We start from the raw sequence: 57132 nt of genomic DNA, 5'->3' as shown, positions 1-57132 counted from the left end.
CCCGGCCAGCGCAAGCCGGCCAGTGTTGGCGATGTCGCCCTGCGCGGTGCCGTTCAGCCGCAGCGTGCCGCTGTTGGACAGATCGCCGCGCAGCGTGCCCCCGGCGGCCACGGTCAGATCGGCGCTGTTGCTGATCCCGGCGGCGCTTAGACTGCCGCCGATCACGGCATCGCCGCCGGTCACGGACAAGGCGCCCGACAGATCGGCGCTTTGCCCGCTGGCAACCGTCAGGCTGCCGCTGCTGCTGACCTGCCCCGCTGTCAGATCGCCGGTCAGCGACAGCGTGCCCCGGTTCAGCAGATCGCCGCCCAGATGACCGCCGATGCCAAGGCTGCCCTCATTGGTGACAGCGCCGCTGGCCCCGGCCTTCAACAGCAGTTCGCCCCCCGCCGCATTGCTGGCCGCGCCCTCAAGCTGGCGGTCAAAGCTGGCGCTGCCGCTGTTCGCCACATCGCCCACCAGACGACCCTGCGCCGTCAGCGTGCCGCTGTTGCGGGTCAGGCCGCTGATGATCGCCGTCGCGCCCGCAGCCAGCGACATATCCGCCCGGTTCAGCACCTCATCCGCGCGCAGCGTGCCGCCGGTCAGCCGCAGATCGCCGTCATTCGTCAGTCCGGCCCCGCGCGCATCCAGAGACCCCGTCACGGTCACGCTGCCGGTGCTGTGGTTGGTCAGATCGCCCGCCAGACGCCCGCGCAGGCTGGCCGTGCCCGCATTGCCCAGATCGCCGCTCAGCACACCCGTGGACACCAGCGCCGCCCCGTCGCGCAGGGTCACATCGGCGTCCAGCGTGCCCGCGTTGGCGATGCTGCTGCCCGCGCGGGCGTTCAGCGTGCTGGCCTGCACACGGCCATCGGCGGCGATGGTCATCGTGCCGCGATTGGTCAGGCTGTTCACCCCGGCCAGCGCGCCGCCATCGGCAACCACCGTCTGCCCGGCATTATCGACCGAGACACCACCCTGCCCCGACAAGACCGCCTCGACCGTCATCTTGCCGCCCGAGGCAATGCGCAGATCGTCATGCAGGGTCATGTCATCGGTAAAGGTCACATCGCCCGCGACATCCAGCGCCGCCAGAATATCGACGCCCGCCCCGACCGAGCCTGCCCCCCCCAGTTGCACCGACCCGGCCGAGATGGTCAGCCTGCCCTGCCCGGCGCTGGTGATGCTGCCGTTCTGGGTCAGGGTGCCCGCAATGGCCAGCAGCGCATCACCGCCGGTCTTGGTCAGGATACCGCTGTTGGCCAGATCGCCATCGACGGTCAGATCGCCGGTCATCCGCACGATGCCCGCGTTGGTCAGATCGCCGCCGATCCGCCCCTGTGCGAAAACCCTGCCGCCGCTGTCATTGGTCAGATCGCCGCTCAGATGCGTGGCTTCGGTCATCTGCACCTGCCCGCCGCTGCCATTGGCGATGTCGGCGACCAGATCGCCCTGAACATGCAGCGTGCCGGTGTTGGCAATGCCGTTGTCGATGCGCCCGGCCAGATGCGCCGTGCCGCGATTGGTCAGCCCTGACAGCAGATTCGCGTCATCCTGCGTGGCCATCGTGCCGCCAGCCATGTTGCTGATCGCGCCGCTGACCGTGCCCGACAGCCCCAGATCGCCCAGATTCACGATGCCGCCCGTGTCCGCCGTCTGGACGGTCATATCGCCGCCGGCCCGGTTGGTGACGATGCCCGCCACGCTGACCCCGCCCAGCCCGGCGCTGCCCAGATTGGTCAGGTTTCCGGCGACCGAGCCACCGCTCACGCTCAGGTCGCCGCCGCTGGCATTCGTGACGGCACCTGTCACCACCACACTGTTCAGCCCGGCGCTGCCTGCATTGGCCAGCGGCCCCATCGCGCCGCCGGTGGCGGTCAACTCGCCGCCTGACTCGTTGCTGACCGGGCCTTGGGTCGTCGTGTTCATCAGCCCGGCGGTGCCCGCGTTGGTCAGCGCCCCCAGCGAGCCGCCCGTCACGGTCAGGCCACCACCATCGGCGTTCGTCACCGCACCCGCCACCGCCACAGCGTTCAGCCCGGCGCTGCCCGCATTGGTCAGCGTGTCCATTGCGCCGCCGGTGGCGGTCAGATCGCCGCTTGGCTGGTTGCTGACCGCGCCCTTGATCTCTGTCTGATCCAGCTTTGCCGTGCCCGAACTGGTCAGCCCGCCCGCCAACAGGCCGCCGGTGATGCTCAGATCGCCGCTGTTGGCCACCGGCCCGTCGATCTGCACGCCGGTGCCCACAGCCCCCAGAACCGCCAAGCCGCTGTTGTTCAGCGCCGCGATCTGGCTGGCGCGGCCCGTGCCGATGGCGATGCCAAGCGTTCCGGCATTGGTCAGAGCACCGTCCAGAACCGCGCCGTCCAGCGTCAGCGAGGCCGGGGCGCTGACCAGCGTTTCGCCGCTGACCCGCCCCATGATCTGCGCCGATCCCTCGAACAGCCGCAGCTGCCCCGCGCTGACCAGCCCGGCCCCGTCGGCGATCTGCAACTGGCCCCGGCTGACGGTATCGCCGGTCGTGGTCACGGTGCCGCTGGCCAGATTCAGCGCGCCCCCGGTCGTGACCCGCAGCGATACCGGCCCCGCTCCGGCCACCGCAACCGCGCCATGCGTCACCGTCTGCCCGCCCGAGACGATCAGCCCGCCGGTCAGGTTGACGGCGGAATGGCCGGGTTCGGCCACCACAACAGTCTGGCCCAGACTGGTGACAAGCCCGGCGACATCGCGCGCAATGGTCAGATCGCCGCCCTCGGCATTGGTCAGGCTTTGCGCCATGTCGGCGTCGATGCTCAGCACCGCGCGGTTTTCGATGGCAGCGGCGGTCAGCGCGCCAAAGCCGGTCAGCGTCTGCGGCGCGCTCATCTGGTTTATCAGCGTGCCGGTATTGTTCAGCAAGGCATAGGTCGCGCCGCCCACCAGCCACAGATCGCCATCGATCAGGCCGGGGCCGGCGATATGGCCGCTGCTGCTCACATTCCCCGTCAGAACCGCACCCGCCGCCAAAGACAGTTGGCCGTCGTTCGCCACGCTGGCCGCGGTCAGGGCCGCGCCGTTCCCCAGCCGCAATTCGCCGCCGGATACGGTGATCTCGTCGCCGCCCGCAGTGGGCGCGGCAACCGTCAGCGCGCCATTGACACTGGTCACGCCGCCCGCCACCTCGACCCGGCCGCTGACCTGCCCCGACAGGCTGGCGGTCGATGCCAGCCTGATCTGCCCGGCCTCGATGCTGCCCTGACTGGTCAGCGTGCCGCCATCATGCTGCAACTGCTGCGCCGACAGCCGCCCGCCGGGTGCGATGGTCAGGCCCTGGTAATTGGTGAACATGCCGATAGCCGACAGATCGCCGCCATCCGCGATGGTAAAGCTGCCGCTGTTGGTCACGTCATGGCCATTGCCCTGCACGGCGGAATCAATGGTGATCGCGCCGCCGACGGCATTGGTCAGGCTGCCATGCAGGCCATCCAGCGATGCCAGATTCAGCGCCGACTGGTTGACCACAGCCCCCGTCAGCCGCACCTGCCCGCTGATCTGCGAACCGGGCCTGAGCGTGATCGTCCCCGCCGCAATTTCCAGCGGATCATCGGCCGAGCCACTGATGACCGCGTTCCAGCCGTTCAGAAAATCGCCGGTCAGCGACAGCGCGCCCCCGCCCGCTGTCTCGATCCGCCCGCTGTTGGCAACCACATTTTCGCCGGGCGTATGGCCGATCTGGTTGGTGCCGCTCACCCGGGTCAGGCCGTTGTTGGTCAGAACGCCGGTGATGATACCGCCATTCAGCCGCGCCAGCCCCGCATTGCTGAAATTGCCGCCAATCGCGCCGGTCGCATTCAGATCCAGCGTGGCATCGGCATTGTTGGACAGATTGCCACTGACCATGCCGCCAATCGTCAGATGCGCCGCCGTGGCGTTCACAAGCGGCTGCACGGTCTGAACGACTGCCCCTTCGGCTATGGTCAGGGTGCCGTTATTGCGAAACTGCCCCACGATCTGAATCGGGCCGCTGCCCGCCGGATTGGCCAGAACCGCCTGCCCGGTTGCGGCAATGTTCAAAGAGTTCAGGCGGTCAACCTGCGCCGTCAGGTCAAGCTGACCGGCAACGGTCAGATTATAGAACCCGCTCAGCGACCCGGTATAGGACAGCCGCGCATCCTGCGCGATGTCGATACTGCGCAGCCAGCCCCCGACCGAGGACAGCCCGGCCCCTTGGGCGGTGTCGATGGTGAAATCGCCGCTGGCAACGTCGATATTGCCGGTTTCCAGCGCCTCGGTCACGGTCAGGCTGACCGGGCCACCGCCGTCGTGGCGCAGGATGACATGATCGCCGGACAGAAAAACCGCCGCTGCATCGGTCGCGGCAGACCACCAGTTCGCGGACTGACTGTCCCAGTCACCGCCCGATTGCGGGTTGAACTGGCCATCCGCCGTGCCGTCGCCATAATCATAATGCAGCGTCGCAGCCACAGCGACCGAGCCGCCGCCAAGCGCAACCGCAAAGGTCAAAGGCGGCACCAGCCGGGCACAGGGGAACCCCGCCGGCCAAAGCGGCCAGCCGGTCACACCACGATGACCCTTCGGATTCAGACCCATGTTACCTTTCCCGGCCGGAAAACAGCCCGGCATATCTGATGGGCTTTTCTGAAAATACAGTTCAAATCAAATGCAAAATGTTGTCAGGGCAGAAAAATTTTTGCGCGACTGCATGTTGCGCAAGTTTTCGCGGCGACAGCGCCGCCCCCGACGCCTTGCCCTGACCTGCGGAGCGACCGTGCAACCCCAAAGCAACCCATTCAACCGCAAGTGGTCTTGACGGGGCAAGCCGCTTTCCCGCATCCTGCGCGGACCTGAAATGGCGTAACCGGACATGACCGACCTTTCCCCGCAGCCGATACGGACAGATGCAGAAAAGACACGCCCGCCGATGGGCTTTTTGCGCTACGAATCGCCGCAGGCGGTATTCATCAACCTGCCGCAGATCGCCGAACTGACCCAGCAACGCCCGCGCCCGGCCGAAGATTCGCTGGCCTTTCTGACCCGGCTGCGGTCCTCGCCCACGCCCGAAGACGCGCTGACCTTTACCGCCTTTGCCGCCCTGCCGCAGACGGCGATCCGCTGGGGATACGAGGCGCTGCGGATGATGGCCGACCATCTCGACCCGATGGACCGCCCGATGATGGAGCTGATCGCCGCCTGGCTGCAACACCCCGCCACCAACATGCGGCAACGGATTGCGCGCGATGCACTTTGGGCGCCGTCGCGGTCGCCCTCGGTCATGCTGGGGCTGGCGGTGGCGTGGTCGGGGGGGCCGGTGGCGCCCAACGATCCGCTGCCCGCGCCGCTGCACCGCTGCCCCCGCGCCGTCAGCAGCGCGGTGCTGACCTGTCTGGCCCGCACCGATCTGCACCGCCGCCCCGGCTATCTGGCGCGCTTTGTCGATATGGCAGAGCCGCTGTTCCGCGCCTATTGACCGCACAGGCCGCCCATGACCCTGACCCTGCACATCGACAGCCATACCAGCCTGACCGGGGCCGATCCGTCGCAGATCACGGTGCCCGACACCGGGTTAAGCGCGGGTCGCTCGGCCAGCATGGGCTGGGTGCTGCCCGATGACAGCCGCCATGTGTCGGGCCATCATTTCGACGTCTCGCGGCAGGGCGATGGCTGGTGGCTGCGCGATCTGTCCACCAACGGCACCTTTCTGCAAGGCCAGCGGTTCCGGCTGGACGGGCCGCACCGGCTGCGCCACGGCGACCGCTTTCAGGTCGGCCCCTATCTGATCGTCGCACTGATCGAGGGCGAGGCCGCGCCCGACGCCCCCCTGCCGCTGACCGCGGAATCGCTGCCCGATCTGTCGCGCCCGGTCCGCCCCACGCCTCTGCCACCGGCCTATGAGGGGCTGGCCGATCTGCCCCCGCCCCCCCGGCACGAGGTGACGGGGATCAAGACCCCCGCCCCGGCCATCCCCGCCGGCGATGTCATCACCGCCTTTTGCAACGGTGCCGGTCTGCCGCCCGATCTGTATACACAGGCCGATGGCCCGGCGCTGGCGCTGGCGCTGGGGCAATCGGTGCGGCGGATCAGCGAACAGATCATGCTGGCCCTGCAAGATCGCGCCGCCGCCAAACAGTTCACCCGCGCGGGCGAAGGCACGATGCAGGCCGAACATGACAACAACCCGCTGAAATTCCTGCCGACCCCGGATCAGGCCATCGAGGCGATGTTCCTGCGCCCGCGCCCCGGCTTTCTGACCGGGCCGCAGGGTCTGGACGATGCGCTGGCCGATCTGCGGCTGCACCAGTCGGCGCTGTTCGCCGCGCTGCAACCGGCGCTGGCCCGGCTGCTGGCCGATCTGGACCCCGACGGGATCGAGGCCGAGGCCGAAACCAACCGTCAGGGCGGCAACCGCGCCGCCAAGGCATGGGAAATCTATGCCGCCCGCTGGCGTGCCAAGACCGAACGGCACGATAACGGGATGCTGGACGAATTTCTTGATCTGTTCGCCGCCGCCTATCGCGACGCCATCGACGGCCAGCCTACGGCGAATAACCTGCCGCGCTGATCTGCGGGGGCCGCAGGCGGGGCGCGACCGGGGCCGGGGCGCTCAGCGCAGATAGAACCCGGCGACGGCGACCTGCACCCCCGGCCCCGGCTGCGGGCCAAGGGCGGCAAAGAACCGTTCAGCCGTCTGGCCTGCGTTCTGCGCCACCGCCTCGGCCATGCCCGGCCCGGTCAGCGCCATGACGATCTGACTGGTGTCGCGCGCGCTGCCATTGCGGCGCACCGGCACGTCGAACTGCATGGCTCCGCCGCCATCCTGCGCCGCGCTGAAGCGGGTCAGATCCTGCACCACGCCATTGTCATCGACCAGCACCAGCACCGCCTGACCGCTGACCGAACCGCGCAGACTGTCGCCCGACCCGACCACCGGCTGCGCCAGCGAAATCGCCACCGCGCCAACCGGATAGCTGGCCGAGGCCCGCGCATAGGCCAGTGCCGGGCATTGCCGCGCATCCAGCAGAATTGACCGCTCCAGCAAGGCCACCCCCTGCGCCTGCGCGGCGATGTCCTGGCCGAACCCGGCAATATCCTGATCGCCCGCGCCGATCACCGTCAGTTCCACCGCGCCGTCCGGGGCGGTGGCGGGAACGGCGATCAGGCAGGATTGGGCCAGCCTGCCCCGGATCGCCGCGATCAGCGATTCCACCGCCTGCGCCTGCCGGGCGTCGGTCGGGCCGGAGGGCTGCATCCCGGCAACATCGCCGGTGCCGTCTTGCGCGGCAGGCGCAGGCGCCCCGGCGGCAACAGGTGACGTGGCGACGCCGGCAACCTCGCCGGGGGCGATCACCGCAACCGGCGGCACCGTGACCGCCTGTTCCCCGGCAAATGCGCCCGCCACGGCCGGCTGCGCCGCCTCGGCGGGGGGCAGCAGCTGCGGCTGAACCGGAACCGCCTCGGTCAGGGTGGCTGGGGCCAGGCTGGCGGTTTCGACGGCAAGCCCCGTGACCTGCACCTGAACCGGCGCGGACGGCCCCTGATCCGCCGCGCGACGCCAGCCGGGCAGATCCACGAACAGCGCCGCGATGGCCAGATGCGCCGCCAGCGCAAGGCTTAACGCCTGCGCCCAATGCCCGCCGCTTTCATAGACCGGCACCCTCATGCCCGCCCGCCCCGGTGGCGCAGCGTGACCAGCCGCATCGCCACGCCCTGCAAGGCCGGGTCTTGAAGCAGAGCCACCAGCACATCCGCCGGGGCGGCGCGGTCGATCAGCACGTTCAGCGTCACCGGCTGCGGCAGTTGCGCCAGCGCGACCCCCAGCAGATCGGGCGCGACAGGCTCATCGTTCAACAGCCAGTCGCCCTGCGGCGTCACGATCAGGATCGGGCGGGGCAGCTGATCCAGCGGCAGCTCGGCTGTCTCGGGCAGGTCCGGCATCACGGCACGGTCGCTGGCCCCGATCTGACCGCTGACCAGAAAGAAAAAGATCAGCAGCAGCACGATATTCACGATCGCCAGCGAAACGTCGATCCGCCGCGGATGCGGGTGCGAGGGCAGGGAAACGCTCATCCGCCCGGCCCTCGCGCCAGTTGAACATCGCTGATCCCGGCCAGCGACAGCGACTCGATCACGGCGACAAGGTTCTGCACCTGCGCACCCGGCTGCGAGACCAGCAGCACCCGCGCCGTGCCCGCCTGATCCAGCGCCGCCGCCAGATCCGGCAGCCGGTCAAAGCCGAACCGCTGCCCCGAGGCCACGATTCCATCGCCACTGACCGACCAGATCGCGGTTTCACCGGCAGGCATCGCCGGTGCCGCCTGCTGCCCCGGATCAGGCGCATCACCGCCACCACCGCCCACCGCCAGCGCCCCCCCGCGCAGGTCCAGCAACGAATAGGGCGACAGATTCGATGACAGCATGAAAAAGATCAGCACCTGAAACATCGCATCCGCCAGCGGCGTCAGCGCAAAGCCATAGCGCCGCTGGTGGCGCGGCAGGTCAATCCGGTGCAGAGCCGCCGTCGCCACGCCCTAGCGCCGCCCCGACAGCCCGACCCGGCCAAGGATCGCGGCGGGGATAATCATTTCCATGCGCTGACGTTCTGCCTCGATCCGGGCCTCCAGCCAGTTGGCGGCGAAATAGGTCAGCAGCGCGATGGCCAGACCGATGGCGGTGGTGGTCAGCGCCGTCCAGATCCCATTGGCCAGCAACGCCGGATCAACCGCGCTTTGCGACAGCGACAGCGCGGAAAAGGCGTCGATCATGCCGATGATCGTGCCCAGCAGGCCCAGCATCGGCGCGGCCTGCACCACGGCCTCCAGCAGACGCATCCGCCCGTTCAGCGCCGCCAGTTCCTCAAGCGCGGACTGCCGCCCCAGTTCCTCGGCATAGGTCGTGTCGCCGGGGCGGGCGCGCAGCCCCTCCATCACCGGGGCCAGCACGCGGGTCAGCACGCTGCGCCCCTGCCCGGCGGCGGTGATCGCCTGATCGGGCCGCCCGTTCAGCCAGTCGTCCAGCGCGGCCTCGGCCTCGGCCCGGCGGCCCACGCCCATGCGGCGGAACTGCATCACCTTGAAGATCGTCACCGTCAGCGCCAGCACCGACAGCACGATCAGCGCCGCAAAGATCGCCAGCGTGGACAGGTTCAGGATCGGCATGATTTCGGACATCCGGCCCCCTTACAGATCAAAGGCAATGTCGGTGCGGCTGCGCGGAGTCAGCGCATCCAGACAGACATCAGACATCGCCGCGCCACCGCCCTGCACACGGCAGGCCGCGACATCATTCACCACCACGCGGGAAATATCGGCGCAGGGCCGCCCCGGCAGATCGAACAGCACGATCCGGGTCCGCCTCTGGGCCAGCGCGCCGAATTCCAGCACCAGAATCGACCGCACGATCCCCTGCGCGTCGAACACCCCCACCTGCCAGGACGCCGCCTCGAACCCGGTGTCGCTGTGGTTGGCGGCAACAAAGGTCAGGCGGCAGGCCCCGGTTTCGGTATCGGCGGCATTGTTCAGTTCAACGACGATGCGGCCATCATCCGCACCAGCCCCCTGCGCCAGCACCGCATCGGGGCGCAGCGACGCCATCAGCATGACAGACATCAGCAGAGCGAAAAAGGAACGCAGCAAACTTCACCTCGTGAATCAGAGCAAGCTAGGGATAACACAGTTTGCGGCACGGTTAAGCAGATTCAGGCATCAAACGAACAACTTGTGGCAGAACATTGCGCGATGCGCAGATCATACCCGCGTTTCCCGCGGGAAAACCAGCACCCGATCCCGGCGCAGCATCAGCCACATCGGTGTGCCCACCGGCGGCAGGAACACGCCCGGCACCGCCGCCGTCAGCGCGATGCCGCCCTGTTCGGTCACGAATTCGACCAGCGATTCCCGCCCCAGAAACCGCGCGCGGCGCACAAAGGCATGGGCGGCGGTGCCGTTCTGCGGCGTCGGCGCGGGGCCTTGGCCCGCGCGGTCAAAGTCAATCTTCAGATGCTGCGGGCGGATCACAATATCGACCTCGGTTCCGTCAGGCACGCCCGGCGTCAGAAAATCGCCAAAGGGCGTCGCGGTCAGCGCGCCTGCAACCCGGCCCTGCAACACATTGATGTCGCTGAAAAACGCCGCCGCCGCGCGATCAGCCGGCGCGTTATAGATATTATAGGGCGCGCCCTGCTGCACGATCCGCCCGTCGCGCATCAGCAGGATCAGATCGGCCATGCGCATCGCCTCGTGCGGCTCATGCGTGACCAGCAGAACGGCGGTGCCTTCTTCTTTCAGCAGCGCCAGCGTTTCGTCGCGGATACCGTCGCGCAGGCGTTCGTCCAGCCCGCTGAAGGGTTCGTCCATCAGCATCACGCGCGGACGCGGGGCCAGCGCACGGACCAGCGCCACCCGCTGTTGCTCGCCGCCCGACAAGGCATGGGGATAGCTGTCGATATGGCGCGACATATGCACCCGCTCTAACAGCTCGCCCACGCGGCTACGATGCGCCGAGGCCCCGCCGCGCAGCCCAAAGGCGACGTTTTCGGCCACCGACAGATGCGGAAACAGCGCGAAATCCTGAAACATCAGGCCGATGCCGCGACGTTCCGGCGGAATGCGGAACACGGTATCGCAGACCAGCTTGCCATCGACCAGAATCTGCCCGGCATCCTGAATATCCACCCCGGCCACGATGCGCAGCGTGGTGGATTTGCCGCAACCCGACGGCCCCAGCAGACAGGCAACCTGACCGGCGGGCACGGCGAAGGACACATCGTCCACCACCTTACGATCACCGAAACGGCGCGACAGATGTTTCACCTCTAGCCGGGGCGTGGCAATCGTCGTCACGGTATGTCGCTCATCCTGCGGCACAGGCCCGGCCTGACAATCCACCCCGCCGGGCACAAGCCCCCCCCCCCTAAACCGTGACATTCAGCGCGCCACCATCCAGCAGCAGATTCTGCCCGATGATGAACCGCGCCTGCTGGCTGCACAGGAACGCACAGGCCGCACCGAAATCGGCGGCCTCGCCATAAGTGCCGACCGGGATTGTGGCCTTGCGCTTTGCCTCGGCCTCGGCGGGGGTGATGCCCTGCTGCGCGGCGGCGGTCGTATCCAGACTGACGGCGCGATCCGTAGCGTGCAGACCGGGCAGGATGTTGTTCACACAAACCCCGCTGCCCGCCACCTGCCGCGACATGCCCGCGACAAAGCCGGTCAGCCCGGTGCGCGCGGTATTCGACAGCCCCAGCACCGGCACGGGCGAACGCACCGCAGCCGAGGTGATGTTGACCACCCGGCCCCAGCCGCGCTCCATCATCCCCGGAACCAGCGCCTGCATCAGCGCGATGGCGGTCAGCATATTGGCATCAATCGCGCGGATGAAATCGTCGCGGTCCCAATCCTGCCAGTCACCCGGCGGCGGGCCACCGGCGTTCGTCACCAGAATATCGGCCTGCCCCACGGCCTCTAACACCTTGGCGCGCCCCTCGGGCGTGGTGATATCGGCGGCAACTGGCGTGACCTGCACCCCGTATTTCGACGCAATCTCATAGGCGGTCTGGGTAATCGCCTCGCGCGTGCGGGCGTTGATGACCAGATCGACACCCGCTTCGGCCAGCGCCTCGGCGCAACCGCGCCCCAACCCCTTCGAGGCGGCGCAGACCAGCCCCCGCTTGCCCCTGATACCCAGATCCATCGCCGCTCTCCTGCTGTGCTGCCACAAGGAAGCGCGCCGCGCCGCATTTGTCAAACCGCCGCGCGCCGCAAACGACCCGGCCATGACATGGGGCACACCGCCCCCGCTTCCTGTTTGCCCAAATACGCACCCTGGGGCAATACCGCGCCACCCCGGCAACGCCTGCGGTTGTCCGGGCCAGCCCAACATGACACAACCCCAAATAAGGACGATGATGCGCCCCGCCCCGCGCCCGGCGAACAGCGTTTGCGCAGGTGGCAGGCCGCGCGACCAGCATCAGCCGGATCACCGCGGCGCCGGAACAATATCCCGCCGAAATCCGGGCAACAGGCCGCAAGACACCGGCCATCCCGTTGATCTGCCCCGTTTCAGGAAATATTTCCCGGCCTGAACCTTAGGAGACAGCCATGTCCATCTCGATCCGCGGAATGACCAAAAGCTTTGGCACCACCTCGGTGCTTCGCGGCGTCGATCTGACGGTCGGCGATGGCGAGCTGGTGGCCCTGCTTGGCCCGTCCGGGTCGGGGAAAACCACCCTTCTCAAGATCATCGCCGGTCTGGAATGGCCCGAGGCCGGGGAACTGACCGTCGCCGGAACCGACTGGCTGGCCCTGCCCGCCCAATCCCGCCGCATCGGCTTCGTGTTTCAGCATTATGCGCTGTTCCCGCATATGACGGTGCGCGACAATCTGGCCTTTGGCCTGACCGTCGGCCCGCGCAAACAACGGCCCGGCGCGGCAAAAATTGCCGAAACCGTCGATAATTTGCTGAACTTCCTGCAAATCGGGCATCTGGCCGACCGCTTCCCGGCGCAACTGTCGGGCGGGCAGCGGCAGCGGGTGGCACTGGGGCGGGCACTGGCCATCGAACCCTCGGTCCTGCTGCTGGACGAACCCTTTGGCGCGCTGGATGCCGGCATCCGCCGCGATCTGCGCCGCTGGCTGCGCGAGGTGCATGACCAGACCGGCAGCACCACCATCTTTGTCACCCACGATCAGGAAGAAGCCTTTGAACTGGCCGACCGCGTGGTGGTGATGGGCGAGGGCAAGATCGAACAGATCGGCAGCGCCGAGCAGATCCACGACCACCCGGCCACGCCCTTTGTCGCCCGTTTCATGGGCGCGGTGATCGAACTGCCCGTGACCCTGCGCGCGGGCCGGGCGCAGGCACCGGGCCTGGACACATCGGCGCTGGACCGCCGCGCCCTGCCCGATGGTCCGGCCACGCTGTTCCTGCGCCCCGACGCCATCACCGTGCAGCCCGACCCGGCCAGCCCGTGGCGGCTGGCGCAAAAGACCAGCACCGGCGCGCTGATCCGCCTTGAATTGCACGGTCCCGGCAATGCCCGCATAACCGCCGACCTGCCCCGCCATACCGCGCCCCGGCTGGAAGCCGGTGCCGCCTTGCGCCTGCGTCCGCTGGCTGGTGCGATCTTTCCCGCAGCCCGGCCCGCCACCACGCTGCCCGAGCCTGCCATCCTTTCCCCGATCAAGGAGAACCGCCTATGAAAACCGGCCTGATCCGCGCGCTGGCACTGGCCACCGCGCTTGGTGCCGCCGCCACCCCGGCACTGTCGCAAGACCGCATCCTGAACGTCAGCTATGACATCGCCCGCGAATTGTTCGAGGCGCTGAACCCCGCCTTTGCCGAAAAATGGCAGGCCGATACCGGGCGCAGCGTGACCATCGAACAAAGCCACGGCGGTTCCTCGCGTCAGGCCCGCGCCATTCTGGAAGGGCTGAACGCCGATGTCGTGACCTTCAATCAGGAAACCGACATCGACGTGCTGGCCGAAGGCGGGCTGCTGCCCGCCGACTGGCGCGACCAGTTCCCCAACGGGGCCTCGCCCTATTATTCGCTGCCCGCTTTCCTTGTGCGCGCGGGCAACCCCAAGAATATCCGCGACTGGTCCGACCTTGCCCGCGACGACGTGGCGCCGGTGTTCCCGAACCCGAAAACCAGCGGCAACGCGCGTTACACCTATCTGGCCGCCTATGCCTATGGTCTGGCGCAGAACAACGGCGATCCGGCAGCGACGCAGGAATTCATCCGCAAACTGCTGTCGAACGTGCCGGTTTTCGACACCGGGGGCCGCGCCGCCACCCAGACCTTTGCCGAGCGTGAAATCGGCGACGTGCTGGTGACGTTCGAGGCCGAAACCGCCCAGATCGCCGCGCAATATGCCGACAAGGGCTTTGAACGGGTCACGCCCTCGATGTCGCTGTTCGCGGCCTTCCCGGTGGCCGTGGTCGCCGAGAATGCCGAAAGGAACGGCTCGACCGAGGTATCGACGGCCTATCTGAACTGGCTCTATTCGCCTCAGGCGCAGGAACTGCTGGCGCAGAACCATTACCGCGTGAACGACCCCACCGTGGCACAGGCGCACGCCGCCGATTTCCCCGAGGTCGACCTGGTCACGGTGGATGACGTGTTCGGCGGCTGGGATGCCGTGCGCGCCGATCATCTGGCCGATGGCGCGATTCTGGATCAGGTCTTCGTCAACCGATGAGCCTTGCCGCCGCACCCATTGCCGCTCCGCCCGTCCGGGCCAAGCGCGTCTTGCCGGGGTTCACGCTGAGCCTTGGCACGACGCTGCTGTATCTGACCGTGATCGTCGCGATCCCGGTTCTGGCGCTGATCCTGAAGGGGGCGGAAATCGGCCCGGTGCGGTTCTGGACCATCGTCACCTCGCCCCGCGCGCTGGCGGCGTTTCAGGTAACGCTGACAGCGGCGCTGCTGGCGACGCTGTTCAACGCGGTCTATGGGCTGCTGATGGCATGGGTGCTGGTGCGCTATGACTTTCCGGGCAAGCGGCTGCTGGATGCGCTGATGGATATTCCCTTCGCGCTGCCCACGGCCGTGGCCGGGCTGTCGCTGACGGCGCTGTTTTCGGCCAATGGCTGGTTCGGCGCGTGGCTGGAACCGAACGGGATCAGCGTGGTCTATTCCATCTGGGGGGTGGCACTGGCGATGGCCTTTACCTCGATCCCCTTTGTGGTGCGCACGGTTCAGCCGGTGTTAGAGGATCTGGACACATCGCTGGAACAGGCCGCCCGAACGCTTGGCGCGTCCGAGGGCGAGATTTTCCGCCGCGTGGTCTTTCCGCAGATTCTGCCGGCCTATCTGGCGGGTTGCACCATGGCCTTTGCCCGGTCGCTGGGGGAATTCGGGGCCATCGTCTTTATCGCCGGAAACCTGCCCTTCAAAACGGAAATCGCCGCCCTGCTGGCGTTTATCCGGCTGGAGGAATTCGATTACAGCGGCGCGGCGGCCGTCGCGCTGGTGCTGTTGTTCTTTGCGCTGGTGCTGCTGCTGGTGTCGAACCGCCTGCAAGCCTGGGCCATGCGCCACAAGGGGGCCTGAGATGTCACATGCCGCCGTTCCGCTGCGCCCCGGCCAAAGCCGTCTGGCCCCGCGCCTGCTGATCGGGCTGGCGGTGGTGCTGACGCTGCTGATCGTGGTGGCGCCGCTGACCTATATCTTTGTGCGCGCCTTTGCGCAGGGCTGGGCGGTCTATGCGTCGAACATCCTGAACCCGCTGACGCTGCACGCGATGTGGCTGACCACCATCACCGCGCTGATCGTGGTGCCGCTGAACATTGCCTTTGGCGTGGCAGCCGCATGGGCGGTGGCGCGGTTCCGCTTTCCGGGGCGCGGGCTACTGGTGACAGCGATCGAGATTCCGTTTTCGATTTCGCCCATCATCGCCGGCATCTGCTATCTGCTGCTGTATGGGCGGCAGGGTCTGCTGGGGCCGTGGCTGGCCGATCAGGGCTGGCAGGTAATGTTCGCGCTGCCCGGTATCGTGCTGGTCACGGCCTTCGTCACCGCCCCCTTTGTCGCGCGCGAGGTTCTGCCGCTGATGCAGGCGCAGGGATCAGAGCAGGAACAGGCCGCGCTGACCCTTGGCGCCAGCGGCTGGACCATGTTCCGCCGCGTGACCCTGCCCAATATCAAATGGGCGCTGCTCTATGGCGCAGTTCTGTGCACGGCGCGGGCCGTGGGCGAGTTCGGCGGCGTCTCGGTGGTTTCGGGCAATATCCGTGGCCAGACCAACACCCTGCCCTTGCAGGTCGAGCTGATGTTCAACGATCTGAACACCACCGGCGCCTTCGCCGCAGCATCCACGCTGACCCTGATCGCGCTGGTAACGATGGGGGTGAAATCGGTGCTGGAAGCGCGGCGGGGGTAGGTTGCGCCCAAAGGCCGGGGGTTTCACACCCCCGGACCCCCGTGGGATATTTATCGGACCAAAGATGCCTGTCAGGCCCGTTTCGCCACCGCGACACCAAGTGTTTCCAGCACCTTCGTTTCAATATGCGGGGCGTTCAGGGCCGAGGTGTCATACATCGCGAAGGGCGCGTCGTGATCGACGAAGGCGTCGGGCAGGGTCATCGAGCGGAATTTCAATATCAGGGCCAAAGTCACAGTTGACCATGCTGCCCACACCAATCAGACTAGCCATCATATGAGCATCAAACGACGCCTGTTCCTGCAAACCACCTTCTTTGTCACAGTCCTGGTCGGCTTGCCTGGCGTGCTTATGGGGGGGCACCGTTGACCGAGGTTGATCTTAAAGCGTTGGCCGATATTGTGCCGGGTGATGACATGAAAACGCTGGCCGCAGCTATTGGCAGCCGCTGGCGCCCGCCTGCGCCGGAAGAGCGAGGGTGGATTACCTATCTTGAAGCACATTACGGCTTCAAGGCGCGACTGGATCGTGACGGGCGCGTAGGCTCGGTGCAATATTTGCTACATTTCGACCCGCAAACCGAGATCGGCGGCGTACGAATGCGGATGAGCCATGCCGACTTGCAACAATTGCCCTACATTCGGACCATCGGACAGCCGGGTGCAAATTGGTTTGCAACCGCTTCAATGGTTCTGCCCGGCGGCGTGAATCAGACCGTTTCACTGACCGGGGACAAGGTAAACACAGTCAGACGAAACAACAGGGACGCAGTTTACCCCGAACATGTCATTCCGATCCCCCGGCCCAAGGTTTCGTTTAACGGGCAGGTCTTGCCCGGCGCTTTACCACGCGACGCGGATGCGCCCGATGGCTGGTGCTGCGGTCTGCCGCGTGGGATCATACAGGCGCAATGGCCGTTGTCGCAAAACACCGGCCACCCGCTGGAGCATCATTTTACTGTCCGCGTCCCGGCCCCCTATCGCGTTAAAGGGCCGCAGTTTGTCGCACTGGCCTTTTTCAGCGAGACCGCCAGCGAAAGCCCGGTTTCCAGGCGCGTCTCGGATCTTATGAACATCATCTTTGATGGCCGCGATCTGCCCCAATCGGTCGAGCCCGAGCTTGCGCCATTTCTGGATCACTTGCGTAACCGCCACCCGATGGACTTCAGGGCCAAGGACATCCTTCACAACACATTCGCCGTCATCTGGTTAACCGAAGATGAACTGAGCGGTGCCCCCTGCCTGCCACCCGATCCGATCACAACGGCAGCGAATAGCATGTGCGCGCCGCCGATCTGGCTGGATAAGACAACCAGCCAGCGCGCGGCCGATTGGGGCGAGGTGGTCGGCGACAAATGGGCGATAAGGCGTTTGAAACTGACCGAGGTCAGCGATGATTATAACACCGGGCGGATTCCGTTTGATGATCTGATCGGTGCCGCCGAAGAAAACCGTGATGGATATATAGCCGCTTACAGTGATGAATGGGATGCCTTGCCCGAGCAGCCCGATTATGGTCCGCTCCATTTCGGCGGCACGGTGATGAACGTGCAGGGAATGCCAGAAATCGGGCCATTTTTCCTTGATATCAGCGACCCTCTGGGTGAGGTGAATTTTGGCGGCGGCACCGGGCAGCTTGATCTGGTGTCTTCGGAACTGGACTGGGCGCAGTAACGCTCAGGCCCGTTTCGCCACCGCGACGCCAAGTGTTTCCAGCACCTTCGTTTCAATATGCGGGGCGTTCAGGGCCGAGGTGTCATACATCGCGAAGGGCGCGTCGTGATCGACGAAGGCGTCGGGCAGGGTCATCGAGCGGAATTTCAGCCCCTGGTCGAACGCGCCTTCTTCGGCCAGAAGTTGCGCGACATGGCTGCCAAAGCCGCCGATCGCGCCTTCTTCGACGGTTATCAGCGCCTCATGCGTGGTGGCGAGGTTCAGGATCAGGTCGCGGTCCAGCGGTTTGGCAAAGCGGGCGTCGGCGACGGTGGGGGTGATGCCGCGTGCCATCAGCGATTCGCGGGCCTTGAGGACTTCGCCAAGGCGGGTGCCGAACGACAGGATGGCGACGCGCGAGCCTTGGGCGATCATGCGGCCCTTGCCGATTTCCAGCAATTCGCCGCGTTCAGGCATCTCGACCCCGGTGCCTTCGCCGCGGGGAAAGCGGAATGCGATGGGGCCGCTGTCATGGGCGGCGGCGGTGGCGACCATATGGGTCAGCTCGGCCTCGTCTGCGGCGGCCATCACCACCATGCCGGGCAGGTTTGCAAGGAAGGCGATGTCATAGGCGCCAGCGTGGGTCGCGCCATCCTGCCCGACCAGACCGGCGCGGTCGATGGCAAAGCGCACCGGCAGGCCCTGCACCGCCACATCATGCACCACCTGATCGTAGCCGCGTTGCAGGAATGTCGAATAGAGCGCGCAGAAGGGCCGCATCCCCCCCGCCGCCAGACCGGCGGCAAAGGTGACGGCATGCTGTTCGGCGATGCCCACGTCAAAGCAGCGGCGCGGAAAGCGGTCGGCAAAGGCCTTTAGCCCGGTGCCATCGGGCATCGCGGCGGTGATGGCGGTGATCTTGTCGTCGCGTTCCGCCGCCGCGATCAGCGCCTGCGAAAACACCGCAGTATAGCTGGGCGCATTGGACACCGCCTTGGCCTGCTGGCCCGTCACCACATCGAACCGGCCCGTCGCATGGCCCCGGTCGGCGGCGCGTTCGGCGGGGGCGTAGCCCTTGCCCTTTTTCGTCACCGCATGGATCAGCACCGGCCCCGTGGCCCGCGCCTTGACCGTGCGCAGCAGCGGCAAAAGCTGGTCCAGATCGTGGCCATCGACCGGGCCGATATAGGAAAAGCCCAGTTCCTCGAACAGGGTGCCGCCGATGGCCATGCCTTTCAGCATGTCTTTGGCGCGCTTGGCCCCTTCGGCCAGAGGCGGGGGCAGCAGGCTGGCCATGCCCTTGGCCGCCGCTTTCAGTTCCTGAAACGGGCCGCCCGCATAGAGCCGCGTCAGATAGGATGACATCGCGCCGACCGGCGGGGCGATGGACATTTCGTTGTCGTTCAGGATCACGAACAGCCGCGTGCCCAGATGACCGGCGTTGTTCAGCGCCTCATAGGCCATGCCCGCGCTCATCGCGCCGTCGCCGATGACGGCGATCGCATCGCCCGGATCGCCGCCCAGATCGCGCGCCACGGCAAACCCCAGCCCGGCGGAAATCGAGGTGCTGGAGTGGCCCGCGCCGAACGGGTCAAAGGCGCTTTCGGTGCGTTTGGTAAAGCCCGACAGCCCGCCGCCCATGCGCAGGGTGCGGATGCGGTCGCGCCGCCCGGTCAGGATCTTGTGCGGGTAACACTGATGCCCGACATCCCAGATGATCTTGTCGCGCGGCGTATCGAACACCGCATGCAGCGCCACGGTCAGTTCCACCACGCCCAGCCCCGCGCCCAGATGGCCGCCGGTCACGCTGACCGCGCTGATGGTTTCGGCGCGCAATTCATCGGCCAGCAGATGCAATTCGCGGTCGGTCAGCGATTTCAGGTCTGATGGCAGAGTCACCCGGTCAAGGGTCGGAGTCGCCGGGCGGTGGTCTGTGGCTGTCATTGGCTGGCCCTCCGGGCGTGTCGGTCAGGTGTCGCGTTCGATAACGAAACGCGCCAGTTCGCGCAAGTTTCCTGCGTTTTCACCATAGGGTGACAGCGCGGCCACCGCCTGATCGGCCAGGGCCGCCGCGCGGTCGCGCGCGCCATCCAGCCCCAGCAGCGATACGAAGGTGGCCTTGCCTGCGGCGTCGTCCTTGCCCACGCGCTTGCCGGTGGCGGCCTCGTTTCCGGTGACATCCAGAATGTCATCGGCAATCTGAAACGCCAGCCCAAGCGCCTGCGCATAGGCCGACAGCGGTGCCGGATCAGCATCCGCAATCAGCGGCCCGGCGGTGGCGGCGAATTCGATCAGCGCGCCGGTCTTGCCGCTTTGCAGCAGGATGATCGCATCCAGATCCAGCGGTTCGGGCGCGGTTTCGGCGGCAATATCCAGCGCCTGCCCCCAGACCATGCCCTGCGCCCCGGCGGCACGGGCCAGCGCAGCGACCAGCGCCAGCCGGGCGGCATCGGGACCGATGGCCGGGGCGGTCAGCAGATCGAAGGCCAGCGTTTGCAGGGCGTCACCGGCCAGAATCGCCGTCGCCTCGGACCATGTGACATGCACGGTCGGCTGGCCCCGGCGCAGGTCGTCATCATCCATCGCGGGCAGATCGTCATGGACCAGCGAATAGGCGTGCAGCGCCTCGACAGCGGCGGCCACCGGCAGGGCTGCCGCATCGGAAACCCCGTGCAGCCGCGCCGATTCCATCACCAGAAACGCCCGCAGCCGCTTGCCGCCCTGTGCGGCATAGGCCATGGCATCGCGCAATTCGCCCGGCGGCAGCGCCATGATGGCAAGGTCCAGCGCCGCCTGAACCTGCGCCGCAACATCGGCCAGCCGGTCGTGCATCACAGCCCCTCGGCCGGGGTGGTGCCGGTCGGCTCGCCCGATTGCGACAGGGTGATCTTGTCCACCCGTTCCTGCGCCGCCTTCAGCCGCGCCTCGCAATGGGCGCGCAGGGCGGCCCCGCGTTCATACAGCGCGATGGATTCGTCCAGGCTGGCCTCGCCCTGTTCCAGTTTGCCGACCACCTGTTCAAGTTCTTTCATCGCGTCCTCGAACGACAGCGCGCTTAGATCGGTCATCGGGAAAACTCCTGCAAAATCTGGACATGAGCGCGGGCGGAACGGCCAAGCGCGGGCAGATCATAACCGCCCTCAAGGCAGGATACCACCGGCGCGCCCGCCGCTACCGCAGCGGTGCAGATGGCGCGGGTGATGGCGGCGAAATCGCCCTCGTGCCAGTTCAGTTCCGCCAGAGGATCATCGGCATGGGCATCAAAGCCGGCGGAAATCAGCACCAGTTCGGGGTGATGCGCCTCCATCCGGCGCAGGATCGCATCCCACGCCTGCCGCGCCGTTGCGCCATCCGATCCGGGCGGCAGCGGCACGTTGAGGATCTGGCCATGCGCCCCGCGCGCCGTCGCCGCCCCGGTGCCCGGATAAAGCGGCATCTGATGGGTCGAGGCAAAAAACGCCCGCGCCTCGTCCCACAACAGATCCTGCGTGCCATTGCCGTGGTGAACGTCGAAATCCAGCACGGCCACGCGCGACAGCCCGTGGTGATCCAGCGCCCGCCGCGCGGCAATCGCCACGGTGCCGAACAGGCAGAACCCCATTGCAGTGGCGGTTTCCGCATGGTGCCCCGGCGGGCGCATGGCGACAAAGGCATTGCCCGCCGCCCCCGACAGCACCGCATCCACCGCCGCATTCGCCCCGCCCACGGCCCGCAGCGCAGCGTCGAGACTGCCCGGCGACAGATGCGTGTCGGCATCCAGCGTCGCGCTGCCGGAATCGGGCAGACCGGCGCGTAACTGCTCAAGATAACGGGCGGGGTGACAGCGCAGAACCTCGGATTCGTCGGCCAAGGGGGCCTCGTGCCGGTCAAGGTCCAGATCGGCCAGCGCATCCAGCACAGCGGCCAGACGCGCCACCTGTTCGGGATGGCCGGGCGGGGTGACATGCCCGTCGGCGGCAGGATGCGTGAACAGCGCGGTCGTCATTCCGCCACCCCGGCCACCACGGCAGATCGCGCCCGCGTATCCACACCCAGTTGAAAGACATCCGGGCGGGCATAATGGCCGGTCACATCGAAATCGAACTTGCCCCGGATCGCGTCATCGGCATCCACCTCGGCGCAGATCAGCCCGGTGCTACTGTAATCCGGCCCGGCCAGAACCTGCCCCAAAGACCCGATGATGGCGCTGCCACCCCGGATCAGCACCGTGTCGGGATCATCGCCAAGCGCGCATTCGTGATCGTCGGGATAGGCTGCGCGGGTGATGCGCGGGCAGGCGGTCAGCACAAAGCAGCGCCCCTCCATCGCGATATGCTGCATCGTCGGCAGCCAGCTGTCGCGGTCATCGACGGTTGGCGCACAGTAAAACAGCACACCCTGCGCATACATATGCATCCGCAAGGCCGGCATATAGTTTTCCCAGCAGATCACCGCACCAACCGTGCCGAAATCCGCCTTGACCGCCGCCATGGTGGACCCGTCGCCATAGCCCCAGATCAGCCGCTCGGCCGCCGTTGGCATCAGCTTGCGATGCTTGCCCACCAGCCCGCGCGCGCCGTCGATATACAGGGCCGTGCAATACAGCGTGCCGCCATCGCGCTCGATCACACCGATGACCGCAAACACCCCGGTCTCAGTGCAGGCGTCCAGCAAAAGCGCCACCTCTGGCCCGTCCAGATCAACCGCCGCCCGGTAATAGCGCAAGAACGCCTCGCGCCCCTCGGGCTTGCGCAGGCCGACAGGGGCACCAAAGCTGGCCCCCTTGGGATAGCCGCCCAGAAAAGCCTCGGGGAATACGACCAGCCGCACATCCTGCGCCCCGGCCTCGCGCACGGCATCCGCCGCCTGTTGCGCCGCCACCATCGCATCGGCAGGCGCGCCCGGTAATTGCGCCACCGCCACCTTGATCTTGCCCAAACTCTCCCCCTCCATCTTTGGTCCGATAAATATCCCACGGGGGTCCGGGGGTGTGAAACCCCCGGTCCTACGCGATCAGCCGGGCGCTATCATGGCCCGTTATCAGCACATCCATCAATGCCCCCTCACGCATATCGCGATCAAAAGCGACCTCGGCGAATTGTTCGGTGCGGCCAAGACGCGGGCCCTCGGTCAGCACCCGCCGGGTCTGCCCGACCTGCGCCCCCAGATGCGCCGCCAGCGCGGCATCGCCCACGGCCCGCAGCCGCGCCGCGCGGTCCTTGATCGCAGCGCCCGGCACCGCAGGCATCCGCGCCGCAGGGGTGCCCTTGCGCGCTGAATAGGGGAACACGTGCAGGAACGTCAGCCCGCAGTCCTCCACCAGCCGGACCGAGTTTTCGAACATCGCCTCGGTCTCGGTCGGAAAGCCGGCGATGATGTCGGCGCCGAACACGATGTCGGGGCGCAAGACCCGCGCTTCTTCGCAGAACCGGATGGCATCGTCGCGCAGATGGCGGCGCTTCATCCGCTTCAGGATCATGTCATCGCCCGCCTGCAAGGACAGGTGCAGATGCGGCATCAGACGAGGCTCGGTCGCGATGGCCAGCATCAGGTTCTCATCGGCCTCGATACTGTCGATGCTGGAAATCCGCAGGCGCGGCAGGTCGGGCACCAGCCGCAGGATGCGCATGACCAGATCGCCAAGGCGCGGCTCACCCGGCAGATCCGCGCCCCAGGAGGTCAGGTCAACCCCGGTCAGCACCACTTCGTTAAAGCCGCGCCCGACCAGCCGCTTGATCTGTTCGACCACCACCCCCGCCGGAACGCTGCGCGAATTGCCGCGCCCATAGGGGATGATGCAAAAGGTGCAGCGGTGATCGCAGCCGTTCTGCACCTGCACATAGGCGCGGTGCCGCCCGAATCCGTCGATCAGATGGCCCGCCGTTTCGCGCACCGACATGATGTCATCGACCTGCACCTTTTCCGTCTGACCGATGAAATCCGCCGCCCCCATACCGGCCCCCATACCGGCCCATGTCTCGGGCTGCATCTTTTCGTGATTGCCGATGACGCGCGTCACCTCGGGCATGGCGGCAAAGGTTTCAGGCTCGGTCTGTGCCGCGCAGCCGGTGACGATGACCGGCGCGCCGGGGTTTTCGCGCGCCAGACGGCGGATTTCCTGCCGCGCCTTGCGCACCGCCTCGGCGGTGACGGCGCAGGTGTTCACCACCACCGCCCCCGACAGCCCGGCCGATTCGGCCATCTCGCGCATCGCCTCGGTCTCATAGGCGTTCAGGCGGCAACCCAGCGTGGCAAAAACCGGCGGCTTATCCATGGGCCAGCCATTCCGGGGTCAGAGTGCCGCGAAACACCTCGGACGTGGGGCCTTCCATCCAGACGCCATCGTCGCGCCAGTCGATCAACAGCCGCCCGCCCGGCACGTTCACGTTGACGCACCGCCCCGTCAGCCCGCGCCGCGCCGCCGCCACCGCAGCCGCGCAGGAACAGGTGCCCGACGCCAGCGTGACCCCGGTGCCGCGTTCCCAGATGCGCAGGATGATCTGATCGTCCGAGACCACCTCGACCACCTCGACATTGGTGCGTTCGGGATACAGCGGGTGATGTTCGTGCATCGGCCCGAACCGTTCGAGATCGACGATACCCGCATCGGGCACGAAAAAGGTCATATGCGGGTTGCCCATGCTGGTGGCGACCGGATCGCCGGTGATCGGCAGATGGTCGATGTCCACATCCTGCGCCAAGGGAATCGCCCGCCAGTCCAGCACCGGCGCGCCCATATTCACCCGCGTCAGCCCGCCGCCCGCATCCTCGGCCTGCAAGACGGCATGATCGGTGCGCAGCGCCAGCCGCGCGGCCCCCGATTCGTCCATCAGCAGCCGCGCAATGCAGCGCGTCGCATTGCCACACGCCCCCGAGCGCGATCCATCGGCGTTCCAGAACACCAGCCGCGCATCGGCCATATCATCGTTCTGAATCGTCGCCATCTGGTCAAAGCCCACGCCCCGATGCCGGTCGGCGATCCGCGCAACCAGTTCCGGCGCGGGCGCATCCAGCCCCCCGCGCAGGTCGATCACCACGAAATCATTGCCCAACCCGTGCATCTTGATGAAGGGCAGGCCAGCTGTGTTCTGTTCTGTCATGCCCGCCGATATAGGCCCGCCGCAATGATTCCACCAGAAGGGTGATTTTTCCCCTTGACCCCGCCCCCGCCCCCGCCTATTCAGCGCCCCTGTCGTGGGCCCGTAGCTCAGTTGGTAGAGCAACTGACTTTTAATCAGTGGGTCACAGGTTCGAATCCTGTCGGGCTCACCAAGGTTTTCAATGACTTAAGGCCGCGCACCAAGCGCGGCCTTTTGCTTTGGGGCACACCGGGGGCACACCGTGACGAAAAACGGACGCGATGAACCTAACTGGATTGCCCCAAAACAGGGTAAGAATGGGCAGCTTTTGCCCGTTCCGCTCATTCCCCCCGGCAGGTTTGCAGCCCCTTCATCCGCCCCGGCGCGCACTGGCGGGGCATTGGCACCGCCGGAATGGCCCCCCCCCTCATTGCGGCCAGATCACCCCTGAACCCAATGTATCTTTAGGCGGTGGGTTGTCAGGCATCTTGACGCGCGGTTCCGGTTCCCGATCACCCCATATCATTGCTTCCAGCCGGTTGCGTTGCGCGGCTATTTCATTGGCCTCCATGGGGCGAAAGAAATTGCCAAGGAACGCAAAGAACCGGGCGGGCCCTTCGCCCGCCGTGAACGCCTGCCCGCCCTCTGGCGGCATGTCGTAATAATGGGCCAGATACATCAGCGCCACCGAATCCAGATCGAAAGACACGTCACCGACCAGCACATCAGCCAGAGATAACTTTTTGGAAAGGGGCGTATCATATCGGGGGACGCCCCGCCGAACCTGCCGAACAACCTGCATCCGGGCACGGTTAAACGCTGACCGCAGCGGCTCCATTTCCACTTTTGCCGCAGCTATGGACGCATCAAAATCGGGCAAGGTTTGTTCAGCGGCATAGATGCGCCCGCCGATCTCTGCCACCGCTGCCCGGCGCTCTTGCGGCTTGCGCGGGTTCGCGTCACCGCCCTGCACATCGGCTTCAAACTCCGCAACATAGGCGGCTTTTGCCTCTGCCAAATCAGCCTTAGCCTTGGCAATATCATCTGCCACCGCCGCCCGCGCGGCTTTCAGGCGGTCCAGCTTGGCCCGTTGCGCCGCCAAGGCGTCATAGGCTTCATACATGGCTTGCCGCAGGTCTTGCGGTATCTCTGCTATCGTTAAGCTGATTTCCGTCATGCCCGCCCCCTATGCAAAGCTGTCCACCAGCCGAACGCCCGAACCGGCAAAGCCGTGAGACTTTTCCACCGGGCTTTCCAGCGCCTCGGAAACCGCTTCCTTCACGGCTTGCTTGATTTCATTCCGCATCAGATCAAGAAATTGTTCTTCCGTCAGCGGTCGTTGATTTTTCTGGATGCAGGCCATCTATTTTCCTTTCCGGTTTCTGTCACAGGGTTGCGGCGGGCTGGCGGCTATACGGTCGCACCCCTTCCACTTCCCCTAATTCTTCGTAGGTCTTGAAACGCTGCCCGCAGACGGTGCAGCGGCGATAGCGGCGGATGAACACGCCTTCATTGATACTTCCATAAACCCGCGTCTTTCCGCCGCACTTAGCACAACCGGCCATCACGTTCCCCTTTCGATACGACAGCGACATCTTAGGCGCGGGCGCAAAGCTTCCATATCCAGAAGGTGGGGGATGTTTCCGAATGTTGAAAATCGCAATTACTTCCGGTTTCGGAATACCGCGCCCCCGGAACGGAAACAATTCGCACAACCTAAAGGCGATTATCCACAGGAAGGGCAATCCGCAATTTTCCATTCCGCCCCCCCCTTCATCGCGCCGCATGGCGGACACATCGCCATCTGACCGCCTAAAAGGTGTGTTGCATATTCGCCGCATATGGTGCCAAAAAGCAACACTAACCGCCGCCCGCTGTCGCTTTTCGCATCGCGTATAAGGCTATGCCTGCAAAAAAACGTAAGGCCGTAAGGCGGGCATCTAACCATCTGACCCATAAAGAAAAAGTCCCTTACGTCTCCTGTTTTTTGACGTGTAAGGTCGCGTAAGGCGCGTAAGGAAAGGGTCAGTATTGCTTACCCGACTTACGCGCCTTACGCGTTCCTTACGTTTTTTTCAGCAAAAACGTAAGGGAACTTTCCATTGTAATTCATATGCTTAAGTTCAGTTTTAAGCCATCCTTACGGCCTTACGTTTTTTTGCAGGCTTTCTTACGCGCACGCGTCACGGCGGGGATGCCGGATCAGGCGCTTATTTGGCACAAAAAAAGCGGGCAACTGCCCGCACAGCGCCCGCAACCACAACCCTTCCTTGTGGGTCAATCCAGATCAAACAACCCGTCGCCCACGGGATACAGCCTGACCGTGCATCGCTCGGATGGCACCCAAATGCCAACCGCCGCTGCCCCATCCAGCCCGACTAACAAGCCGTCAGCAGCCATGCCCTTCACGCTGACCTTAAAATTCAGGCCCCCTAACAGTTCACGCAGCGGCGACACTAAAAAGAAATACTCATAGCGCCGCCCTGACGGGCTACCGCCAGCTTGTTCACGGCGGAAGCCGCTGCGCACCGGGATGGGATGCAAAGGGGTGCCGTCAAAGTCTTGAAACCGGCTTGCCCCGTATTGGTCGATAAATGCCCGAACCCGGCGCGCGGCCTGATAGGCTTCTGCCGATCCTGCGCCCCCGCGCGCCCGAATCCATGCTTCAAAGCAGATCATCACCGCCCGGTCTATTTCGCCGCGCGTGAAGGGCAAAATGCCATAGTGTGACGCCAGCGCCCCAGCGGTTGCCGTAATGGCAAATCTATGAGCAACCCGGTCAACGGCGGCAGAAGCCCCTTCACGCGCCATCAGGGCCCGAATCCGGCGGATATTATCATGAACCTTTCCGGTTATGAGTTCTCTATCTGGAACCAGCTTTTCCAGATAGGCCCGCGCGGGTGCGCCGTAGTGTTGTGCGACAGCGCCCTTGAAATGTTCCGCCATTGCCGCAGGCGAAGCAAAGTTGTTCAGCGATTCATAAATCCCCATGCCCGCGCCAGCATCGGCCGGGATTTCGACAAAGCGCGCCTCTTGGCCATCTTTCAGCACGAAAGCGCCCCGGCCCTCTGCCAGCTTTTCAAGCATCCCGATTTCGCCGCTAGACAGCGCATTGATGCGCCATTCCGCCGCCGCGCGGGCGGTTCCGCCCCTGTCCATCCGCGCCTTTCCAGCGCCTTGCGCCAGCATATAGGTTGCCCTTTGGGCCGCGCCCGCCTCTGACTGCCCCAATTCGTCAAGGCAGATCAGCGCATCAGAATAGGCCAGAGCCTTACTTTCCAGCGCGTTATCTGTGGCCCGCCACGTTTCACGGAACCCATGCAGCCCGCCACCGCCCCAAAAGGAACCTGCAATGGCAAGCAATGTGCTTTTCCCGATGGACGATGGCCCGCTAAAGTGAAACACGCCACCTTCCCCACCGATCAGGCGCAACAGCGGTCCTACACAGGCAGCAGACAGCGCAAACACAAGGCGGCTATTGCCCCGGCAGGGTTCAGCAACCTGATCCTTCCATGCCGCCAGTGTGCCCTTGACCTGATAGGGGTTTCGCGCGCCATCCGCCGCCGGGTTATGATAAATCACCGCAGGCGCGACCAGATCATTGCTAAAGCTGGCATCCGGCAGCACGAAGGCCCCGGTTTCTTCATGCCAGCCCGTGCGTTCCGCAACCGTGATTTGCCGATCTGGATGCGCTTCCATCAGGTAATCAAGCAGCCTGTCCCGCAGCCGCGCCCCGGCGGGCAGGGTTGCCCCAAGTGATGAAAGCACCCGGAACACGCCAGCCCGCGCGCCTTCCGCAATATCCGCCGCCGTCAGGATCGTTCTATTTCGCTGTCCGGTGGGACTTATCACGCAAACCATGCGCCCCCACCCCTTGCCGTTACCGTCTTGTGTGATCGCCTCGACATGAATTGGCGTGGACAGGCGCACCACATCCTGAACCGCATCGCCGTCCTTATTGGTGCGTTCGGCGGTATAGAACACACCCTTTCCGTTCACATGGAACGGCCAGCCTTCGCCGTTCAGCAGCCGGGCCGGGGGTTCATCACCAAATGGCTGCCCGCCAGCCAGCACCCGGCGCACAGCTTCAATCCCCGCCGCGCGGTGCAGATCGTTAAAATCCTGCCCCGGATCAGGTGGGATCACGACCGAGACAGCATAGCCAACGCGCGTCAGCGCCGCCGCCCGTGCCTCTGCCGCATCCCGGCCCGCGCGGTCATGGTCAGCGGCGATAATGATGCGCGGCGCATGGTCAAGGACGGGCGCAATCCCGCCCGGCGCGCCGCCGCCCCCCGCGCCGGGCGCGACATCATCCCGGCCATGGTCCTGCGCGGCACCGGGCGGGATTTCACCTGCCTGCGCCGGGGGCGGCAGCACAACGGCCTTTATGCCGCCCGCGCTTAGCGCCGCCCATACCGGCCCGATTCCCGCAGCGGCCAGAGAAAGCCCGGTTTCTATCCCTTCGCACAGGATCAGCGGGCCAACCGTATCGCCCGCACCAGACAGGCGCACCGCGCCGCCGGAAACCGGGCCAAGCATCATCTTTGCGTCATGGCCTTCCGCCGTCAGCTTGCCGCCATCCGCCGCCAGAAAGGTGCGATGCACGGCCGTGACTTCATCCCCCGGCCAGACGGTAACGCCGCCGATCATGGCCGGGATTTTTTGCTTAAGCCCGCCGTGCCAGCAATCCGCTGCGCAGCGGATGAACGCTTGCCCGGCGGCAGACAGGTCGCGGCCCGTCAGATAGGTTTCCGCCACCGTGCCCATGACCGGGCGCGCGCCGCGCCAGATTTCCGCCGCCTTATCCTTCGCCCATTTTTCCTTGTCGCGCCGGGCCGTTGCCTGCCTTTCCCGGCGGGCAGCCTGTTCCGCGCGGGTGATTTCCGGCACATCTGCACCCGGACATTCCCGGCGCAGCCATTCCACCGCCGCCGCACCTGTCAGCCCGGTTTCGCGGCGGATCAGGTCATAAGCGCCGCCGCTGTCCCCGGTTTTCCAATCCGTGAACACGCCCTTTTCCACATTAACCGAGAACGCCCCCTTATTCCCCCATCGCCAATCTTTTCCGCCACCGTGCTTTTCATCCGGTCCCCCGAACAAGGAGCGCGCCACGTCAGGCATTAAAGCTTCCCAGTCTATCCGGGTGTTATTTTCGTATCCCATTGCTTTACCTCATATTCCCGGCCTGCCAGCGGCGGCGGGAATTATTCCGAGCGGCCATGACAGCACATCCCGGCGGCGTTGCGCCCGGTGGAACCGTCATGCCATTGACCCAGTGAAAGACTGACCCAAGGGGCGCGCGGGCAAGCCCGCGCTTCTCAAGCCGCGCAAGCGCGGCAAGTCCCTTTTTGGGTCAGATCATGCTTTCGTCATCATTCGCAGCAATCCCGGCAAGTCGCAGAATGTCTTTGCGTGTGCTTTCGACAATTGGGCGCAAGCCCATTTCCATGTCACCCGCCATCATGATTTTCATTGCCAGCCCGCGCGCTGACATAGCCGGGATTTTCGCGGCATCATTCGCCATGCCATCCATCAGCGTGTGTATCCAATCTTCCGCATCTTCGCCCAAATTGCTGTCACGGCACCCAACCCGCGCCACGTTCCAGTAACCGAACATATCAAACAGACGCGCATCGGAACGGGCTGCTTCAATCACCCGGCGCGCATCACGAATGGCGCTTTCCATCAGCTTTGTTTCAGGTGGTATGCCTTCCCCGTCCATCACCAACTTGATCGACAGATCAATGAGATCAGCCGCCGGGATTTTTGCCGCAGCGGCGCAAAGCTCACGTTCGCGCGGCCAAAGCAACTGTTCTTCCCATTCCGGTGTTTCTGGATCATTCAGACGGCGGTGCACCGCGCCCCATTGGTCGAAAATGCCGGTCAGTGTGCTTGGTGTTTTGGTGGTGCTGTTCAGATCAGACATAGCTTGCCCCTTGTGTTTCAGTGTGAAACCCGCCCGACATGGTGAGAAATTGGCGGGCCGGACGAACGGGGTTCTCACTACCGCACACAAGGAAGCGGCCCGCTTGCGCGGCCCCGGACGCCCGACCCATAGGCGCAGGACATGCCTGCGAATATAGCAAAGCCGCGCGAAAATGGCGCGGCTTGCAGCGCCTTGTGTTCATGCGGGGTGAGAATCCCGGCACAGCCTTTTTCGCCGCGCTATCCACGGGAACCCCCGTGGATAGGCTGATTCTGGTGTCAGGCACGGCCCCGGTCAAGGGGCTTTCGCATGACCCAAGGCAGAAATTACCGCTTTTTCTTACCGCAGAAGGGCTTTTTATGTGATAATATAACATCCCTAGCGCCCCCGGTTCATCAGCACCGCACGGGCAGGCAGGTTGTCCAGCGCCGGAATAGGCCCGCAACCCGGTTCTTCCCCGTGCCACAGCCGCACAAGCGCCGCGCGCGTGGTGCAGTAGTGCAAAGAACGCCAGCGCCTGTGACCAGCTTTAGAACACCTCTGACGCTGCACAATCCATTGCAGCCCTTGCGGGCAGATAATGACCCTATGACGACCACGCCGGAAAACCTCACCGGCATAATCGTCGCTTTCTTCCCGCCAGATCGCGCGCGGAATGACTTTGCCTTCATCATCAAGCATCGCCGCGCCCCTCCGTGTAAGGCATGGTGGAAGTGTGGTGTTTTCCATCCACGAAAGCGGCCAGCGCCGCAGATGTATAGCGCACGGCGCGCCCCAGCTTGACGAATGCCGGGCCTTCACCCGTAACCCGCCAGCGGTTCAGTGTGGTGGCAGACAGTTTCAGCCGTTCGGCAGCTTGCCTAACGGTCAGCAGTTCGGTGGCTTCCATACGCCCCGGTTCCTTATCCACGGGACGGCGGCGCAAAATCCTGCCCGTTGCGGAACCTGTCCGCGCGCGGGGACGGAACAAAATCCCGCCCGTTGCCGAAACACGTCCGCGCCCGTGAAAATCCCTTGCAATTTCGGGGACTTTCAGGGCAGGCTAACCGCAAGGCCGGGTGCAATCGGCCTAGCGGCCAAGCGCCGCCGTCACTTTGACGTTCAAGGGGCGGGTGGCTTTCGTTTTCCAGACAGCGCCACCCGTCCCGGCTATTTACTGACAACTTGCGCCATCAGCGTGAACATTAAGACAACTTGCGGGCAATTTGTCTAGCCCTTCAAATCTCTGTTTTCATTCCAGTTTATTGTGTTCCGCGTTAATCGCCGGTTTGTCTGACGTTTAACGTTCCAGAATTGACGATAAACCGTATCATCGTGCTGGCGGCATCGGTAAGCTACAGCGGTATTTAAGATCGGTAATATTCTTCGCCGTGCCCATAAGCCCGAATCACCCCCCCCGTGTTGCGGATCATTCGCGCCCCCGGATAGGCACAACCGTGCCACCCCGCGCCGTATCACCGGCAATCATCCGTTCTACGTCATTGACCAGCTTGCGTGCAGGATCGTCCCTGACATGTGCATAACGCTGAGTTGTGGACGCCTGACTATGCCCAAGCTGACCGCCCACCAGCCGCAGAGACACGCCGGTTTCAACCGCGACAGACGCCCAATTGTGCCGCAGGTCATGGAGGCGCAGGGAAGGCAAGCCCGCGTGTGTTCGGATCGCATCCCACGCCCCCTTAATGTCCACCAGATGCGCCCCCGGCTTTTCGCCCGCAATCACGAATGGGTTGCCCGCCACACGCGGGGCCGCATCCAGCAGCCGCCGCGCCATCGGGCCGATGGGTATGACCTTGGCCCCCGTCTTGCTGTCAGGCAGAACCAGCCGCCCCCGCTCTCGGTCAACATAATCCCACCGCAACGACAGTATTTCCCCCCGCCGCGCCCCGGTCAGCAGGATCAGACGGACGGCAAAGACAGCAGCGCGCGCAACCCGGCGTGTTGCCCCGCTTGGCATGGTCAGACACCCGGCAGCTTCCGCAATATCAAGGGTTGCGCCAAGGGCGGCGGCTTCATCAGGTGACAGCACACGTTCGCGCTTGCGCTCTGGAAAGCGCGTCACGTCACGGCAGGGGTTCGTTCCCCGTTCCCGAACCCGCCACCTTTCCGCCAGCCCGAACGCCTTGGACAGCAGAGCAAGAACCCGGTTCGCAAGGTATGGCGTTGCCCGGCGCGCAAGGTGCAGGCGTTCAATATCTGCCGGGGAAACATCGCTGACCTTCATTGACCCAATGGCCGGAATAATCCTGTTGGCAATGTGCAGCCGATCTTCCGCAACCGACCGTGGTTTCTTGTGCGCCTCCGCATGGTCAGACAGATAGCGCGCCATCAACTCCGCAACGGTCGGATTTGCCCGCCACTTAGATTTGTCCCCCGCCGGATCGCCGCCTTGCGTCACCTCTGCCGCCAGCGACTGCGCGCGCTTTCGCGCCGCGTCCAGCGTGATTGCCCCCACCTTGCCAATGGTCGCTTTCCGCATTTTCGCGCCACGCCCGCCGCCAACGCGATACCGGAACGCATAAGACGCCCCGCTTTCACTGACCCGCAGGACAAGCCCCGCCGTGCCCGTATCGGTCCAATCCACACGCCCCCCCCCGGTGCGCCCTGACGATACGTTCAACAGCGGCTTTCGTCAGCTTGCAAGTTCGGCTTTGCTTGTCGCTTTCGGGCATCTTTTTTCCTCTGGGGCACACCGGGGGCACACCGCAGAGACAATTAGAGATATGACGCGACAATGCAAGGCTATATATTATGCTGTAAAATCAATGTGTCAGGAAAGGCAAGACAACTCAAGATAAGCCAAGAGGACAGTATGAAACTGACTTTTAATCAGTGGGTCACAGGTTCGAATCCTGTCGGGCTCACCATTTTTCAGATTGCTGATCTCAGAGAGATTTGATCTTTGGGGATGATATTTTTCCTTTCATACGAAGGTATGTGCCCTTTCCGCAGCAGCAGCCGTTCGTGATGGGCACAGCGAAGAACAGCTTCGAGCCCTAAGCCGTATGTCTTACTGCTGTTCGAGAAAGCGCCCCGCATGTGTCACGCTGAGCAAGTCGGGTCAGGCTCGATGATAGCCCCCTTACCCGACTGAAGCACGCTTTTGCCTGCACCTTTGAGGGGTAATCTTCCCCGTTTTGAGGGGGCGCGACCGTAGGATTTACACGGCCATTTTCAGCTTCATGGCGGGTGTGACGCCGCCGATGCCCATGTTGGGGCGTTCGTTGTTGTAGGTCCATAGCCATTCGGTGGCGATCTGCTGCACCTCCTCGATGGTTTCAAAGATGTAGAGGTCCAGCCATTCATGCCGGACCGTCCGGTTGTATCGCTCGACATAGGCGTTCTGCTGTGGCTTGCCGGGCTGGATGTAGGTCAGGGCGATGCCCTGCTTCTCGGCCCAGGTCATGAGCGTGGAACTGACATATTCGGGGCCGTTATCGGCCCTGATCGCCAATGGCTTGCCGCGCCATTCGATGATCTGGTTCAGGGACCGGACAACCCGCTCCGCTGGCAGCGAGAAATCGACCTCGATGCCCAGCCCCTCGCGGTTGAAGTCGTCCAGCACGTTCAGCAGCCGGAATTGCCGCGCCCGTCGGCTGGTGGTCATGGCTGGCGCACAGCCTGCCGCGCGATGCCGAGGACGGGGGCGGGCTGATGGTGGCGGTGATCCAGCTTGCCATCACCCTTGGCGCGACGGCGGGCGGGCTGCTGTTTGACGCGGGCGGCCATAGCAGCGCCTTTGCCGCCAGCGCGGTGATCTTGGTGGCGGCGGCAGCGGGGGCCGCGCTGACCGCCCGCATCGCGCGGGGGTAAGGGGGCAGGCGCAATTCATATCAGCCCAATATAAGACCATTCGCGATTTAGCCGCTTATCGCCATGCCGCGCGGCCTCTATCTTGTCCGCAACGCAACCCGCGATAAAGGGCCGACAATGACCGATCTTGAAACCCGCATCCGCAATCTGGAAGATCACGCCGCGCTCAAGGCGCTGGTGGATCGCTTTTCCAACCTTGCCGACGACAAACAGGTGCATGAGCAGACCTTTCTGTTCACCGAGGACGCCACCGTTCAGACATGGTTCGGCGACACCGCCCTGCCGCCCCTGAATGGCCGGGCCGAGATCGAGGCAAGCTGGACGCCCTTTCTGGCCGGCTTCGACACGGTTTACCACATGAACGGCCAGTTCACCGCGCAGGTGGATGGCGACACGGCCACCGCCACCCATTACTGCACGGTCGAGCTGATCGGCGGCCCGGATGGCCAAAAGACCCGCAATTCCAACGGCGTGATCTATCATGACCAATACCGCCGCGTGAAGGACGAATGGCTGATAACCCGACGCGAGGCGCGCTTCACATGGCGTGATGTTCACCCCTATGCCGCGGCGTGAGGTCATGAACATCCTGATCCTTGGCGCGGCCGGGCAGATTGCCCGCGTCGCCACGCGCGAATTGCTGGCGCGGACGGATGCCGACCTGACGCTTTATGCCCGCAACATTGCCCGTCTGACGCCGCAGCCCCGCACCCGCATCGTCGAGGGCGATGTGCTGGATGCCACCACCTTGGCGCAGGCGATGGCGGGGCAGGATCTGGTCTATGCCAACCTCTCCGGCGATATGGAGCCGCAGGCCCGCGCGATTGTCACCGCGATGCAGGCGGCGGGCGTGGGGCGGGTGATCTTTATCGCCTCGATGGGGATTTACGACGAGGTGCCGGGCGAAAGCCATGGCGCGATCCTTGACCCCTATCGCAATTCGGCCCGCGTGATCGAGGGCTCGGGTCTGGATTACGCCATCATCCGCCCGGCATGGCTGAACGACCGCGATGAGATCGCCTATGCCACCACCGGCAAGGGCCAGCCGTTCGAAAACGCCGGTGCCAGCGTGTCGCGCCGCAGCGTGGCTGATCTGATCGTGCGGCTGGCGGAACAACCGCGCCTTGGCAATGTCAGCCTTGGCGTTCACCATTCTTAACAGGAGGCAATCATGCAAACCCTGACCCTGAACAATGGCGTCACCCTGCCCTCTGTGGGCCTTGGCGTCTTCCAAAGCCCGCCCGAACAGACCGTCGCCGCCGTCAAGACCGCGCTGGCTGATGGCTATCGCCTGATCGACACCGCCGCCGCCTATGGCAACGAAGCCGAAGTCGGCGAGGGGCTGCGCCAAAGCGGGTTGCCCCGCGATCAGGTCGTCATCCAGACGAAAATCTGGATCAGCGATTACGGCTTCGATTCCGCGCTGCACGCCTTTGACCGCTCCTCCCGCAAGCTGGGGCTGGATATGGTCGATGTCTGGCTGCTGCACCAACCGCTGAGCGTCGATTTCGACCGCACCATCGCCACATGGAAGGCGGCGGAACGTCTGCTGGCCGAAGGCCGTATCCGCGCCATCGGCGTCAGCAATTTCAGCCCGGCGGAACTGGACCGGATCGCTGCGGAATGCGAGGTGGTTCCGGCGCTGAATCAGGTGGAACTGCACCCGTTCTTTACCCAGCCCGAGCTGCGCGCCACGCATGAACGGCTGGGGATTCTGACGCAGGCGTGGTCGCCCATCGGCGGGGTGCAGCGTTATTGGGGCGATGACAAACGCCCCGAGGATGACCCGCTGACCCATCCCGCCATCACCGCGATCGCCGAGGCGCATGGCAAGACCCCCGCGCAGGTGGTGCTGCGCTGGCAGATTCAACTGGGCCATTCGGTGCTGCCGAAATCGGTGAACCCGGCGCGGATCGCGCAGAACATCGACCTGTTCGACTTCACCCTGACCGCCGATGACATCGCCGCCATCGAGGCGCTGGACACCGGCAAGCGCGGCGGGCCGGAACCGACGTCGATCAACCCCGAAAACTATACTTTCGTGATCGAGGACTGATCGCGCCAGCACAAGGGACATCCGATGAAACGCATCAAAAATCAGGACCGCCCGGCCCTGACCCGCCTTGTCGCGGCGATGGCCTGCGCGCTGATGACCGGCACCGCGCCCGCTCTGGCGCAGGCGCAAAGCATCAGCACCCCGCCCGACACCGGCACCGCGATGAGCGCGACGGTCATGCCCATGGCCGCCAATGGCTATACCGAAACGGAGTATTTCGTCTCGGGTCAGGCCGGGCGTTACCGGATCACCGATCCTCTGGCCGAGGCCACGCTGATCGACGGCGGCCACCCCTATACGACCCGCGTTCTGGTGCGCCGCCCCAGCGATCCGGCGCAGTTCAATGGCACGGCGGTGATCGAATGGCTGAACGTGTCGCTGGATCAGGACGTCGATTTCGTCTTTGGGGCCACGCGCGAATTGCTGCTGCGCGACGGCTATGTCTGGATCGGCGTCAGCGCGCAGCGCAACGGGATCGAGGCGATGCGGCGCTGGAACCCCGACCGCTATGGCGCGCTGAGTGTCGCGGCCCCGAACACCGACCCGCTGACCGGGGATGAGATCGACCCCGCCGATCCCTCGATCATGGCAAAGGGCGGCGATGTGCTGGCATGGGACATCTTTTCCCAGATCGGGCAACTGGCCCGCGCGGGCGCGCCCGATCTGATGGTCGGGCTGCGGGCCGAACGGCTGATCGCCGCCTCGGAATCGCAATCCACGCTAAAGGTTTCCAGCTATTACAACAGCATCCAGCCGCTGCACCGGGTCTATGACGGGTTCCTGTTCTATGACCGCAGCGGGCAGTTGCGCACCGATACCGGCGTCAAGGCCATCACCATCGGGACCGAGATTTTCACCTTTCTGCTGGGCCAGCCCCCGCAAGCGGACACCGACCATCAACGCTGGTGGGAAATCAACGGTGCCGCGCATTTCTCGCTGGAGGAAATGCGTGATTACGTCGATCCGATGATCCTCCGTGACGGTGCGTTCCGCGATGGCGACCGGGTGTTGAGCGTGTCCGACCTGACGCGGGAACGCGGGCCGTGCGGGTCGCCCTCGCTTTACAGCCGGGTGCCGAATGGCGATGTGTTAAAGGCGGCGCTGGCCGCGCTGGACGGGTGGATTCAGGGCGGCATGGCACCCGCCACCGCCGCGCGCTTCGTGGTGGACGATCAGGAACGGCCGCAATATCTGCGCGATGCGAACGGCCAGATCCTCGGCGGCATCCGCACCGCCGCCCGCGATGCGCCGATGGCCGCGAACGAGGGGATCGGTCAAGGTCCGGGCTTTTGCGGCCCCTCGGGCACCCATACCGATTATTCCGAGGCCGAGATGTGCGCGCTGTATGGCAGCCACGACGCCTATGTGGCGCGGGTTCAGGCGATCACCAATGCCAATGTCCGCGACCGCGTGCTGTTACCCCAGGAAGCCCGGCGCACTGTCGAAGAAGCACAGGCGCTGACCTTCGCCTGCCCCGGCTAACCCCGCCAGCGCAGCGCATCGACCAGCAGGCGGAACGCGGGCGAGACCTGCCGCCTGCTGGGATAATACAGGTGATAGCCGGGAAAGGGCGGGCACCAGTCGGTCAGCACCCGCACCAGCCGCCCGTCGGCGATATAGGGATCAAGGTGGTCGGACGGCAGGCAGATCAGCCCGCGCCCGGCCAGCGCCGCCTGCACCGCCAGATCGCTGTCGCTGCATGTGAACTGGCCCTCGACCCGGACGTTCAGCGGGCGGCCTTCGCGCTCGAACTCCCAGATATACAGCCCGCCGGAACCGAGCATCCGCAGGTTGATGCAGTTGTGCGCGGTCAGGTCATGCGGGGTTTGCGGCGGCGGGTTGTCGCGGAAATAGCCGGGCGTTCCGGCGACGGTCATTTCCAGATCCGGGCCGATGCGGACGGCGATCATATCCTTGGCCAGACTTTCGCCCAGACGGATGCCCGCGTCGAACCCCTCGCGGGCAATATCGACAAAGCGGGGATCGGTGCTGATCTCGATATTCACATCCGGGTGCTCCGCCATCAGCCGCAGCGCCACCGGCATCACCAGATGCGCGGCAGGCTGGCCGGCCGTCAGCCGGATCGTTCCCGAAGGCCGGGCGCGCATGTCGTCCAGCATCGCCAGTTCGGCGCTGACATTATCCAGCGCGGGCCGCAGCGTGTCGGCCAGCCGCTGCCCGGCCTCGGTCGGGGATACCGCGCGGGTGGTGCGGGTCAGCAGGCGCACACCCAGCCGTTCCTCTAACCGGCGCACCACGGCGCTGACCGCGCTTTGCGAGGTGCCCAGCCGGGTGGCGGCGCGGGTAAAGCTGCGCTCCTCGGCCACGGCCAGAAAGGCCATCAGATCGCTCATCTCATCGCGTCGCTATTGATACCTGCCGGATATGGGTTTCGCCCCGACCTAGCATATTCGGCGGCGTTCTGCACGGGCCAAATAACGGTTCCAGCCAAAGTGCAGCTAAGACCTATGCCGAATTGCGATCAATCCGCCGCTTGATCGCCAAGGCGCAGCCCCCAAATCTGTCACAACCGAAAGGAGACCCGATGCCCAACCGCCGCCGCTTTCTGATCCTTGCCGGTGCCGCCACCGTCACGACCCTTGCCACGCCGATGCTGGCGCAGGGCGCGGCTTCGCGGGGGATGGATGCCGCGATTGCGCAGGCCGCACGGCTGGATCAGTTCCGCACATTGGTCATTCACCAGAACGGCCAGCGGGTCTTTGCGCAGGCATTCCGAGGCCCCGCCCCCGACCGGCCCGCCAATGTGAAATCGGTGTCCAAGACCATTCTGGCGCTGCTGACCGGCATCGCCATCGACCGCGGCGTGATTACCGGCCCGGATCAGCGGGTTCTGCCGCTGCTGGGCCATGCGGGCTTTGGCGATGCCCGCGACCGGCTGACCATCGGCAATCTGCTGACCATGCAGACCGGCCTGTCCAGCACCTCGGGCGGGAATTACGGCGCCTGGGTCAGCAGCCGCGATTGGGTCGCAACCGCGCTGGCGCAGCCCGCAGGCCAGCCGGGCGGGCGGTTCATCTATTCCACCGGCGGCTGGCATGTGCTGGGCGCGGCACTGGCCCGCGCCTCGGGGCAGAGCCTGCACGCGATGGCGCAGAACTGGCTGGGCAACCCGCTGGACATCCGCATCCCGCCTTGGGTCGCAGACCCGCAGGGGCGCTATCTGGGCGGCAATGACATGGCGATCAGCCCGCTGGGGCTGGCGCGGATCGGCGATATGGTGCTGGCGGGCGGGCGCATGGGCGACCGGCAGATCGTCAGCCGCGACTGGATCGCGCAATCATGGCAAAGCCGCACCCGCTCGCCCTTTTCGGGCGACAGTTACGGCTACGGCTGGTTCCTGACCCGCTATGCCGGGCAGCCCGGCTATTACGCGCGCGGCTATGGCGGGCAGATGCTGGCGCTGATCCCGACGCGGGGGCTGTCGGTGGCGATCACGTCCGACCCGAACCGCCCGGCGCGGGGGGATGGCTATTTCGGCGATCTGCGCCGTCTGGTGGACCAGATCGCGGCATAGGATGGCCGCCACGCCGATTAAGCCCGATCCGGTATAAAAGCGTTCTTCATTCCGTATTTCCCAATCTGACTGGCACGGCCTAACCTGACCTCAGCGCAGAAAGGAAGCCGCGATGCCCCTGACCCGCCGTGCCCTGATGATCTCGGCCGCTGCCAATATGGCCTTGGCCCGTGCAGGGGCCGCGCAGCAGGCGCAGAGCCTGACCAACCACCTTGGCACCCGCTTTGTGCAGATCCCGGCAGGGCAGTTCCTGATGGGCGATCCGCAGGGCCGCGCCAATGAACAGCCGCAGCATCGCGTCACCATCACCCGCCCCTTCTGGATGGCCCGGACCGAGGTGACACAGGCCGAATGGCAGGCGCTGATGGGCGAAAACCCCTATGTCCGCGACCGTTCCAACCCCTATTACAACCTGCCCGGCATGGCCGAACGCATCACCCGGCCTGACCACCCGGCGACCGTATCCTGGCTGGACGCGCAGGAATTCATCGCCGCGCTGAACGCGGTCGAGCCGGGCCACCGCCTGCCGACCGAGGCCGAATGGGAATATGCCGCCCGCGCGGGCACCACGACGCGCTATTCCTTTGGCGATGATCCGGGTCAGTTGGGCCGCTATGCCTGGTATGGCGAGGAGTTTTCCGACGGCGGCCATCACCCCGTCGGGCAAAAGCCCGCCAACCCGTGGGGGCTGCACGATATTCACGGCAATGTCTGGGAATGGGTGCAGGACTGGTATGGTCCCTATGCCGCCGGTCCCGCCACCGATCCGACAGGCCCGGCCAACGGCGCCCGGCGCGTGGTGCGCGGCGGCAGCTGGCATTCCACCGGCAACGGCTGGCACAGCGCCGCGCGGCGCGACTATGCCCCTGATTATCGCGGCATCAGCATCGGATTCCGGCTGGTGCGCGACGTGTAAACGAAAGGACACATCATGGAAATCTGGCGTGCAGGCAGCAACGCCTCGGGCACTGGCCCGGCGGAATGGTTCACCGGCAAGGTGCGCGTGGACCCGATGTTCAACCCCGCAGCGCCCGACCGGGTGCAGGGTGCGCATGTCACCTTTGACCCCGGCGCGCGCACCGCGTGGCACACGCATCCGCTGGGCCAGACGCTGATCGTCACCTTTGGGCGCGGCCGCGTCCAGCGCGAAGGCGGCCCGATCGAGGACATCCACCCCGGCGATGTGGTCTGGTTCAGCCCCGGCGAACGCCACTGGCACGGTGCCGCCCCTGATACGGGCATGAGCCATATCGCCATTCAAGAGGTTCAGGATGGCAAGGTTGTCGATTGGGCGGAACACGTCACCGACGCCGAATACAATCGGAAAGGTTAACAGATGCAAACCCGCAAGCTGGGCCAGAACGGCCCCACAGTTTCCACCATCGGCTACGGCTGCATGGGGCTGAACTTTGGCTATGGTCCCGCCGTCGATGACGATCACGGCATCCGCATGATCCGCGCGGCGCATGATCTGGGCGTGACATTCTTTGACACCGCCGAGCTGTATGGCCCCTTTACCAACGAAACCCTGCTGGGCAAGGCCGTCGCGCCCTTTCGCGATCAGGTGGTGATCGCCACCAAGTTCGGCTTTGACATTCAGGATGGCAAGGCGGCGGGCGTCAACAGCCGCCCCGAACATATCCGGCAGGTCGCCGATGCCTCGCTGAAGCGGCTGGGCACCGACCGGATCGACCTGTTCTATCAGCACCGCGTCGATCCCGACGTCCCGATCGAGGATGTGGCGGGCACCGTCCGCGACCTGATCGCCCAAGGCAAGGTCGGGCATTTCGGCCTGTCCGAAGCGGGCGTCGAGGTGATCCGCCGCGCCCATGCCGTGCAGCCCGTCGCCGCGCTGCAAAGCGAATATTCGCTGTGGTGGCGCGAACCCGAGGATAAAATCCTGCCGCTGCTGGACGAACTGGGCATCGGCTTTGTGCCGTTCAGCCCGCTGGGCAAGGGTTTTCTGACCGGCGCGATCCAACCCGACACCGATCTGGGCGACAGCGACTTTCGCAACTCGATCCCCCGCTTTGCCGAGGAAAACCGCCGCGCGAATATGGCGCTGGTCGAGGAAATCGGGCGTATCGCGGCGGATAAGGGCGCGACGAATGCGCAGATCGCGCTGGCATGGCTGCTGACCCGGCAACCGTGGATCGTGCCGATCCCCGGCACCACCAAACTGCCCCGGCTTGAGGAAAACCTCGGCGCGGCCTCGGTCGAACTGGACGCCGCCGATCTGGCCCGCATCCAGACCGCGCTGGACGGGATTCAGATCCTGGGCGACCGCTATAACGCCGCCGGTCAGGCGCGGATCAATCGCTGAGGGGGTCGGGCGATGGAGGTAACGGTTGTCATCGGCGCAGGCTCTATCGGGCAGGCGATTGCGCGACGGATCAGCGCCGGGCGACATGTGGTGCTGGCCGATCTGCGGCAGGACAACGCGGATCAGGCGGCACAGGTGCTGGAACTGGCGGGCTTTGCCTGCACGGCGATCAGCGCGGATGTGGCAGACCGCGCCTCGGTTCAGGCGCTGATCGACACCGCAACCGCCATCGGCCCGGTCAAGGCGCTGGTGCAGGCGGCGGGGGTATCGCCTTCGCAAGCGCCGGTGGAAACCATCCTGCGCGTCGATCTGTATGGCACCGCCATGCTGCTGGAGGCGTTCCGCCCCATCATCGCACCGGGCGGCTGCGGCATCGTGATTTCCTCGCAATCGGGATACCGGATGCCCGCGCTGAGTGCCGAACAGGACGCGCAACTGGCCACCACGCCCGCCGATGATCTGCTGGACCTGCCCTTTGTGCGGGACATCACCGATACGCTGCACGCCTATCAGATGGCGAAACGCGGCAACGGGCTGCGCGTCCGGGCCGAGGCGGTGCATTGGGGCGCACGCAGCGCCCGCATCAACGCCATCAGCCCCGGCATCGTGATGACTCCGCTGGCCCATGACGAGCTGAACGGCGAACGCGCGGGCTTCTATCGCGACATGCTGGCCCGCCAGCCCGCAGGCCGCGCCGGCACCCCCGATGAGATCGCCGCGCTGGCCGCGCTGATCTGCGGACCCGAGGGCGGCTATATCACCGGCAGCGATTTCCTGATCGACGGCGGAGCGACGGCGAATTTCTTTTACGGGACCACCGGTTAAGCGGCCCGAGAACCTGACACGTTAACATCAAGGGAAACGGACATATGGCACAAGACAACACAGCCAACATGGGTCGCCGCGGCTTTCTGGGTGCCTCGGCAACGCTTGCAGCCACGCCGCTGCTGGCCGGGCTTGCCACCCCTGCATCGGCGCAGACCGGCGATGCGAACGGCCCGGCCACCGTCTCGCTGACGGATCGCCGGATGCTGGGCACGCTAGAGGTGTCCAGCGTCGGCCTTGGCGTTCAGAACATGCACCGCACCTATCAGACCACGATCCCCTCGCGGCCGCAGATGGTTGACCTTATCCGCGCGGCCCATCAGCAGGGCGTGACCTTCTTTGACACCGCCGAAGCTTACGGTCCGCATGAATGCGAACGCATCTTGGCGAAGCCATCGCATCCTTTCGCGACGAGGTTGTCATCACCTCGAAATTCGGCTGGGATGTCGATCTGGAAACGGGCGAGCGGCGGCCCGGCCTTGTCAGCCGCCCCGACCGTATCAAGCTGGCGGTCGAAGGGATGCTGGGCCGCCTTGGCACCGATCGCATCGACCTGCTGTATCAGCACCGCGTTGACCCCGAAGTTCCGATCGAGGACGTCGCCGGGGCCGTCAAAGACCTGATGGATGAAGGCAAAGTCCTGCATTGGGGCCTGTCGGAAATGGGCCTGAACACATTACGCCGCGCCCATGCCGCCCTGCCCGTGACCGCTGTTCAAAGCGAATATTCGATGCTGTGGCGCGGCCCCGAAGATCAGGTTCTGTCCACCTGCGAGGAGTTGGGCATCGGCTTTGTCCCGTGGAGCCCGCTGGCCGTCGGCTTTCTGACCGGCGCGATTGACGAACGGACCCGCTTTGCCGAGGGCGATATTCGCGGCATCGAAACCCGGTTTTCGCCGGAAAACCTGCCGGCCAACCTTGCGCTGGTCAATCTGCTGGGCGAATGGGCCGACAGAAAGCAGGCCAGCAAGGCGCAGATCGCGCTGGCATGGCTGATGGCGCAAAGGCCGTGGATCGTGCCCATCCCCGGCACGACGCAGATGGCGCATATGCTGGAAAACATCGGGGCGGCATCGGTCAGCTTTACGGCGGACGAGATCGCCGACCTGAACGCAGCGGTCGCAGCCATCGAGGTGCAGGGCCAGCGTTTGCCCGATGCCGTTCTGGCCTTTTCCGGTGTCGAGGCACCCGAGCCGAACTGACGGGTGAACGGCGGGGGAATCAAGGCCCCCGCCAGCACCCCACCCGCGTCACATGCTGATAGCACGGGACAGCCGCAGGTTCCAATCCGCGCTTGGGTTGGTGGTGCCGTCGCCCAGACGTTCCATGATCGCCGCCACGATCAGATCCCGGCGTGCGGGCAGGCGGTGGCGCTCGGCGGCGGCAAGGGCCGGGCCGATTTCGTCCAGCGTCAGATCGGTGCAATAGGCGGGCGCGCCGGGCTGTTGTCGCCATGATTCAGCCAGCGGCCCGGCGTCAAAGGCGTCCAGCCCGGTATCCTCGACCAGCGCCATGGCCACCGCGCGGTCTTGGTCGCGGTCCGCCGCCACCGGCAGCGCGATCCGCCCCGCAGCCCCCTTGGGCCGTCCGTTTTCCGCCAAAGAGGCCGAGCCGATGGCGTTCCACGCCTTGGCAATCGGGCGGCCAAGCTGTTCGGCGACCCACAGGCTTTCGACCTGGCCATCCTCGATCGCCTGAATCGCGCTGTCGCGGCCGGGGTAATAATTCGAGGTGTCGATCACCACCACATCACCCGGCAGTTCCGCGATCAGCGGCGCCAGCCCCGGAATCCGGCCCAGCGGCACCGACAGGATCACCGCATCCACATCGCGCAGCGCCTGATCGGCCGTCACCGCCTGCGCCCCCGAGGTCAGCAGATCGGCGGCAATCGTGTCCGGCCCGCGCGAATTGGCGACCTTGACCGCATGACCCGCCGCGCTGAGTTTGCGCACCAGGGATGCGCCGATATTGCCGGTTCCCAGAATCCCGATTTTCATATCCGTTCCTTTCCTTGCAGGCCGCCCGATGCGCCGATGAGGGTTTTCGCCTCGCCCCGGCTGACAAGCCCCATTATGATCGCCATATGAGCAGGAACTGCACGAACCGCAAGAACTGGCATCAAGGTCAGATACCCACTCAAAGGTAAGCCATGCCGCGCGACTGGAAATGCGACGATCACAAGCAACAGCTTTTCTGGGCCGCCGCCAGCAGCGCGACCTTGCGGGTGCTGGAAGGGAAATGGACCATGGTCATCATCGTCCAGCTTTTCGCGGCCAAGGCACCGCTGCGCTTTTCCGAACTGGAACGGCGGGTCGAGGGGGTAAACCAGAAGATGCTGATCCAGCAGTTGAAAAAGCTGGAAAAAGACGGGATCGTCACCCGCAAAGTCTTTCCCGAGGTGCCGCCACGGGTGGAATATGCCCTGACGGAACGGGGCTTTGCCCTTGGCCCCAGCATCGAGGCACTGGTGGATTGGGCTTTGGATGAGACCGGGGCGGCGGACTGACCGGCACCCAACCCGCTGTTTATCGCCGCGCCATATGCAAGCAGGCGGCCCCCTTCCCTTACAGCCCCAACGCCCCGGCAATATCCGCGATCAGCACGTGATGCAGCCTAAGGCGGTCGGTGCCGGGCGGGTCAGTGCAGATCGGGTCATCGCCCTCCTCGGCCAGCATCTCAGCACCGCCGGGCTTGCAGAGCGCCAGAAAGCTGAAATGGCTGGCCGGGGCAAAGATGCTATAGGTCGCGCCGGGGATGCGCGTCACCAGATCATGACCCTCGGGGCTGACATCGGCGGCAGGGAACCGGTCGGTCCCTTCGCCCAGATTGATGAAATGGACCGGGGCATCGCTGTCAGACTGCCCCCGATGATCGCGCCGATAAAGCCCGGATCAACCGCGACAGCGCGGGTCACGCGCGGATCGCGCATATCGGCATCAAACCCCCTCGCCTTGCTGAAATCCACGCCTCGGCGCAGAAAAAAGCTGCAATCTGCCGCCGCCGGGTCGTCGATGCAATTGGCCTGATGCACAGCCCCATCAAAGCGCGCACCGCCGAGGCCAGGCGCCGTCGCCCCGCCCAGCGAAAAGCCCAGCGCAGAGATCCGGTCCGGGTCGATAAAGGCCGCAAAGCCGGGATCGGCCAGCAGTTGATCCAGCGCCGCGCTCAGATCCGCCGCCCGCGCGCTGAAATCAAGCGCGCGCCAGCCCGAACTGTCGCCGGTGGTCGAGCCGGGATGCTTCACCGCCAGCACAATGGCCCCATGCCCGGCCAGCCCCGACGACAGCCAGCCAAGACCATCGGCATTGCCGCCCGACCCATGCGAGAGCAGCACCAGCGGATGCCGCCCCTCGGCAACCGCCGCGCCGACAAGGGCGCGGGGCGGCTCGAACAGCGGGCCGTCACCGATAGGCACGGCATAGGTTGAGGCTCCGGCAGGATACCAGATCAAGCCAGAAACCAGACGGGCGCGATGGGGCGCGTCGATATCAAGCCGGTCATTGCCGGACAGCGTGTCGGCCAGCACCGGGGCGGCAAGGACGGCGAGCATGATCGCAGTCGTCAGAGAAAGGGTCGGTTTCATCGAGAACTCCTTGTGAAGGATACGGCAAACCTGCCTCCTGCCCGATCTTTTCGCGTCCTTTATCCCGGAAAAAGGTCGCCAATATCCTGACTTCGGACCAGAAAGGGGCCATGTTGATGCGGCCCATCCCTGCCTTTACCGGCCTGATTCTGCTGTGGCTCGCGCTGCGCAGCGCGCTGGAACGCCGCCTGCTGCTGGCCGGGTTTCTGACCCTTTGCGGGCTGCAATCGCTGGGCGTGGCAATGGTCTCGGGCTATGGTGTGCAGACGCTGCGACCGGTGCTGCCGGTATCGGCGGCGATGATCCCGCCTTTTGCGTGGATCGGGCGGTGCTGTTCGGGCGGCTTGGCCCGCGCAATCTGCTGCCTCATCTGGCGGGACCGGGTTTTGTGCTATTCTGCGGCCTGTTCGTATCGCAGATGGTTGATCTGGCCGTGGCAGGGCTGTTCGCGGGCTATGGCGCGGTGCTGCTGATCCGGTTGCGCCGGACAGGCGATTTACCGCTGGCCCGGCTGGGAGCGGGGTCTCTGCCAGTGCTGATCTGGCGCGGGCTGGGCTGGGCGCTGATCGCCTTGGCCCTCAGCGACCTGCTGATCGCGGCGGCTTTCGCGGGCGGTCGGCCCGATCTGGCGGGCGGGATCATCAGCTTTGGATCGTCGCTCTCGCTGCTGGCGCTTGGGCTGCTGAGCGTTCTGCCTGCCGCCTCGCCCCCGCCCCGTCGGTCGAAACCGACACCGCCGCAGATACCGAAATCCTGTCGCGGCTGGACGCCCTGCTGGCGCGTGAACAGATATCTGGACCCGAACCTGACGCTTGCGCGGCTGGCACGCCGGATGCGCCTGCCCGAAAAGCGTCTGTCGGCGGCGGTGAACCGCGCGACCGGCGGCAATGTCTCGCGCCATATCAACGGATGGCGCATCCGCCACGCCTGCGGGCTGATCGAGGGCGGCGCGTCCGTCACCCAAGCGCTGCTGGACAGCGGATTCAATACAAAATCTAACTTCAACCGCGAATTCCTGCGGGTGACAGGCACAACCCCAAGCCAGTGGGCCACGCGGGATCAGGCGTAAACCGACCAGCGGCGCTATTCATCAGCGCCTGCAAACGCCGCCTTTGCCGCCGTAATCGCGTTCATGCAGGCGGGCACGCCGGCATAGACCGAGACCTGCAAGATGATCTCGATGATTTCCGCGCGCGTGACGCCGCAGTTCAGGGCGGCGCGGATGTGGAATTGCAACTGTCCCGGCGCGGTGGCCATTGCGGCCAGCATGGCGACGGTCAGCATTTCGCGGCTGCGCAGGTTCAGGGCCGGGCGGGACAGAATGTCGGCAAAGGCATAGCCCAGCACCAGTTCAGCCGCATCGGGGGCGAAACCATCCAGATTGGCCTGCACCCGCTGCGGCGCGTCGGGGTCCAGCCGTTCAAGGATGGCAAGCGCGTCGGCAAGGCGGCTCATGCGTCCACGCCCTTCATGCCCTCATCCGTATAACGCGCCCCGATGACCGGCAGGGCGGCGAGGCTGCGCTCGATCTCGGTCAGATCATCGGCGGTCAGGTGCAGATCCACCGCTGCCGCATTGTCGCGCAGATAATCGGGCCGCACCGTGCCGGGGATCGGCACCACGTCACCCCCCTGCGCCAGCAGCCAGGCCAGCGCAAGCTGCGCGCCCGTGCAGCCCTTGCGCACGGCAATGTTTCCGATGCAATCCGCAATCCGGCGGTTGACCTTGACCGCCCCGGCCTGAAAGCGCGGCAGGCTGGCACGGAAATCACCCTTGGCAAAGCCCTGCACCCGCCCGGTCAGAAACCCGCGCCCCAAGGGCGAATAGGCCACGAAACCGATGCCAAGCTCGCGGCAGGCGGGCAGCACCTCGGCCTCGACCTCGCGCGACCACAGCGAATATTCGCTTTGCACCGCCGTCACCGGATGGATGGCATGGGCGCGGCGCAGAGTGGCGGCGCTGACCTCGCACAGGCCGATGCGGGCGATCTTGCCTTCGCCCACCAGCCGCGACAGCCCGCCCATCGTGTCCTGAATGTCGCGACTGCGGTCGATGCGGTGGACGTAGAACAGGTCGAGCCGCTCAACCCCCAGCCGCCGCAGCGATCCTTCGACGCAGCGGCGGGCGTAATCGGGGCTGTTGTCGATGCTGCGGCGGTATTCGCCGGGGTTGCGCACGATCCCGAACTTGGTCGCGACCTGCATCGGCACGGCGGTTTCGCGCAGGAAACGGCAGATCAGCTCTTCGTTGTGATGCGGGCCATACATATCGGCCGTATCCAGAAAGGTGACGCCCAGTTCCGCCGCCTTGTGCAGCACCCGCAGCGATTGCGCGTCGTCGCGGGGGCCATAGAACTCGCTCATTCCCATGCAGCCAAGGCCGATGGCCGAGACCTGAAAATCCGTCGTCAATCTGCGCCGCTGCATCATCGCCCCCATCCTTGCCGGTCTGGGGGAATGTGGCATTTCCGAATGCGGCGGGATACACCCACAATCGGCAAAGAGGTTTCCATTATCGGAAAAGACGGGTTCATCTGGGATGACGTGCAGTGCTTTGTGGCCATCGCGCGGACAGGTTCGCTCAGCGGGGCGGCGGCACGACTGGGGGTCGGGCTGGCCACCGTGTCGCGCCGCATCGCCCGGTTTGAATCCGCGATGGGGCAGCCGCTGTTCACCCGCCAGCAGTCTGGCTATGCGCTGACAGCGGATGGCGCGGCGCTGATCGACCGGGCCGAGGCGATCGAGGCCGCCGCCCTGTCCCTGCACCACGGCGCCGCCGCGCAGGCCGAGGTTGCGGGGCGGGTGCGGCTGGCCACGGCGGAAAATCTGGCCACCGGCCTGATCCTGCCCGAACTGGCCCGGCTGCGCGACCGGCACCCGCAACTGGTGGTCGAGGTGCTGACCGACATCGCCACCGTCAGCCTGCATCGCCGCGATGCCGATATTGCCCTGCGCATGGTGCGGCCCGAGCGCGGCAATGTGGTGGTGCAACGGCTTGGGGTGCTGGGGTTCGGGCTGTATGCCGCCCCCGCCTATCTGGCGGTGCGCCCCGCTGAGGATGCCTTTATCGCATGGCCTGAAACGCAGGCCCATCTGCCCGCCGCGCAATGGTCCGAGCGCAGATGGCCGGGCCGCGCGCCTGCCGTGGTCTCGGGCACGCTGGCCGGGCATCTGGCGGCCTGCGCAGGCGGCATGGGCCTTGCCGTGCTGCCGCATTTTCTGGCCCGCCCGCGTGGATTGACCTGCGTTCAGGCCGAAGCGGGGCTGGATCAGGTGATCTGGCTGGTCACGCAATCCGACCTTGCCGGATCGCGCCGGGTGCAGGCCGTCGCCACATTCCTGCGCGATCTGGTGGCGCAGAACCGGCACAGGCTGGCGGGCACGGCGGCCTAGATTCGCGGCCTGACCGTGCGCCGATCCGCCCGGATCAGTGCCGCATCACCTGCCCGATCAGCATCCCCGCAAAGGCGCGCGGGTCTGGTTCGCCCCCACGTGATTGGACCGCCACAACTGGCCAGCACGTTTGCGCGAATGCGCGACGGCAACCTGCCCAGTTCGACACAATCCTGCCAGTCACGCTTGCTGATGTTCAGAACGATGACGCAGCGCCAGCGCAGGGTGCGCACATCAGCCCTCTGCCAAGTCAGAACTTGGTCGGCTGGTTCGTTGGGGTGGATTTCAGGACGGATTTGGAGGTGGCTGGCTGCGCAGGCAACCAAGACCGCTTGCAGCGCGTCCTTGGAATCAAAGGGGAAGCCCACCGGCAGAGGACAGCCGAATATGGAAACACGGGCCGTAGCCCGTGCTTCAATGTGGTGCTCTGTCGAGCTTGTTAACCACTCGACCGCGATTTCTGAATGCTTCCCGATAAAGGCATTCTCGCGGCCAAGTCAAGAGCAATTCAGAAATCGCAGTCCAGTCGCAACTCAAAGACACTGCCGGGTCAGGGAACATTGTCCCTCATGGCTCGGAAGCTATTGATGCCCTTAGCCGGGTGTGGACGCCGACTTTCCCTCTTGCGAAAGCGATGCTGCTTATCAGAGCCAGTCACGGGGTGAACCGGACCACATCGCCCCGGCAAGAACTGGGCACATTTATCCTAAGCCATCCGCCCACCAAGAACAATAAGTTTTCCTCAAAGACATTAATTCTTGACTCAGGCGTGATCGCCAGCCACCATCAGCCAAAGTCACCGGTCCAAAGAGACACACCCATGTTCACACGCCTCGCCCTTGATGTCGGGACCTCCTCAATAGGCTGGATTCTTTACGAAATTGTCAACGGTCGCCCCGTGCGCATCCTCGATGGCGGCGTGCGGATTTTCGGCGATGGGCGCGAGGCCAAGACCGGGCAATCGCTGGCCGTCGGGCGACGCAATGCCCGCGCCATGCGCCGCCGCCGCGACCGCTATCTGCGCCGCCGCGCCACCCTGATGAAGCGCATGGCCGAAGCCGGGCTGATGCCGCAAAACCCGGACGAGGCGGCGGCTCTGGCCCGGCTTGATCCTTATGCGCTGCGGGCTACGGGTCTGACGCAACCGCTGCCGCTGACACATCTGGGCCGCGCATTCTTTCACCTGAACCAGCGGCGCGGGTTCAAATCGAACCGGCGCGCGGACAAGGGCAATAACGAAGGCGGGCTGATCGCCGATGCCTCGGCGCGGCTGGATCAGGCGATGATGGCGGCGGGTGCCCGGACCTATGGCGAGTTTCTGCACATGCGCCGCGCCAGTGCTGGCGATGCCCGTGCGGTCCCCGCCGTGCGCACCCGGATCAACCCGCATCTGACCGGCGAGGATGGCAAGGAACAGCCCGGCTATGATTTTTACCCCGACCGCCGCCATCTGGAGGAAGAATTTCACAAGCTCTGGCAGGCACAAGCCCCCCATCACCCCGAACTGACCGACGAATTGCGCGACCTGATCTTTGAAAAGATCTTTTATCAGCGCCCCCTGAAGGCCCCGGCGATTGGCCGCTGTCTTTTCCTGCCCGAACGCCGCCTGCCCAAGGCACACCCGCTGACGCAACAGCGCACGCTTTATGAAACCGTGAACATGCTGCGTGTCGTCACCCCCGGTCAGCCGAAACGTCGCCTGACGCGCGAGGAACGCGACAAGATCATCTTTGCGCTGAACGCCAAGGTTCCGGCCAAAAGCCCCGGCTCGAACAAGCTGACGCTGGTCGCGCTAAGGAAAATTATCAAGCTGCACCCGGATGAAAGCTTTTCACTGGAAACCGCGATGCGCGATGCCATCGCCTGCGATCCGGTGCGGATGAGCCTTGCCCATCCCGACCGCTATGGCCCCGGCTGGACCGCGCTGGACACGGACGCGCAGTGGCAGATCATCCAGCGCCTGCGCGACGAACAGGACGGCGAAAAGCTGGTAAGCTGGCTGATGGACCACACCGGCTTTGACCGCGACCGCGCGCGCGCCATTGCCGATGCGCCCCTGCCCGAAGGCTTTGGCCGGCTGGGCGAAACCGCGACCCGCCGCATTCTTGCCGCTTTGATCGGCGGGACGGCGGATCAGGAGGTCGCGACCTATAACGAAGCCGTGGAGTTCTGCGGCTGGAATCATTCGCATCTGGCCACCGGCGAGGTGCTGGACCGCCTGCCCTATTACGGACAGATTCTTGACCGCCACGTCCTGCCCGGCACTGGCGAGGAAAGCGACGATGACGTGACCCGCTTCGGGCGCATCACCAACCCGACCGTGCATATCGGGCTGGGGCAGATCCGGCGGCTTGTGAACCGGATCATTGATATTCATGGCCGCCCGGATGAAATCGTGCTGGAACTCGCCCGCGATCTGAAAATGAGCGAGGAGCAAAAGCGTGATCTGGCGCAGACCAACGCCAAAAACCAAAAGGCAGCCGAGCAGCGCAGCCAGAAACTGATCGAAGAGCTGAAGGTTCAGGACAATGGCCGCAATCGCGCAATCTTGCGGGTATGGGAGGAAACCTCGCCGGATGTCTTAAAGCGCCGCTGCCCCTATACCGGGCAGGTGATTTCCGCCGCCATGCTGTTTGATGGCAGTTGCGATATTGACCACATCCTGCCCTATTCGCGCACGCTGGATGACAGCTTTAACAACCGCACGATTTGCCTGAAATCCGCCAACCGGGAAAAGCGCAACAAAACCCCGTGGGAGGCGTGGGGCGGGACCCCGAAATGGCCGGCAATCGAGGCCAATCTGAAAAACCTCCCCGAAGGAAAACGCTGGCGTTTCCAACCCGATGCGATGGAGAAATACGAAGGCGAGCGTGATTTTTCCGCCCGCGCACTGGTTGATACGCAATATCTGTCGCGGGTGGCACGGGAATATCTGGAAAGCCTTTATGCTGATGCTCTATCAGAGGGTCGGCGTCCGATCTGGGTTGTAGCGGGAAAACTGACCGAAATGCTGCGCCGTCACTGGGGGCTGAACAGCCTGCTGCCTGACGCGCATCGCGGAACTGCAAAAGCCAAAAACCGTCAGGACCACCGCCACCATATGATTGACGCCGCTGTTATCGGTGCGACAGATCAGGGAATGGTCAAACGTATTTCCGATATGGCGAAAGCCAATGTCGAAAACGGGTTGGAGGAATTGGCAGGCTCGATCCCCGCGCCATGGGAAAGTTTTCGCGCCGATCTTGCGCAACAGCTAAAGACAACCACCGTCAGCCACCGCGCCGATCACGGTCGCTTCGACCCCGAGGCGAAAAAGCAGGGGCGGGATTCAACGGCAGGTCAATTGCACAACGATACCGCCTATGGGTTGACCGACAAGACCGCGCGGGGCGTGCCGCTGGTGGTGACGCGCAAGGCTTTTGACAGCCCGACCCCGGCAATGCTCGACAAGATTCGCGACCCCTATCTGGTGAAATTGCTGACGCCGATAGTTAAAGACAAAAGCGGCAAGGATTTGCAGGCCGCCCTGAAAGCCTTTCGCGAACAGCCCGGCCCCTATCATCGCATCCGGCATGTGCGGATTATCGAGCCGGTGGATGTTATCAAAATTCGCGATACCCAAGGCCGCGCCTATAAGGGCTACAAAGGCGACAGCAACCAATGCTATGAGGTCTGGCGTATGCCGGACGGCAAGCCGGTGCATCAGGTTGTTTCAACCTTTGATGCGCACCAGTCAGGCGAAACAAAGCCACACCCGGCCGCAAAACGTCTGATACGGCTTTACAAAGGCGATATGGTCAAGCTGGACAACAGCAAGTTCGGGCCAGTGATCGCGGTTGTTGTAAAGTTTGATACGAATGGCGGGATCAGCCTTGTCGCCCATAACGAAAGCAATGCCGACCAGCGTTATCGTCGCGACAAAGAGGATGTGTTTATCCGCTGCAATGCCGGCAGCCTGCTCAAGTCCGGGGCGCGCAGGGTCATTGTGGATGAAGCAGGACGCATACGGAACTCAAGTTAACGCCGAATCCAGAATCTTCTGGATCGAATCACCCGGCGCGTTGATTATAAAAAAATCAATTGCGCCGGGATTGCCCCAGTGGAACAGATCGTCGATATCAGTCAGGATGGCCGTCATCTCTCGCGGGATCGCGGCTTCATGCAGGTCGAGGCGGCTGGTGAAACCATAGGCCGCGTGCCTCTCGATCAAATCACAGCGGTCATTGCCCATTCCCACGGCATCACCTGGAGCAATTCACTGCTGGTCGAACTGGCCAATCGCGGCGCGCCGGTTGTTCTTTGCGGGGCCAATCACCAGCCTCGGGCGGTGATCTGTTCGCTTGACGGCCACCATATGCAAAATGCCCGGATGCGTGCGCAATGGGACGCGCCGCAACCTCTGATAAAGCAAGCCTGGAAACAAATCGTGATCGCCAAGATCAAGATGCAGGCGGCGGCCCTTGCCGCTATTGGTCAGCCGCCTGCGCCATTGGATATGCTGGCCCGCAATGTCCAATCAGGCGACAGCGGCAATACCGAAGCGCAAGCGGCCCGCATTTATTGGCCGCTGATAATGGGCCGGGATTTTCGCCGCGATAAGGATCTGCCCGACATCAATGCCTTGCTGAATTATGGTTACACCGTTTTGCGCGCCGCAACGGCGCGGGCAGTGGTCGCCGCTGGCCTGCACCCAACCATCGGGCTGTTTCATTCCAACCGCTCGAATGCCTTCGCGCTGGCCGATGACCTGATAGAGCCATTCCGCCCGCTGGTCGATCTGACAGCCCGCGCCATCGCCACGACCGATGGCCCCGAGGTTACGTCGCAGGCTAAACGCCGTATGGCTGAACTGATCGCGCTGGACCTTCCGCTGACTGGCGAAACCAGCCCCGTATCGGTCGCCCTTTCCCGCCTCGCCACTTCGCTCGCCCAAAGCTTCGAGACGCGCAAATTGCGCCTGGCTCTGCCCGAAGCTCCACCGCCACTCGTCCTTTCGGGTCTCGGGAAATGAGCGGCCCGGCAACATTTCTAAGTGGATATCGCCTGATGTGGATCCTTGTGATGTTCGACCTGCCGACCGATTCCAAGCCGCAACGTAAAGCGGCCGGGGATTTCCGCAACTTCCTGCTGGACGAAGGTTTCGAGCGCAGCCAGTTCTCGATCTACGCCCGCTTTATCAACGGCAAGGAGGCCTTCGAAAGCCGCGTCCGCCGGATTGAGCGCGCGCTGCCCTCGCAAGGCGACGTCCAGATCCTGACGCTGACAGACCGCCAGTACCGTGATATCGTACATTTCTCGGACCAAGGCCGCCGCAGCGCCCGGGAAAATCCATCGCAACTGGTGCTGTTCTGACAATGATTCGCCATTTCCCCACAAACGAACCTGCCACAAATCTCTTTTATATCAGAAACTTGCGGCAGGACGAGTGTACTCATTCAGAAATCGCGGTCTAGCGGCAACTCCGTGGCCGAAGGCGTGAACAAGCGCCCGAGTGTACTCATTCAGAAATCGCGGTCTAGCGGCAACAAGGCCCGCGAAGCCCCGCTGATGGGGCTTAGTGTACTCATTCAGAAATCGCGGTCTAGCGGCAACTCGAGAATCTGAGTGCCATTCGAGCGCATGAGTGTACTCATTCAGAAATCGCGGTCTAGCGGCAACTCTTCCCATACACAAGCGTCGTATTCCCGCAGTGTACTCATTCAGAAATCGCGGTCTAGCGGCAACTGGGACCATCGCCGATGTGGGCCGGGGCGTAGTGTACTCATTCAGAAATCGCGGTCTAGCGGCAACTTCAGGCGCGGCTCATGCGGCGCAAGGCCGAGTGTACTCATTCAGAAATCGCGGTCTAGCGGCAACTCCCACTGGACCGCCATCGCCCGGAGGGCCAGTGTACTCATTCAGAAATCGCGGTCTAGCGGCAACCGTCTGCTTGCCATCGCCGCCGATCCCAAGAGTGTACTCATTCAGAAATCGCGGTCTAGCGGCAACCCTTCTTGGCAGCCCCGCCTGCCGCGCCCCAGTGTACTCATTCAGAAATCGCGGTCTAGCGGCAACTTAAGAGCCTTCTTGATATTTCGGATGTGAAGTGTACTCATTCAGAAATCGCGGTCTAGCGGCAACGAGACCGATAATCCCAACCTCGATCTTGGAAGTGTACTCATTCAGAAATCGCGGTCTAGCGGCAACCCTAAATAAATTTATGACAGTCGCGGAATTAGTGTACTCATTCAGAAATCGCGGTCCAGCGGCAACCGGTTCTGGTTGTTCGTGTTCGATGACAACAGTGTACTCATTCAGAAATCGCGGTCCAGCGGCAACAACGCCCAATCGGCCCGATCCTGCTGGCGAAGTGTACTCATTCAGAAATCGCGGTCCAGCGGCAACCCCGGCACGGCCCGCTGGTTCCGGCACTATAAGTGTACTCATTCAGAAATCGCGGTCCAGCGGCAACAGACGGCGAACCGCTCCGTGCGCGCTGCTTAGTGTACTCATTCAGAAATCGCGGTCCAGCGGCAACTCGCTGCTCTCGCTAACTCCAGCCCTAATCAGTGTACTCATTCAGAAATCGCGGTCCAGCGGCAACTTTTCGCGACTGGCTGGACTGGCGTTCCGGAGTGTACTCATTCAGAAATCGCGGTCCAGCGGCAACTAACTTGCACGTTAAGTCGCGTGTCGGCTTAGTGTACTCATTCAGAAATCGCGGTCCAGCGGCAACCTTCGATGACACGGGGGCGGAAAGCTGTCCAGTGTACTCATTCAGAAATCGCGGTCCAGCGGCAACTAATCACGACAAGCGTAAGGTACGTCTTAGAGTGTACTCATTCAGAAATCGCGGTCCAGCGGCAACTTCACACAAGCCGATTGCGAACGACTGGAAGTGTACTCATTCAGAAATCGCGGTCCAGCGGCAACAAAGACGGCTCGACGGCGTTTGTCATTATCAGTGTACTCATTCAGAAATCGCGGTCCAGCGGCAACCCCGCCGCCGTGCGGCGGATCAACTGGAAAAGTGTACTCATTCAGAAATCGCGGTCCAGCGGCAACCCTGACCAACAGCTAGGCTCAGGACCCGTTGATTTTGGTCGGCCTGCGTGATTCACGGCTCCGAACA

54 protein-coding genes, 1 tRNA gene, 2 pseudogenes and 1 CRISPR repeat array (1 of these 58 only partly in view) are annotated in these 57132 nt (G+C 64.5%); of the genes and pseudogenes, 26 read left to right on the top strand and 31 right to left on the bottom strand.

Translation table 11 applies throughout. The features are described 5' to 3' along the window. On the bottom strand, positions 1-4572 hold the 5' portion of the coding sequence (locus Q4G14_RS06895; RefSeq protein WP_303360996.1) for a hypothetical protein. The gene continues 2088 nt to the left of window position 1, outside the view; only the first 4572 of its 6660 coding nucleotides appear in the window; its start codon is at positions 4570-4572; the stop codon falls past the left edge of the window. A 274-nt stretch (positions 4573-4846) separates the two neighbouring features. On the opposite strand from Q4G14_RS06895, the gene Q4G14_RS06890 reads away from it, so the two are divergent. Then, positions 4847-5449 (top strand): hypothetical protein, encoded by a 603-nt coding sequence (locus Q4G14_RS06890; RefSeq protein ID WP_303360995.1) that lies wholly within the window; start codon positions 4847-4849, stop codon positions 5447-5449. A gap of 15 nt (positions 5450-5464) precedes the next feature. Further along, positions 5465-6541 (top strand): type VI secretion system-associated FHA domain protein TagH, encoded by a 1077-nt coding sequence (gene tagH, locus Q4G14_RS06885; RefSeq protein WP_303360994.1) that lies wholly within the window; start codon positions 5465-5467, stop codon positions 6539-6541. 42 nt (positions 6542-6583) lie between these two features. Here the strand turns inward: tagH and Q4G14_RS06880 are convergent, their stop codons facing one another. The 7 genes from Q4G14_RS06880 to Q4G14_RS06850 all read right to left on the bottom strand — a co-directional run bounded on the left by Q4G14_RS06880 (position 6584) and on the right by Q4G14_RS06850 (position 11667). Next, positions 6584-7639, bottom strand: a complete 1056-nt coding sequence (locus tag Q4G14_RS06880; RefSeq protein WP_303360993.1) for a hypothetical protein — start codon at positions 7637-7639, stop codon at positions 6584-6586. Further along, a complete protein-coding gene (locus Q4G14_RS06875) occupies positions 7636-8046 on the bottom strand; it encodes a biopolymer transporter ExbD (RefSeq protein ID WP_303360992.1) in 411 nt (136 codons plus the stop codon). The genes Q4G14_RS06880 and Q4G14_RS06875 overlap by 4 nt, the downstream gene beginning before the upstream one ends. Then, positions 8043-8504: a biopolymer transporter ExbD gene (locus Q4G14_RS06870; protein WP_303360991.1), complete on the bottom strand. Its 462-nt coding sequence runs from the start codon at positions 8502-8504 to the stop codon at positions 8043-8045. The genes Q4G14_RS06875 and Q4G14_RS06870 overlap by 4 nt, the downstream gene beginning before the upstream one ends. Before the next feature lie 3 nt (positions 8505-8507). Next, positions 8508-9146, bottom strand: a complete 639-nt coding sequence (locus Q4G14_RS06865; RefSeq protein WP_303360990.1) for a MotA/TolQ/ExbB proton channel family protein — start codon at positions 9144-9146, stop codon at positions 8508-8510. A 9-nt stretch (positions 9147-9155) separates the two neighbouring features. Beyond that, entirely contained in the window at positions 9156-9584 is a 429-nt protein-coding gene (locus tag Q4G14_RS06860) for a hypothetical protein (RefSeq protein ID WP_303360989.1), read from the bottom strand. A 138-nt stretch (positions 9585-9722) separates the two neighbouring features. Further along, positions 9723-10808, bottom strand: coding sequence for an ABC transporter ATP-binding protein (locus Q4G14_RS06855; protein WP_303361050.1), 1086 nt, complete (start codon positions 10806-10808; stop codon positions 9723-9725). 79 nt (positions 10809-10887) lie between these two features. After that, positions 10888-11667 (bottom strand): SDR family oxidoreductase, encoded by a 780-nt coding sequence (locus Q4G14_RS06850; protein ID WP_303360988.1) that lies wholly within the window; start codon positions 11665-11667, stop codon positions 10888-10890. 407 nt (positions 11668-12074) lie between these two features. On the opposite strand from Q4G14_RS06850, the gene Q4G14_RS06845 reads away from it, so the two are divergent. Genes Q4G14_RS06845 through cysW form a run of 4 tightly spaced genes read left to right on the top strand, consistent with a single transcriptional unit; the run spans position 12075 to position 15859 of the window. Beyond that, positions 12075-13175, top strand: coding sequence for a sulfate/molybdate ABC transporter ATP-binding protein (locus Q4G14_RS06845; RefSeq protein ID WP_303360987.1), 1101 nt, complete (start codon positions 12075-12077; stop codon positions 13173-13175). Then, positions 13172-14176, top strand: coding sequence for a sulfate ABC transporter substrate-binding protein (locus tag Q4G14_RS06840; RefSeq protein ID WP_303360986.1), 1005 nt, complete (start codon positions 13172-13174; stop codon positions 14174-14176). The genes Q4G14_RS06845 and Q4G14_RS06840 overlap by 4 nt, the downstream gene beginning before the upstream one ends. Continuing rightward, positions 14173-15030, top strand: coding sequence for a sulfate ABC transporter permease subunit CysT (gene cysT, locus Q4G14_RS06835; RefSeq protein WP_303360985.1), 858 nt, complete (start codon positions 14173-14175; stop codon positions 15028-15030). The genes Q4G14_RS06840 and cysT overlap by 4 nt, the downstream gene beginning before the upstream one ends. A 1-nt stretch (position 15031) precedes the next feature. After that, entirely contained in the window at positions 15032-15859 is an 828-nt protein-coding gene (cysW, locus tag Q4G14_RS06830) for a sulfate ABC transporter permease subunit CysW (protein WP_303360984.1), read from the top strand. A 71-nt stretch (positions 15860-15930) separates the two neighbouring features. On the opposite strand, the gene Q4G14_RS06825 is transcribed toward cysW, so the two are convergent. Then, positions 15931-16062: a hypothetical protein gene (locus tag Q4G14_RS06825; protein ID WP_303361052.1), complete on the bottom strand. Its 132-nt coding sequence runs from the start codon at positions 16060-16062 to the stop codon at positions 15931-15933. 162 nt (positions 16063-16224) lie between these two features. On the opposite strand from Q4G14_RS06825, the gene Q4G14_RS06820 reads away from it, so the two are divergent. Further along, positions 16225-17532: a hypothetical protein gene (locus Q4G14_RS06820; RefSeq protein ID WP_303360983.1), complete on the top strand. Its 1308-nt coding sequence runs from the start codon at positions 16225-16227 to the stop codon at positions 17530-17532. Positions 17533-17535: 3 nt separating this feature from the next. Here Q4G14_RS06820 and dxs read toward each other — a convergent pair whose 3' ends face one another. Genes dxs through dapF form a run of 7 tightly spaced genes read right to left on the bottom strand, consistent with a single transcriptional unit; the run spans position 17536 to position 24590 of the window. Next, positions 17536-19455 (bottom strand): 1-deoxy-D-xylulose-5-phosphate synthase, encoded by a 1920-nt coding sequence (dxs, locus tag Q4G14_RS06815; protein WP_303360982.1) that lies wholly within the window; start codon positions 19453-19455, stop codon positions 17536-17538. 24 nt (positions 19456-19479) lie between these two features. Continuing rightward, complete coding sequence (locus Q4G14_RS06810) at positions 19480-20343, bottom strand: polyprenyl synthetase family protein (protein WP_303360981.1); 864 nt, start codon at positions 20341-20343, stop codon at positions 19480-19482. Further along, a complete protein-coding gene (locus Q4G14_RS06805) occupies positions 20343-20579 on the bottom strand; it encodes an exodeoxyribonuclease VII small subunit (RefSeq protein WP_303360980.1) in 237 nt (78 codons plus the stop codon). Before Q4G14_RS06805 ends, Q4G14_RS06810 begins: the two co-directional genes overlap by 1 nt. Beyond that, on the bottom strand, positions 20576-21496 hold the full coding sequence (locus tag Q4G14_RS06800) for a histone deacetylase family protein (protein ID WP_303360979.1): 921 nt from the start codon (positions 21494-21496) through the stop codon (positions 20576-20578). Before Q4G14_RS06800 ends, Q4G14_RS06805 begins: the two co-directional genes overlap by 4 nt. Continuing rightward, entirely contained in the window at positions 21493-22443 is a 951-nt protein-coding gene (locus Q4G14_RS06795) for a carbon-nitrogen hydrolase family protein (RefSeq protein ID WP_303360978.1), read from the bottom strand. Before Q4G14_RS06795 ends, Q4G14_RS06800 begins: the two co-directional genes overlap by 4 nt. 52 nt (positions 22444-22495) lie before the next feature. Then, the gene (mtaB, locus tag Q4G14_RS06790; protein ID WP_303360977.1) at positions 22496-23764 is read right to left on the bottom strand and encodes a tRNA (N(6)-L-threonylcarbamoyladenosine(37)-C(2))-methylthiotransferase MtaB; all 1269 of its coding nucleotides are present in this window, start codon (positions 23762-23764) and stop codon (positions 22496-22498) included. Beyond that, positions 23757-24590, bottom strand: a complete 834-nt coding sequence (dapF, locus tag Q4G14_RS06785; RefSeq protein ID WP_303360976.1) for a diaminopimelate epimerase — start codon at positions 24588-24590, stop codon at positions 23757-23759. Before dapF ends, mtaB begins: the two co-directional genes overlap by 8 nt. A 96-nt stretch (positions 24591-24686) precedes the next feature. On the opposite strand from dapF, the gene Q4G14_RS06780 reads away from it, so the two are divergent. Further along, positions 24687-24762: transfer RNA gene (locus Q4G14_RS06780), tRNA-Lys, on the top strand. A gap of 234 nt (positions 24763-24996) precedes the next feature. On the opposite strand, the gene Q4G14_RS06775 is transcribed toward Q4G14_RS06780, so the two are convergent. The 9 genes and pseudogenes from Q4G14_RS06775 to Q4G14_RS06735 all read right to left on the bottom strand — a co-directional run. Beyond that, positions 24997-25746: a hypothetical protein gene (locus Q4G14_RS06775; RefSeq protein ID WP_303360975.1), complete on the bottom strand. Its 750-nt coding sequence runs from the start codon at positions 25744-25746 to the stop codon at positions 24997-24999. A gap of 9 nt (positions 25747-25755) precedes the next feature. After that, the gene (locus Q4G14_RS06770; protein WP_303360974.1) at positions 25756-25932 is read right to left on the bottom strand and encodes a hypothetical protein; all 177 of its coding nucleotides are present in this window, start codon (positions 25930-25932) and stop codon (positions 25756-25758) included. A 22-nt stretch (positions 25933-25954) separates the two neighbouring features. After that, entirely contained in the window at positions 25955-26329 is a 375-nt protein-coding gene (locus Q4G14_RS06765) for a hypothetical protein (RefSeq protein WP_303360973.1), read from the bottom strand. Positions 26330-26846: 517 nt separating this feature from the next. Further along, a complete protein-coding gene (locus Q4G14_RS06760) occupies positions 26847-29579 on the bottom strand; it encodes a TOPRIM and DUF927 domain-containing protein (protein ID WP_303360972.1) in 2733 nt (910 codons plus the stop codon). Positions 29580-29922: 343 nt separating this feature from the next. Next, positions 29923-30495: a hypothetical protein gene (locus Q4G14_RS06755; RefSeq protein WP_303360971.1), complete on the bottom strand. Its 573-nt coding sequence runs from the start codon at positions 30493-30495 to the stop codon at positions 29923-29925. A gap of 378 nt (positions 30496-30873) precedes the next feature. Then, a complete protein-coding gene (locus tag Q4G14_RS06750; protein ID WP_303360970.1) occupies positions 30874-31176 on the bottom strand; it encodes a hypothetical protein in 303 nt (100 codons plus the stop codon). Further along, positions 31169-31384 carry an AlpA family transcriptional regulator gene (locus Q4G14_RS06745; RefSeq protein WP_303360969.1) on the bottom strand — a complete coding sequence of 72 codons (216 nt, stop codon included), beginning with the start codon at positions 31382-31384 and terminating at the stop codon, positions 31169-31171. Before Q4G14_RS06745 ends, Q4G14_RS06750 begins: the two co-directional genes overlap by 8 nt. A 519-nt stretch (positions 31385-31903) precedes the next feature. Further along, positions 31904-33079, bottom strand: a complete 1176-nt coding sequence (locus Q4G14_RS06740) for a site-specific integrase (RefSeq protein ID WP_303360968.1) — start codon at positions 33077-33079, stop codon at positions 31904-31906. 576 nt (positions 33080-33655) lie between these two features. Continuing rightward, a pseudogene (locus Q4G14_RS06735) lies at positions 33656-34081 on the bottom strand (integrase core domain-containing protein); the annotation flags it as partial. A gap of 68 nt (positions 34082-34149) precedes the next feature. Between Q4G14_RS06735 and Q4G14_RS06730 the strand changes: the two are divergent. The 5 genes from Q4G14_RS06730 (at position 34150) to Q4G14_RS06710 (ending at position 37846) form a co-directional block, all read left to right on the top strand. After that, positions 34150-34308 (top strand): hypothetical protein, encoded by a 159-nt coding sequence (locus Q4G14_RS06730; RefSeq protein ID WP_303360967.1) that lies wholly within the window; start codon positions 34150-34152, stop codon positions 34306-34308. A gap of 117 nt (positions 34309-34425) precedes the next feature. Beyond that, on the top strand, positions 34426-34884 hold the full coding sequence (locus Q4G14_RS06725) for a nuclear transport factor 2 family protein (protein ID WP_303360966.1): 459 nt from the start codon (positions 34426-34428) through the stop codon (positions 34882-34884). 4 nt (positions 34885-34888) lie between these two features. Beyond that, complete coding sequence (locus Q4G14_RS06720; RefSeq protein WP_303360965.1) at positions 34889-35467, top strand: NAD(P)H-binding protein; 579 nt, start codon at positions 34889-34891, stop codon at positions 35465-35467. Positions 35468-35479: 12 nt separating this feature from the next. Continuing rightward, entirely contained in the window at positions 35480-36364 is an 885-nt protein-coding gene (locus Q4G14_RS06715; RefSeq protein ID WP_303360964.1) for an aldo/keto reductase, read from the top strand. 24 nt (positions 36365-36388) lie between these two features. Beyond that, complete coding sequence (locus Q4G14_RS06710; protein WP_303360963.1) at positions 36389-37846, top strand: alpha/beta hydrolase domain-containing protein; 1458 nt, start codon at positions 36389-36391, stop codon at positions 37844-37846. Here the strand turns inward: Q4G14_RS06710 and Q4G14_RS06705 are convergent. Next, positions 37843-38718, bottom strand: coding sequence for a LysR family transcriptional regulator (locus Q4G14_RS06705; RefSeq protein WP_303360962.1), 876 nt, complete (start codon positions 38716-38718; stop codon positions 37843-37845). The genes Q4G14_RS06710 and Q4G14_RS06705 overlap by 4 nt on opposite strands. A 191-nt stretch (positions 38719-38909) precedes the next feature. On the opposite strand from Q4G14_RS06705, the gene Q4G14_RS06700 reads away from it, so the two are divergent. The 6 genes and pseudogenes from Q4G14_RS06700 to Q4G14_RS06670 all read left to right on the top strand — a co-directional run bounded on the left by Q4G14_RS06700 (position 38910) and on the right by Q4G14_RS06670 (position 44248). Continuing rightward, positions 38910-39899 carry a serine hydrolase gene (locus tag Q4G14_RS06700; protein WP_303360961.1) on the top strand — a complete coding sequence of 330 codons (990 nt, stop codon included), beginning with the start codon at positions 38910-38912 and terminating at the stop codon, positions 39897-39899. Between the two features lie 112 nt (positions 39900-40011). Beyond that, on the top strand, positions 40012-40815 hold the full coding sequence (locus tag Q4G14_RS06695; protein ID WP_303360960.1) for a formylglycine-generating enzyme family protein: 804 nt from the start codon (positions 40012-40014) through the stop codon (positions 40813-40815). 15 nt (positions 40816-40830) lie between these two features. Continuing rightward, the gene (locus tag Q4G14_RS06690) at positions 40831-41232 is read left to right on the top strand and encodes a cupin domain-containing protein (protein WP_303360959.1); all 402 of its coding nucleotides are present in this window, start codon (positions 40831-40833) and stop codon (positions 41230-41232) included. Between the two features lie 3 nt (positions 41233-41235). Continuing rightward, positions 41236-42222, top strand: coding sequence for an aldo/keto reductase (locus tag Q4G14_RS06685; protein ID WP_303360958.1), 987 nt, complete (start codon positions 41236-41238; stop codon positions 42220-42222). A gap of 12 nt (positions 42223-42234) precedes the next feature. Further along, positions 42235-43047, top strand: a complete 813-nt coding sequence (locus Q4G14_RS06680; protein ID WP_303360957.1) for an SDR family oxidoreductase — start codon at positions 42235-42237, stop codon at positions 43045-43047. Between the two features lie 44 nt (positions 43048-43091). Further along, a pseudogene (locus Q4G14_RS06670) lies at positions 43092-44248 on the top strand (aldo/keto reductase). Between the two features lie 48 nt (positions 44249-44296). Here Q4G14_RS06670 and Q4G14_RS06665 read toward each other — a convergent pair. After that, positions 44297-45073 (bottom strand): NADPH-dependent F420 reductase, encoded by a 777-nt coding sequence (locus Q4G14_RS06665; protein ID WP_303361049.1) that lies wholly within the window; start codon positions 45071-45073, stop codon positions 44297-44299. A gap of 122 nt (positions 45074-45195) precedes the next feature. On the opposite strand from Q4G14_RS06665, the gene Q4G14_RS06660 reads away from it, so the two are divergent. Continuing rightward, positions 45196-45552, top strand: coding sequence for a helix-turn-helix domain-containing protein (locus tag Q4G14_RS06660; protein WP_303360955.1), 357 nt, complete (start codon positions 45196-45198; stop codon positions 45550-45552). Between the two features lie 58 nt (positions 45553-45610). Here the strand turns inward: Q4G14_RS06660 and Q4G14_RS06655 are convergent, their stop codons facing one another. Further along, positions 45611-45811 (bottom strand): hypothetical protein, encoded by a 201-nt coding sequence (locus Q4G14_RS06655; RefSeq protein ID WP_303360954.1) that lies wholly within the window; start codon positions 45809-45811, stop codon positions 45611-45613. Next, complete coding sequence (locus Q4G14_RS06650) at positions 45808-46629, bottom strand: hypothetical protein (RefSeq protein WP_303360953.1); 822 nt, start codon at positions 46627-46629, stop codon at positions 45808-45810. The genes Q4G14_RS06655 and Q4G14_RS06650 overlap by 4 nt, the downstream gene beginning before the upstream one ends. Positions 46630-46745: 116 nt before the next feature. Between Q4G14_RS06650 and Q4G14_RS06645 the strand changes: the two genes are divergently transcribed. Both Q4G14_RS06645 and Q4G14_RS06640 read left to right on the top strand, forming a co-directional pair. Beyond that, positions 46746-47102, top strand: a complete 357-nt coding sequence (locus tag Q4G14_RS06645; protein ID WP_303360952.1) for a hypothetical protein — start codon at positions 46746-46748, stop codon at positions 47100-47102. Further along, positions 47048-47698 carry an AraC family transcriptional regulator gene (locus tag Q4G14_RS06640; protein ID WP_303360951.1) on the top strand — a complete coding sequence of 217 codons (651 nt, stop codon included), beginning with the start codon at positions 47048-47050 and terminating at the stop codon, positions 47696-47698. Before Q4G14_RS06645 ends, Q4G14_RS06640 begins: the two co-directional genes overlap by 55 nt. A gap of 14 nt (positions 47699-47712) precedes the next feature. On the opposite strand, the gene Q4G14_RS06635 is transcribed toward Q4G14_RS06640, so the two are convergent. Together Q4G14_RS06635 and Q4G14_RS06630 are read right to left on the bottom strand one after the other, a co-directional pair. Further along, on the bottom strand, positions 47713-48084 hold the full coding sequence (locus Q4G14_RS06635; RefSeq protein WP_303360950.1) for a carboxymuconolactone decarboxylase family protein: 372 nt from the start codon (positions 48082-48084) through the stop codon (positions 47713-47715). Then, the gene (locus Q4G14_RS06630; RefSeq protein WP_368661326.1) at positions 48081-49058 is read right to left on the bottom strand and encodes an aldo/keto reductase; all 978 of its coding nucleotides are present in this window, start codon (positions 49056-49058) and stop codon (positions 48081-48083) included. Before Q4G14_RS06630 ends, Q4G14_RS06635 begins: the two co-directional genes overlap by 4 nt. Before the next feature lie 42 nt (positions 49059-49100). Between Q4G14_RS06630 and Q4G14_RS06625 the strand changes: the two genes are divergently transcribed. The 4 genes from Q4G14_RS06625 (at position 49101) to cas2 (ending at position 55373) form a co-directional block, all read left to right on the top strand. Continuing rightward, positions 49101-50021: a LysR family transcriptional regulator gene (locus tag Q4G14_RS06625; RefSeq protein WP_303360949.1), complete on the top strand. Its 921-nt coding sequence runs from the start codon at positions 49101-49103 to the stop codon at positions 50019-50021. 820 nt (positions 50022-50841) lie between these two features. Then, positions 50842-54042 (top strand): type II CRISPR RNA-guided endonuclease Cas9, encoded by a 3201-nt coding sequence (gene cas9, locus Q4G14_RS06620; RefSeq protein ID WP_368661325.1) that lies wholly within the window; start codon positions 50842-50844, stop codon positions 54040-54042. Positions 54043-54120: 78 nt separating this feature from the next. Further along, positions 54121-55032: a type II CRISPR-associated endonuclease Cas1 gene (gene cas1, locus Q4G14_RS06615; RefSeq protein ID WP_303360947.1), complete on the top strand. Its 912-nt coding sequence runs from the start codon at positions 54121-54123 to the stop codon at positions 55030-55032. After that, positions 55029-55373, top strand: coding sequence for a CRISPR-associated endonuclease Cas2 (gene cas2 / locus Q4G14_RS06610; RefSeq protein WP_303360946.1), 345 nt, complete (start codon positions 55029-55031; stop codon positions 55371-55373). Before cas1 ends, cas2 begins: the two co-directional genes overlap by 4 nt. Positions 55374-55445: 72 nt before the next feature. Continuing rightward, positions 55446-57065: direct repeats of the CRISPR family, unit length 36 nt; unit sequence AGTGTACTCATTCAGAAATCGCGGTCCAGCGGCAAC. Positions 57066-57132 lie beyond the last annotated feature (67 nt).

The organism is Paracoccus sp. (in: a-proteobacteria) (assembly GCF_030538755.1).
Lineage (GTDB): Bacteria > Pseudomonadota > Alphaproteobacteria > Rhodobacterales > Rhodobacteraceae > Paracoccus.
Note: the sequence above shows the minus strand (reverse complement) of the source record. Positions and strands in the feature narration are given on the sequence as shown.

Coding starts and splice junctions, on each gene's coding strand:
- Q4G14_RS06890 (WP_303360995.1), top strand. CDS start 4,847: ATGACCGACCTTTCCCCGCAGCCGATACGGACAGATGCAGAAAAGACA.
- tagH (WP_303360994.1), top strand. CDS start 5,465: ATGACCCTGACCCTGCACATCGACAGCCATACCAGCCTGACCGGGGCC.
- Q4G14_RS06880 (WP_303360993.1), bottom strand. CDS start 7,639: ATGAGGGTGCCGGTCTATGAAAGCGGCGGGCATTGGGCGCAGGCGTTA.
- Q4G14_RS06875 (WP_303360992.1), bottom strand. CDS start 8,046: ATGAGCGTTTCCCTGCCCTCGCACCCGCATCCGCGGCGGATCGACGTT.
- Q4G14_RS06865 (WP_303360990.1), bottom strand. CDS start 9,146: ATGTCCGAAATCATGCCGATCCTGAACCTGTCCACGCTGGCGATCTTT.
- Q4G14_RS06860 (WP_303360989.1), bottom strand. CDS start 9,584: ATGTCTGTCATGCTGATGGCGTCGCTGCGCCCCGATGCGGTGCTGGCG.
- Q4G14_RS06850 (WP_303360988.1), bottom strand. CDS start 11,667: ATGGATCTGGGTATCAGGGGCAAGCGGGGGCTGGTCTGCGCCGCCTCG.
- Q4G14_RS06845 (WP_303360987.1), top strand. CDS start 12,075: ATGTCCATCTCGATCCGCGGAATGACCAAAAGCTTTGGCACCACCTCG.
- Q4G14_RS06840 (WP_303360986.1), top strand. CDS start 13,172: ATGAAAACCGGCCTGATCCGCGCGCTGGCACTGGCCACCGCGCTTGGT.
- cysT (WP_303360985.1), top strand. CDS start 14,173: ATGAGCCTTGCCGCCGCACCCATTGCCGCTCCGCCCGTCCGGGCCAAG.
- cysW (WP_303360984.1), top strand. CDS start 15,032: ATGTCACATGCCGCCGTTCCGCTGCGCCCCGGCCAAAGCCGTCTGGCC.
- Q4G14_RS06825 (WP_303361052.1), bottom strand. CDS start 16,062: ATGACCCTGCCCGACGCCTTCGTCGATCACGACGCGCCCTTCGCGATG.
- dxs (WP_303360982.1), bottom strand. CDS start 19,455: ATGACAGCCACAGACCACCGCCCGGCGACTCCGACCCTTGACCGGGTG.
- Q4G14_RS06810 (WP_303360981.1), bottom strand. CDS start 20,343: ATGCACGACCGGCTGGCCGATGTTGCGGCGCAGGTTCAGGCGGCGCTG.
- Q4G14_RS06805 (WP_303360980.1), bottom strand. CDS start 20,579: ATGACCGATCTAAGCGCGCTGTCGTTCGAGGACGCGATGAAAGAACTT.
- Q4G14_RS06800 (WP_303360979.1), bottom strand. CDS start 21,496: ATGACGACCGCGCTGTTCACGCATCCTGCCGCCGACGGGCATGTCACC.
- Q4G14_RS06795 (WP_303360978.1), bottom strand. CDS start 22,443: ATGGAGGGGGAGAGTTTGGGCAAGATCAAGGTGGCGGTGGCGCAATTA.
- mtaB (WP_303360977.1), bottom strand. CDS start 23,764: ATGGATAAGCCGCCGGTTTTTGCCACGCTGGGTTGCCGCCTGAACGCC.
- dapF (WP_303360976.1), bottom strand. CDS start 24,590: ATGACAGAACAGAACACAGCTGGCCTGCCCTTCATCAAGATGCACGGG.
- Q4G14_RS06775 (WP_303360975.1), bottom strand. CDS start 25,746: ATGACGGAAATCAGCTTAACGATAGCAGAGATACCGCAAGACCTGCGG.
- Q4G14_RS06770 (WP_303360974.1), bottom strand. CDS start 25,932: ATGGCCTGCATCCAGAAAAATCAACGACCGCTGACGGAAGAACAATTT.
- Q4G14_RS06765 (WP_303360973.1), bottom strand. CDS start 26,329: ATGGAAAATTGCGGATTGCCCTTCCTGTGGATAATCGCCTTTAGGTTG.
- Q4G14_RS06755 (WP_303360971.1), bottom strand. CDS start 30,495: ATGTCTGATCTGAACAGCACCACCAAAACACCAAGCACACTGACCGGC.
- Q4G14_RS06750 (WP_303360970.1), bottom strand. CDS start 31,176: ATGCTTGATGATGAAGGCAAAGTCATTCCGCGCGCGATCTGGCGGGAA.
- Q4G14_RS06745 (WP_303360969.1), bottom strand. CDS start 31,384: ATGGAAGCCACCGAACTGCTGACCGTTAGGCAAGCTGCCGAACGGCTG.
- Q4G14_RS06730 (WP_303360967.1), top strand. CDS start 34,150: ATGGTGGCGGTGATCCAGCTTGCCATCACCCTTGGCGCGACGGCGGGC.
- Q4G14_RS06725 (WP_303360966.1), top strand. CDS start 34,426: ATGACCGATCTTGAAACCCGCATCCGCAATCTGGAAGATCACGCCGCG.
- Q4G14_RS06720 (WP_303360965.1), top strand. CDS start 34,889: ATGAACATCCTGATCCTTGGCGCGGCCGGGCAGATTGCCCGCGTCGCC.
- Q4G14_RS06715 (WP_303360964.1), top strand. CDS start 35,480: ATGCAAACCCTGACCCTGAACAATGGCGTCACCCTGCCCTCTGTGGGC.
- Q4G14_RS06710 (WP_303360963.1), top strand. CDS start 36,389: ATGAAACGCATCAAAAATCAGGACCGCCCGGCCCTGACCCGCCTTGTC.
- Q4G14_RS06705 (WP_303360962.1), bottom strand. CDS start 38,718: ATGAGCGATCTGATGGCCTTTCTGGCCGTGGCCGAGGAGCGCAGCTTT.
- Q4G14_RS06700 (WP_303360961.1), top strand. CDS start 38,910: ATGCCCAACCGCCGCCGCTTTCTGATCCTTGCCGGTGCCGCCACCGTC.
- Q4G14_RS06695 (WP_303360960.1), top strand. CDS start 40,012: ATGCCCCTGACCCGCCGTGCCCTGATGATCTCGGCCGCTGCCAATATG.
- Q4G14_RS06690 (WP_303360959.1), top strand. CDS start 40,831: ATGGAAATCTGGCGTGCAGGCAGCAACGCCTCGGGCACTGGCCCGGCG.
- Q4G14_RS06685 (WP_303360958.1), top strand. CDS start 41,236: ATGCAAACCCGCAAGCTGGGCCAGAACGGCCCCACAGTTTCCACCATC.
- Q4G14_RS06680 (WP_303360957.1), top strand. CDS start 42,235: ATGGAGGTAACGGTTGTCATCGGCGCAGGCTCTATCGGGCAGGCGATT.
- Q4G14_RS06660 (WP_303360955.1), top strand. CDS start 45,196: ATGCCGCGCGACTGGAAATGCGACGATCACAAGCAACAGCTTTTCTGG.
- Q4G14_RS06650 (WP_303360953.1), bottom strand. CDS start 46,629: ATGAAACCGACCCTTTCTCTGACGACTGCGATCATGCTCGCCGTCCTT.
- Q4G14_RS06645 (WP_303360952.1), top strand. CDS start 46,746: ATGCGGCCCATCCCTGCCTTTACCGGCCTGATTCTGCTGTGGCTCGCG.
- Q4G14_RS06640 (WP_303360951.1), top strand. CDS start 47,048: ATGGTTGATCTGGCCGTGGCAGGGCTGTTCGCGGGCTATGGCGCGGTG.
- Q4G14_RS06635 (WP_303360950.1), bottom strand. CDS start 48,084: ATGAGCCGCCTTGCCGACGCGCTTGCCATCCTTGAACGGCTGGACCCC.
- Q4G14_RS06630 (WP_368661326.1), bottom strand. CDS start 49,058: ATGATGCAGCGGCGCAGATTGACGACGGATTTTCAGGTCTCGGCCATC.
- Q4G14_RS06625 (WP_303360949.1), top strand. CDS start 49,101: ATGCGGCGGGATACACCCACAATCGGCAAAGAGGTTTCCATTATCGGA.
- cas9 (WP_368661325.1), top strand. CDS start 50,842: ATGTTCACACGCCTCGCCCTTGATGTCGGGACCTCCTCAATAGGCTGG.
- cas2 (WP_303360946.1), top strand. CDS start 55,029: ATGAGCGGCCCGGCAACATTTCTAAGTGGATATCGCCTGATGTGGATC.